At 64.6% G+C, this 57096-nt stretch carries 53 protein-coding genes and 1 pseudogene (1 of these 54 cut by a window edge); 37 read left to right on the plus strand and 17 right to left on the minus strand.

Translation table 11 applies throughout. The features are described from left to right. The first annotated feature begins 509 nt into the window (after window positions 1-509). From ABD53_RS06120 to ABD53_RS06130, 3 genes are all read left to right on the plus strand, one after another. Window positions 510-1688: an acetyl-CoA C-acetyltransferase gene (locus ABD53_RS06120; protein ID WP_047864861.1), complete on the plus strand. Its 1179-nt coding sequence runs from the start codon at window positions 510-512 to the stop codon at window positions 1686-1688. 9 nt (window positions 1689-1697) lie between these two features. After that, the gene (locus ABD53_RS06125; RefSeq protein WP_047864862.1) at window positions 1698-2885 is read left to right on the plus strand and encodes an acyl-CoA dehydrogenase family protein; all 1188 of its coding nucleotides are present in this window, start codon (window positions 1698-1700) and stop codon (window positions 2883-2885) included. A 357-nt stretch (window positions 2886-3242) separates the two neighbouring features. Beyond that, window positions 3243-5075, plus strand: a complete 1833-nt coding sequence (locus ABD53_RS06130) for a vanadium-dependent haloperoxidase (protein WP_047864863.1) — start codon at window positions 3243-3245, stop codon at window positions 5073-5075. Window positions 5076-5078: 3 nt separating this feature from the next. Here the strand turns inward: ABD53_RS06130 and ABD53_RS06135 are convergent, their stop codons facing one another. Together ABD53_RS06135 and ABD53_RS06140 are read right to left on the minus strand one after the other, a co-directional pair. Next, entirely contained in the window at window positions 5079-5342 is a 264-nt protein-coding gene (locus tag ABD53_RS06135) for a DUF4242 domain-containing protein (RefSeq protein WP_047864864.1), read from the minus strand. Then, window positions 5343-8972, minus strand: coding sequence for an ATP-binding protein (locus tag ABD53_RS06140; protein ID WP_047864865.1), 3630 nt, complete (start codon window positions 8970-8972; stop codon window positions 5343-5345). It lies immediately after the preceding gene. Between the two features lie 463 nt (window positions 8973-9435). On the opposite strand from ABD53_RS06140, the gene ABD53_RS06145 reads away from it, so the two are divergent. Together ABD53_RS06145 and ABD53_RS17625 are read left to right on the plus strand one after the other, a co-directional pair. Continuing rightward, window positions 9436-10671, plus strand: a complete 1236-nt coding sequence (locus tag ABD53_RS06145) for a benzoate/H(+) symporter BenE family transporter (protein WP_047864866.1) — start codon at window positions 9436-9438, stop codon at window positions 10669-10671. A 45-nt stretch (window positions 10672-10716) separates the two neighbouring features. Further along, window positions 10717-11004, plus strand: a complete 288-nt coding sequence (locus ABD53_RS17625; RefSeq protein ID WP_235401392.1) for a hypothetical protein — start codon at window positions 10717-10719, stop codon at window positions 11002-11004. A gap of 24 nt (window positions 11005-11028) precedes the next feature. Here the strand turns inward: ABD53_RS17625 and ABD53_RS17930 are convergent. The 3 genes and pseudogenes from ABD53_RS17930 to ABD53_RS06160 form a co-directional block, all read right to left on the minus strand. Further along, window positions 11029-11205 (minus strand): annotated as a pseudogene (locus tag ABD53_RS17930) (hypothetical protein); the annotation flags it as partial. 2 nt (window positions 11206-11207) lie between these two features. Further along, window positions 11208-12533 carry a glycosyltransferase gene (locus tag ABD53_RS06155; protein ID WP_047864868.1) on the minus strand — a complete coding sequence of 442 codons (1326 nt, stop codon included), beginning with the start codon at window positions 12531-12533 and terminating at the stop codon, window positions 11208-11210. Beyond that, entirely contained in the window at window positions 12533-13213 is a 681-nt protein-coding gene (locus ABD53_RS06160; RefSeq protein WP_047864869.1) for a TetR/AcrR family transcriptional regulator, read from the minus strand. Before ABD53_RS06160 ends, ABD53_RS06155 begins: the two co-directional genes overlap by 1 nt. A 319-nt stretch (window positions 13214-13532) precedes the next feature. Between ABD53_RS06160 and ABD53_RS06165 the strand changes: the two genes are divergently transcribed. From ABD53_RS06165 to ABD53_RS06205, 9 genes are all read left to right on the plus strand, one after another. After that, complete coding sequence (locus tag ABD53_RS06165) at window positions 13533-13742, plus strand: hypothetical protein (protein ID WP_047864870.1); 210 nt, start codon at window positions 13533-13535, stop codon at window positions 13740-13742. A gap of 36 nt (window positions 13743-13778) precedes the next feature. Next, on the plus strand, window positions 13779-13967 hold the full coding sequence (locus ABD53_RS06170; RefSeq protein ID WP_152670616.1) for a hypothetical protein: 189 nt from the start codon (window positions 13779-13781) through the stop codon (window positions 13965-13967). Between the two features lie 67 nt (window positions 13968-14034). Beyond that, window positions 14035-15432: an FAD-binding oxidoreductase gene (locus ABD53_RS06175; RefSeq protein ID WP_047864872.1), complete on the plus strand. Its 1398-nt coding sequence runs from the start codon at window positions 14035-14037 to the stop codon at window positions 15430-15432. 131 nt (window positions 15433-15563) lie between these two features. After that, complete coding sequence (locus ABD53_RS06180; RefSeq protein WP_047864873.1) at window positions 15564-16301, plus strand: alpha/beta fold hydrolase; 738 nt, start codon at window positions 15564-15566, stop codon at window positions 16299-16301. A 182-nt stretch (window positions 16302-16483) separates the two neighbouring features. Further along, window positions 16484-16849 (plus strand): cupin domain-containing protein, encoded by a 366-nt coding sequence (locus ABD53_RS06185; RefSeq protein WP_047864874.1) that lies wholly within the window; start codon window positions 16484-16486, stop codon window positions 16847-16849. 167 nt (window positions 16850-17016) lie between these two features. Continuing rightward, window positions 17017-17889: an alpha/beta fold hydrolase gene (locus tag ABD53_RS06190; RefSeq protein WP_047864875.1), complete on the plus strand. Its 873-nt coding sequence runs from the start codon at window positions 17017-17019 to the stop codon at window positions 17887-17889. Between the two features lie 163 nt (window positions 17890-18052). Further along, the gene (locus ABD53_RS06195; RefSeq protein WP_047864876.1) at window positions 18053-19138 is read left to right on the plus strand and encodes an L-dopachrome tautomerase-related protein; all 1086 of its coding nucleotides are present in this window, start codon (window positions 18053-18055) and stop codon (window positions 19136-19138) included. An 85-nt stretch (window positions 19139-19223) separates the two neighbouring features. Beyond that, window positions 19224-20042: a class I SAM-dependent methyltransferase gene (locus tag ABD53_RS06200; RefSeq protein WP_047864877.1), complete on the plus strand. Its 819-nt coding sequence runs from the start codon at window positions 19224-19226 to the stop codon at window positions 20040-20042. A 53-nt stretch (window positions 20043-20095) separates the two neighbouring features. Next, complete coding sequence (locus ABD53_RS06205; RefSeq protein ID WP_047864878.1) at window positions 20096-20329, plus strand: hypothetical protein; 234 nt, start codon at window positions 20096-20098, stop codon at window positions 20327-20329. A 104-nt stretch (window positions 20330-20433) separates the two neighbouring features. On the opposite strand, the gene ABD53_RS06210 is transcribed toward ABD53_RS06205, so the two are convergent. Then, a complete protein-coding gene (locus ABD53_RS06210) occupies window positions 20434-21897 on the minus strand; it encodes a GGDEF domain-containing protein (protein WP_047864879.1) in 1464 nt (487 codons plus the stop codon). 383 nt (window positions 21898-22280) lie between these two features. On the opposite strand from ABD53_RS06210, the gene ABD53_RS06215 reads away from it, so the two are divergent. Together ABD53_RS06215 and ABD53_RS06220 are read left to right on the plus strand one after the other, a co-directional pair. Further along, window positions 22281-23891 (plus strand): MFS transporter, encoded by a 1611-nt coding sequence (locus ABD53_RS06215; protein ID WP_047864880.1) that lies wholly within the window; start codon window positions 22281-22283, stop codon window positions 23889-23891. Between the two features lie 268 nt (window positions 23892-24159). Then, window positions 24160-24984 carry an LLM class F420-dependent oxidoreductase gene (locus ABD53_RS06220; protein WP_047864881.1) on the plus strand — a complete coding sequence of 275 codons (825 nt, stop codon included), beginning with the start codon at window positions 24160-24162 and terminating at the stop codon, window positions 24982-24984. Between the two features lie 151 nt (window positions 24985-25135). On the opposite strand, the gene ABD53_RS06225 is transcribed toward ABD53_RS06220, so the two are convergent. Next, window positions 25136-25996, minus strand: coding sequence for a 3-hydroxyacyl-CoA dehydrogenase family protein (locus ABD53_RS06225; RefSeq protein ID WP_047864882.1), 861 nt, complete (start codon window positions 25994-25996; stop codon window positions 25136-25138). Window positions 25997-26127: 131 nt separating this feature from the next. On the opposite strand from ABD53_RS06225, the gene ABD53_RS06230 reads away from it, so the two are divergent. Then, window positions 26128-26910, plus strand: coding sequence for an enoyl-CoA hydratase/isomerase family protein (locus ABD53_RS06230; RefSeq protein ID WP_047864883.1), 783 nt, complete (start codon window positions 26128-26130; stop codon window positions 26908-26910). Between the two features lie 56 nt (window positions 26911-26966). Beyond that, window positions 26967-27839 (plus strand): 3-hydroxyacyl-CoA dehydrogenase family protein, encoded by an 873-nt coding sequence (locus ABD53_RS06235; RefSeq protein WP_047864884.1) that lies wholly within the window; start codon window positions 26967-26969, stop codon window positions 27837-27839. 87 nt (window positions 27840-27926) lie between these two features. Here the strand turns inward: ABD53_RS06235 and ABD53_RS06240 are convergent, their stop codons facing one another. Beyond that, window positions 27927-30251 carry a hypothetical protein gene (locus ABD53_RS06240; protein WP_053057747.1) on the minus strand — a complete coding sequence of 775 codons (2325 nt, stop codon included), beginning with the start codon at window positions 30249-30251 and terminating at the stop codon, window positions 27927-27929. Window positions 30252-30796: 545 nt separating this feature from the next. On the opposite strand from ABD53_RS06240, the gene ABD53_RS06245 reads away from it, so the two are divergent. Next, a complete protein-coding gene (locus ABD53_RS06245; protein WP_047864885.1) occupies window positions 30797-31093 on the plus strand; it encodes a hypothetical protein in 297 nt (98 codons plus the stop codon). Between the two features lie 26 nt (window positions 31094-31119). Here ABD53_RS06245 and ABD53_RS06250 read toward each other — a convergent pair whose 3' ends face one another. Together ABD53_RS06250 and ABD53_RS06255 are read right to left on the minus strand one after the other, a co-directional pair. Continuing rightward, window positions 31120-31473, minus strand: coding sequence for an HNH endonuclease (locus ABD53_RS06250; RefSeq protein WP_152670617.1), 354 nt, complete (start codon window positions 31471-31473; stop codon window positions 31120-31122). Window positions 31474-31554: 81 nt separating this feature from the next. Beyond that, window positions 31555-33201, minus strand: a complete 1647-nt coding sequence (locus ABD53_RS06255; protein WP_047864886.1) for a long-chain fatty acid--CoA ligase — start codon at window positions 33199-33201, stop codon at window positions 31555-31557. Between the two features lie 248 nt (window positions 33202-33449). Here ABD53_RS06255 and ABD53_RS06260 point away from each other — a divergent pair, with 248 nt between their 5' ends. From ABD53_RS06260 to ABD53_RS06275, 4 genes are all read left to right on the plus strand, one after another. Further along, the gene (locus tag ABD53_RS06260; RefSeq protein WP_047864887.1) at window positions 33450-34169 is read left to right on the plus strand and encodes a FadR/GntR family transcriptional regulator; all 720 of its coding nucleotides are present in this window, start codon (window positions 33450-33452) and stop codon (window positions 34167-34169) included. Between the two features lie 169 nt (window positions 34170-34338). Beyond that, on the plus strand, window positions 34339-35421 hold the full coding sequence (locus ABD53_RS06265) for an ABC transporter ATP-binding protein (RefSeq protein ID WP_200900303.1): 1083 nt from the start codon (window positions 34339-34341) through the stop codon (window positions 35419-35421). Beyond that, the gene (locus ABD53_RS06270) at window positions 35402-36259 is read left to right on the plus strand and encodes an ABC transporter permease (protein WP_047864889.1); all 858 of its coding nucleotides are present in this window, start codon (window positions 35402-35404) and stop codon (window positions 36257-36259) included. Before ABD53_RS06265 ends, ABD53_RS06270 begins: the two co-directional genes overlap by 20 nt. A 402-nt stretch (window positions 36260-36661) precedes the next feature. Further along, on the plus strand, window positions 36662-37573 hold the full coding sequence (locus ABD53_RS06275) for an SDH family Clp fold serine proteinase (protein ID WP_047864890.1): 912 nt from the start codon (window positions 36662-36664) through the stop codon (window positions 37571-37573). Window positions 37574-37622: 49 nt separating this feature from the next. Here the strand turns inward: ABD53_RS06275 and ABD53_RS06280 are convergent, their stop codons facing one another. Continuing rightward, window positions 37623-38600, minus strand: coding sequence for a glutathione S-transferase family protein (locus ABD53_RS06280; RefSeq protein WP_047864891.1), 978 nt, complete (start codon window positions 38598-38600; stop codon window positions 37623-37625). Window positions 38601-38918: 318 nt separating this feature from the next. Between ABD53_RS06280 and ABD53_RS06285 the strand changes: the two genes are divergently transcribed. After that, window positions 38919-40406 carry an MFS transporter gene (locus tag ABD53_RS06285; protein WP_084709363.1) on the plus strand — a complete coding sequence of 496 codons (1488 nt, stop codon included), beginning with the start codon at window positions 38919-38921 and terminating at the stop codon, window positions 40404-40406. Window positions 40407-40523: 117 nt separating this feature from the next. On the opposite strand, the gene ABD53_RS06290 is transcribed toward ABD53_RS06285, so the two are convergent. Together ABD53_RS06290 and aceA are read right to left on the minus strand one after the other, a co-directional pair. Continuing rightward, the gene (locus ABD53_RS06290) at window positions 40524-41030 is read right to left on the minus strand and encodes a GNAT family N-acetyltransferase (RefSeq protein WP_047864892.1); all 507 of its coding nucleotides are present in this window, start codon (window positions 41028-41030) and stop codon (window positions 40524-40526) included. Window positions 41031-41295: 265 nt separating this feature from the next. Continuing rightward, window positions 41296-42594, minus strand: coding sequence for an isocitrate lyase (aceA, locus tag ABD53_RS06295; protein WP_047864893.1), 1299 nt, complete (start codon window positions 42592-42594; stop codon window positions 41296-41298). A gap of 205 nt (window positions 42595-42799) precedes the next feature. Here aceA and ABD53_RS06300 point away from each other — a divergent pair, with 205 nt between their 5' ends. Beyond that, window positions 42800-43468, plus strand: a complete 669-nt coding sequence (locus tag ABD53_RS06300; RefSeq protein WP_235401396.1) for a DUF5612 domain-containing protein — start codon at window positions 42800-42802, stop codon at window positions 43466-43468. Between the two features lie 14 nt (window positions 43469-43482). Here ABD53_RS06300 and ABD53_RS06305 read toward each other — a convergent pair whose 3' ends face one another. Next, window positions 43483-43878, minus strand: coding sequence for a hypothetical protein (locus ABD53_RS06305; RefSeq protein WP_047864894.1), 396 nt, complete (start codon window positions 43876-43878; stop codon window positions 43483-43485). Window positions 43879-44121: 243 nt separating this feature from the next. On the opposite strand from ABD53_RS06305, the gene ABD53_RS06310 reads away from it, so the two are divergent. From ABD53_RS06310 to ABD53_RS06320, 3 genes are all read left to right on the plus strand, one after another. Beyond that, window positions 44122-44565 (plus strand): helix-turn-helix domain-containing protein, encoded by a 444-nt coding sequence (locus ABD53_RS06310; RefSeq protein WP_047864895.1) that lies wholly within the window; start codon window positions 44122-44124, stop codon window positions 44563-44565. Window positions 44566-44571: 6 nt separating this feature from the next. Then, window positions 44572-45138: a PIN domain-containing protein gene (locus tag ABD53_RS06315; protein WP_053057748.1), complete on the plus strand. Its 567-nt coding sequence runs from the start codon at window positions 44572-44574 to the stop codon at window positions 45136-45138. A 92-nt stretch (window positions 45139-45230) separates the two neighbouring features. Next, window positions 45231-45437: a hypothetical protein gene (locus tag ABD53_RS06320; protein WP_047864896.1), complete on the plus strand. Its 207-nt coding sequence runs from the start codon at window positions 45231-45233 to the stop codon at window positions 45435-45437. Here the strand turns inward: ABD53_RS06320 and ABD53_RS06325 are convergent. Together ABD53_RS06325 and ligA are read right to left on the minus strand one after the other, a co-directional pair. Continuing rightward, window positions 45434-46393, minus strand: coding sequence for a nucleoside recognition domain-containing protein (locus tag ABD53_RS06325; protein WP_235401398.1), 960 nt, complete (start codon window positions 46391-46393; stop codon window positions 45434-45436). The two genes, ABD53_RS06320 and ABD53_RS06325, sit on opposite strands and share 4 nt — an antisense overlap. Further along, window positions 46393-48378, minus strand: coding sequence for an NAD-dependent DNA ligase LigA (gene ligA / locus ABD53_RS06330; protein WP_047864968.1), 1986 nt, complete (start codon window positions 48376-48378; stop codon window positions 46393-46395). The genes ABD53_RS06325 and ligA overlap by 1 nt, the downstream gene beginning before the upstream one ends. Window positions 48379-48575: 197 nt before the next feature. Here ligA and ABD53_RS06335 point away from each other — a divergent pair, with 197 nt between their 5' ends. From ABD53_RS06335 to ABD53_RS06365, 7 genes are all read left to right on the plus strand, one after another. Then, on the plus strand, window positions 48576-48929 hold the full coding sequence (locus tag ABD53_RS06335; RefSeq protein ID WP_047864897.1) for a hypothetical protein: 354 nt from the start codon (window positions 48576-48578) through the stop codon (window positions 48927-48929). A 299-nt stretch (window positions 48930-49228) separates the two neighbouring features. Continuing rightward, window positions 49229-49945: a hypothetical protein gene (locus ABD53_RS06340; protein WP_047864898.1), complete on the plus strand. Its 717-nt coding sequence runs from the start codon at window positions 49229-49231 to the stop codon at window positions 49943-49945. Between the two features lie 115 nt (window positions 49946-50060). Continuing rightward, window positions 50061-50855 carry a PspA/IM30 family protein gene (locus ABD53_RS06345; protein WP_047864899.1) on the plus strand — a complete coding sequence of 265 codons (795 nt, stop codon included), beginning with the start codon at window positions 50061-50063 and terminating at the stop codon, window positions 50853-50855. 2 nt (window positions 50856-50857) lie between these two features. Then, window positions 50858-51697, plus strand: coding sequence for a hypothetical protein (locus ABD53_RS06350; RefSeq protein WP_047864900.1), 840 nt, complete (start codon window positions 50858-50860; stop codon window positions 51695-51697). Then, window positions 51694-52542, plus strand: coding sequence for a hypothetical protein (locus ABD53_RS06355; protein WP_047864901.1), 849 nt, complete (start codon window positions 51694-51696; stop codon window positions 52540-52542). Before ABD53_RS06350 ends, ABD53_RS06355 begins: the two co-directional genes overlap by 4 nt. A gap of 9 nt (window positions 52543-52551) precedes the next feature. Beyond that, window positions 52552-53106: a J domain-containing protein gene (locus ABD53_RS15790; RefSeq protein WP_053057749.1), complete on the plus strand. Its 555-nt coding sequence runs from the start codon at window positions 52552-52554 to the stop codon at window positions 53104-53106. 68 nt (window positions 53107-53174) lie between these two features. Continuing rightward, window positions 53175-54011, plus strand: coding sequence for a tyrosine-type recombinase/integrase (locus tag ABD53_RS06365; RefSeq protein ID WP_047864902.1), 837 nt, complete (start codon window positions 53175-53177; stop codon window positions 54009-54011). 53 nt (window positions 54012-54064) lie between these two features. On the opposite strand, the gene ABD53_RS06370 is transcribed toward ABD53_RS06365, so the two are convergent. Continuing rightward, the gene (locus ABD53_RS06370) at window positions 54065-54244 is read right to left on the minus strand and encodes a CsbD family protein (RefSeq protein WP_200900304.1); all 180 of its coding nucleotides are present in this window, start codon (window positions 54242-54244) and stop codon (window positions 54065-54067) included. Window positions 54245-54532: 288 nt separating this feature from the next. On the opposite strand from ABD53_RS06370, the gene ABD53_RS17440 reads away from it, so the two are divergent. After that, complete coding sequence (locus ABD53_RS17440) at window positions 54533-56746, plus strand: hypothetical protein (RefSeq protein ID WP_200900305.1); 2214 nt, start codon at window positions 54533-54535, stop codon at window positions 56744-56746. 45 nt (window positions 56747-56791) lie between these two features. Beyond that, window positions 56792-57096 carry the 5' portion of an E3 binding domain-containing protein gene (locus tag ABD53_RS06390; protein ID WP_047864904.1) on the plus strand. Its footprint extends 463 nt past the window's final position, so only the first 305 of its 768 coding nucleotides appear in the window; the start codon lies at window positions 56792-56794; the stop codon falls past the right edge of the window.

Below are 57096 nucleotides of genomic sequence, written 5' to 3' on the forward strand. Positions count from 1 at the left end.
CTTTCTCTATCTTCTCTGAGAGGTTGCGCGGATACAATGGCACCCTTTCGAACTGGACGACTTTCAAAGCGAGAGCAGACCCTTCATGTCGTTCATCGATACACGAGCCACTAGCTTAGGTGCATCTAAGCTTACCGTAGCGCCGGTACTAGATGGCTTTTGGCAACTCTACATCCGTTTTGGCGAACTCACTACGATACCGTGCCCGTGGAGGCGGTGAATGAGAGCTTGCGTAATCTCCCATCTTCCATGATCAGGGCGGTTACGGTGTCGGCTTTGGCTCCGAGGCCGGTAACGACGGAGAGAGCGCCTTTTGGCAGCTCCGCTTCTCGAAGATTTTGGCGAGCTCCAGCGCCGAGACTCTTCAGATCTTCCTCAAGTAGTGAGTGCGATACCATCATCATGAGGAGCACGATGTCGGGCGGCGGACGCTTGCTTTCAAACGGGGTTTCGGTAGACTCGGAAGCCGAGGGACGGAACTTATTGGAGCCTATCGGAAAGGGGTCGGGATGGCGCAGAGGGTGGTGGTGCTCGGGGCGGCCCGCACGCCGTTCGGGCGGTTCGGCGGGGCGCTGGCCCCGCTCTCCGCGCCGGAGCTAGGCGGGGCCGCTATTAGAGAGGCGGTTGACCGCTCCGGGTTGGAGGACGAGGAGATCGGGCACTCCATATTCGGTGAAGTGGTTCAGGCCGGGGTCGGCCAGATCCCCTCCCGCCAGGCCAATTATCACGCCGGGCTGCCGTTCTCACTTACGACCGAGACGCTGAACCAGGTGTGCGCTTCGGGGCTTCGGAGTGCGTCGCTGGGGGAGACCATGATCCGGGCCGGAGACTATGAGGCCGTGCTGGCCGGGGGCATGGAAAGCATGTCGAACGCACCGTATCTCCTGGAGAAGGCGCGCTGGGGGGCGAAGATGGGCGACGCCGCGATGGTCGATGCCATGATGCACGACGGCCTTCTCGACGCCTTCGAGGAGGTGAACATGATCCGCTTCGGCACCGACGGCGCTAAAAAGTACGGCCTCTCCCGCGAGGAACAGGACGAGTGGGCCTTGCGGAGCCACCAGCGCGCGGCTGCGGCTGCGGACGAGGGGCGGCTGGCAGAGGAGATCGCCGGGGTCAAGGTGCCTGGTAAGAAAGGCCAGACGGGCTACGTCGAGGCCGACGAGCCGATCCGGCGCGACACCACCCTGGAGAAGCTGGCCGCGCTGCCGCCCGTGGACGAGGGCGGGACGGTAACCGCCGGAAACGCGCCCGGGGTCACCGACGGCGCGGGGGCGCTGGTGCTGGCGAGCGATTCGTTCGCCGGGCGGCGTGGGATCGAGCCTCTGTGCAGCCTCGTGGCGCACGCCAAGGTCGCGGAGGGGCCTGCTGACCTGCTGACCGCGCCCGGAAACGCCGCCAAGGCCGCGCTCGCAAAGGCTGGCTGGGAGGCCGGGGAGCTCGATCTCGTGGAGATAAACGAGGCGTTCGCGGGGGTGGCCATACATTCGTCGAGGATGCTCGGCGTGGACCCCGAGATAGTAAACGTGAACGGCGGAGCGCTCGCGCTCGGTCATCCTATCGGTGCCAGCGGGGCGCGGATACTTACGACGCTCATCCACGAGCTACGACGGCGCGGTGGTGGCAGGGGACTGGCCGCGATCTGCTCCGGCGGCGGCCAGGGCGACGCCGTACTCGTAGAGGTTTAGGAGGCACGCATGGACTTCGGGCTTACATCCGGGCAGCGGGAGATCCGGGACCAGGCAGCACGGTTCGCCGACGAGGAGGTCGCGCCGCAGGCCGCGGAGCTGGACCAGGAGGACCGGGTCCCGTTCGAGACGCTCGAGACGCTCTCGGGGATGGGATTCATGGGCCTGTGCGTGCCGGAGGAGTACGGCGGGGCGGGGTCGGACTTCGTCTCGTACGCGCTGATGCTGGAGGAGGTGTCCCGCGCCGACGCCGGGCTCGGGGCGACGCTCGCCGTCCACACGAGCGCGGGCACGCTGCCGATCCTGACCTACGGCACGGAGGATCAAAAGACGCGGTGGGTGCCGCCTCTTGCGCGGGGAGAGAAGATCGGCTGCTTCGCCCTCACCGAGCCGGAGACGGGCTCCGACGCCTCCGCCATACAGACCAGGGCCGAGCGGGTGGACGGCGGCTACCGTCTGAGCGGGCACAAGCAGTGGATCACCAACGGCCGAATCGCCGGAACCATGACCGTCTTCGCCCGTGTGGAGGATAAGGGCGTGGATAAGGGTGTAACGGCGTTCGTGACCAGCATGGACGCGGAAGGCGTCTCGTTCGGCAAGCATGCGAAGAAGCTGGGCGTGATCTCGGCCACCACCGACGACGTGATCCTGGACAATGTATTCGTGCCCGAAGAGGACCGGCTCGGCGAGGAGGGCAAGGGCCTTTCGGTCGCGCTCGGAACGCTCGATCCCGGCAGGATCGGGGTCGCCGCGCAGGCCCTCGGCATCTCCGAAGTCGCGTTCCGCTACGCCACGGACTACTCCACGAGGCGGGAGACCTTCGGTAAGCCGATAGCCGAGCATCAGGCGGTCGCATTCAAGCTCGCCGACATGCAGACACGGACAAGGGCCGCGCGTCTACTCACCTACGAGGCGGCCTGGATGCGGGACCGGGGCGAGCGGGTTACCGAGGCCGGGGCCCGCGCAAAGCTCTATGCCTCGGAGACGGCGAACGAGGTGACACACGAGGCCCTACAGGTGCTCGGTGGCCGGGGCTACATGAAGGACGAGAGCCCCGTCGAGCGCCACTACCGCGACGCGCGGGTGACCGAGATCTACGAGGGCACCTCCGAGATACAGCGCCTCGTGATCTCCCGCGGCATCCTTCGCGAGCACGCAGAGTCTCTACAGCTCCAAGATGGCGCGGTGGTAGGGTAGAGACAAGGCCAAAGCGCCACACCGCTACCCACAAGGTCCGCGAGAAGGCGTCCTGTACCATAAGCTCCGAACAAGACCAAGGCAGGGTTTGATCCACCGCCGCCCCGAGACGTAGATCGAGCAACTCGCTGCTCTCTAGCTCCTTCCGGACCCTCGCTCTCCAGCGCGATGTGTTGGTCGCTTACCCGGAAGGCTTAATGGCATTTGCACCAGACACACTCCAGGATTACAGTGCAACAAAAGAGACATAAACCTCAGGTACGGCCCGTGGCAATCCTGCACGAAAGGAGCACGGAACGGAGTTTCTGGGAGTTGTGCTAAGCACGACGGGGTCAACAGGTAAGGTAGGAGGTTATCGTGGGTTCACGCCGGGACAAGGCTCTGGAGATTCGCCGGGGCGCCGCGGGGATCGCCGCTTCGCGCTCGCACCCCGAGCATCGCGGCAACGGCGACGAGCAGCGTTACCGCCGCGATGTGAACAGGAATGGCACCGAGCGCAACGAGCCAAGCTACATAGGCAACTTCACCAAGTGCCTGCCGCACGACGCCGAAGGGTTCGTGCTCGACCCGCGAGACTACGAGGAGTGGGTGCGGGCCATAGACTCCGGAGACCCCAGGGACTTCCGGGGGCTGCGTATAGGGCCGGGGCCGTTCCAGGCTCACGGGGACTTCGAGTATAAGCCGGATGGCACGCCGCAGCTAAACTGGTCGGCGAGCTATCAGGGGCTACCGGACGGTCCCGGCGTACGAGCCTGGGAGAGCCAGGGAGCGGGGCTGACCTACGACCTCGAAGGCCCGGATGCCCAGGCGGTGACCATGCCGCCCTGCCCCTCGCTTGAGAGCCAGGAGCTAATAGCCGAGATGGGCGAGGTCTACTGGCAGGCCCTGTGCCGGGACGTACCATTCGCCAATTGGGACTCTGACTCCACGATAGATGCGGCGCGTAACTCCCTCAAGCGCCTGTGGTGGTTCCGCCGCGACCAGACGTTGAATTTGGACGGTACGACCGACGTGCTGCCGGAGTCGCTTGCCCGCAGGCGCATCCTGAGCGAGGATGGCAGCGACGCCGTTCCTAAGGAGAAGCTCTTCCGCGGGGTCGCTCCGGGCGAGCAGGAGGGGCCATACCTCTCGCAGTTCCTGCTGATTGGCAATGGCGGGATCAACTCGGGCGACACCGCGCACACCATCTCTGACGGCATGATCTCCTACGGCGCGCTACGCACGGATCAGCGCGTGCGGGTGGCCACCTCGGACGACTACCTGACCGATTGGGGCGAGTGGCTGGACGTCCAAAACGGCGCGGACACCAGGGGGCGCGAGAGCTACGCCTCGGGCTCCTCTGGCTACCGTTTCATCGCCACCCCACGGGATCTCGCAACGTACGTCCACTATGACGCGTTGTACGAAGCCTACCTGAACGCCTGTCTGATCCTGCTCGGCCTGAAAGCTCCGTTCGACCCGGGACTGCCTTTCCGTGGTCCCGACTACATAGACAAGCAGCAGGGCTTCGCCCAGTTTGGCGGCCCGCACATATTGACCCTCTTGACAGAGGTAGCCACCCGGGCTCTAAAAGCGGTCCGGTACCAGAAGTTCAACGTCCACCGGCGTCTGCGGCCAGAGGCTGTGGGCGGCTGGATGTACCAGCGCCAAAACGGTGGCCCGGTGACCCGACAACGGCTCGCCACCCTGGAGAACATGCAGAATGCGTTCGCGGGTTCATCCGGTATAGGCTTGAGGCTCGACACCGCGAACGGGGCGAACGGCAACTGGCTCTTGCCGATGGCCTTCCCCGAGGGCTCTCCGGCGCACCCCTCCTATGGGGCCGGTCATGCAACCGTGGCTGGAGCCTGCGTCACCCTGTTGAAAGCCTGGTTCGACTCCGGCTGGGAGCTCGAGGACGGGTCCGGCAATCCTATTGCGTACGAGCCGCTCTCAGACGGCAGCGCCCTCGCCGACGTAAGCGGCACGCTCACGGCCCCTCTGACCGTCGAGGGCGAGCTGAACAAGGTAGGCGCGAACATCGCCATCGGCCGGGACTGGGCCGGAGTCCACTACTACACGGACTACTACGAGTCCTTCAGGATGGGTGAGCAGGTGGCAGTCGGGCTACTAGAGGAGCAGAGGCTCACCTACCAGGAGAACTTCTCGCTCACCGTACCGCTCTTCGACGGGTCGGCCGTGAGGGTCTGATCCCTACCGGAACATCGAGGGTTCCAGCTCGCGCACCACCGAGCACCGGTCTATGGGGAGATCGGCCAGGCGGGCGTGCTCGTACACCAGCTCCACGCTCGGGGACTCGTACTCGCAGTAGAGCTTGCCTTCCTCGGCGGAGTAGTAGGATCGGATCCAACGCACCCCCGGCAACTGGTCTAGAGCTTCCAGGGACTTGAGCGCGGAGGCTTCTATCTTCTCCTCCGATACCTCTCCGACCGTCCGAACCAGAATGTACTTCGGCATCTAGCCTCTCCTCTCCACGATTGACGGACCTACCGTTGCCTTTTTCAACTCTTCCTCTTTCGACGCGGCTTCTTCGTGAGTGCCCCGAGCGCCTTCCACGTCTCCCAGGGTCTCGTAGGTTCTGGAGATGTCCCGGAGAGCGCCGACTTCGCCTTCCCTGTCTCCGAGCCTCCGGCGCAGGCGCAGCGAGCGTTTCAGACAGGAGAGGGCGCTCGAATGGTGTCCGAGCTCCCCGTGACTCTCCGCCAGGCTGGTGAGAACGTAAGCCTCGGCCTGAGAGTCTCCCAGCTCCCGCATTCGCTCTATCGCCCCCTTGCTACACCGGACGGATTCCCTGAGGCGGCCCAGGCCGCGATAGACGACGCCCAGGCTGGCCAGGGCTGCCGCCGTATGCTCCGGTTCGCCGTGCTCTCCGGCGAGGTCCAGGGCCTCCTCGTAGTAACGGGCGGACTCTTCCGGGGCTCCCATCTTCCAGCGCAGACCGGCCAGGTCCATCAGGACCTTCCGTAGATGCCCGGATTCCTCCAGCCCACGATACGTCTCGGCGGCGGCTTCGTAGGCGTCTAACGCCTCTGCCGGACAATCGAGAGAGAAGTGGAGCACGGTACCGAGCAGGAATAGGGCTTCCGCTTTGCCGGAGAGATCCTCGGCCAGGCCGGAACCCTCACAGGCCCTCTGCAGGAGCCCGGCCGCCTGCCTATAGGTCTCCGCCGCGCCGGAGGCATCCCCTTCTCGTTCCAAGCAGACGCCGACTCCTATGAGCGCGTATCCCTCGTCCCGGGTGTAGCCCGTATCCTGGGAGAGGCGGGCGGCGGCGCGGAAATGCCCGAGCGCCTCTTCCGGGGATTCGAGGCTCAGGTAGATATTGCCGCAGTTAAGATGCCCGGTGAAATGCAGGTTCTTGACCCCGGACTTCTCTAACAGCGCCAGACCTTTGTGGTGGAGCGCGAGCGAGGCCTGGAGGTCTCCTCGCTCGCGGTGGATGTTCGCTACCTGATTTATCTTGAAAGACTCGCCGAGCTTGTCTCCCAGCTCCCTGTCGAGCTGAAGAGCTTCCTCCGCCCAGCGCAGGGCGCTCTCGTAGTCGCCCATCTTGCGATACACCTGGGTTATGTTGTTGGCGTCCCCGGACTCGGCCTGTCTATAGCCGAGGCTGCGGTGTATCCAGAGCGCCTGCAGGTTCGCCTCCAGCGCGCCCGCGTGATCTTGGTTCCTCCAGCGCGCGTAGCCCAGCTCCCGGTGCGCCCGGGCCTCCCCGGCCATGTCGCCCAGCTCCCGGAAGATCTCCACCGCGGCCCGCCCGGACTCCGCGGCGGCTTCCGGGTTCGTGACCATGAGGATACCGATACGCCGGATGTGGGCTTCCGCGATCTTGTCCCGGTCTCCCAGATGGTTCGCAAGCTCGAAAAGCTCCTGCACCGCCGCCGTGCGCTCTTCCCACCGATCCAGGTGCTCGATAAGAACTTCCCGCGCGGCGAGCAGCTCGAACCGCGTCTCCCCGGAGCCTGGCACCTTCTCCGTGATCTCCAGCGCCCGGTCGTAGTCTCTTACGGCGGTCTCCCAGGTGTGGCTCCCCGCCGCCTTCCGCGCCGCCCGCACTAGGCTATCCAGCGCCGGCCGCCACTCTTCCGCCTGCACGTAGTGGTGGGCGAGCTCCGCCGGCTCGCCGTCCTCCTCTTCCAGAGCCCGCGCCACCCGGAGGTGCAGCATCCGGCGCACGGGCTCGTCTGTAGCCCCGTAGAGCGCCTGGCGCAGCTTGTCGTGCGAGAACTGGTAGCTCTGGAAGCTCTCGACGACCATGCCGGAGCCTATAAGCGGTTTTATAGTGTCGAAGATCTCGAACTCCCCGCGCCCCACGACCCGGCACAGGAGCCCGAGGTCGCAGCCGCGCCCGACGACGGCGACGACCTCCAGCAGCTCCCGAGCCTCCTCGTTCAGGCCGCCGAAGCGGGCCTGAATGAGGGAGCGCACCCCCGAGGGCAGCGCGCTCTCCTGTAACACCTCGCCCTTTAGCCCCGAGATGCGCCGCCGGTCGTCTATCTCTACGGCCCCGGACTCTATGAGCCAGCGCAGATACTCCACGGCGTAGAACGGGTTACCCTCCGACTCCCGGTACACGAACTCCGCGAGCGGTTGCAGATCCCCGAACGACTTGCGGGACATGCGGACGAGCATCCGGGTGACGTCTTCTAGCTCGAGACGGTCCAGGCTGATCCTGTCGAGAGCCCGCCTCTCATCCAGCTTCTCCAGCCACTCCGATAACTCCGGCGCTTGTTCGCGGCGGTAGGTCAGGACCAGCATTACCTTCTCGCCGGAGATCCGCTTTGCCAGGTAGGATAGAAAGTCCAGCGTTGCGGGGTCCGCCCACTGGAGGTCGTCTATGAACAGGATCAAGCCTTCGCCCGAGGCCTCGCGCAGAAGTGTCCCCGCCAACTCCTGATACATGCGCGCGGCGCCCTGGGGCCGGTCGGTCCAGGGGTAGTCTGGAGTCGCTTCGTGGCTCTCGGATAGCTCGGGGACCGCCTCCGCCACGCTCTCGGCTTTCCCGAGCGCATCCACTACCGGCTCCAGCGGTGGGCCAAGCTCCCGCTCGTAGCAGCGTCCCCGGAGGACGTGGACGCCCCGGGAACGGGCATAGCCCAGAAACTCTTCCGCAAGCCTCGTCTTCCCGACCCCGGCCTCGCCCTCGACCGCGATGGTACTCCCGCTGCCGAGCAGAGCCTGCCTCAACCGTTCGGCGAGCACCCCGTGCTCCCCGTCGCGGCCCACGAAATGTGTCCGGCTGAGGGAGTAGGGGAGTCTCAGGGGACGGCGTGGTTTGGGGTACCGCCGCAGCTCATCCACGCCCGGCACGTCCCGGGCCTCTATCTGGGATTTGAGACGTTCCAGGTCCGCCGAAGGGATGGCGCCCAGAGCCTGTCTCAGCATCCTGGAGTAGTCGCGAAAGGCTCTGAGAGCCAGGTTCTGCTCTCCGGCGCAGTAGTGATACAACATTAAGCGCCGGTGGATGTCTTCCCCGTACCCGTCCAGGGTCAGCGCCTGCTTGCAGGACTCTACAGCCTCGGAGTAACGGCCTTTTAGCGCCAGGCACTCGGAGAGTTCCGAACACAACGTTAGCTCGCGCTCCTTCAACCGGTCCCTGGCCTCTATCGCCCACTCCTCGTAGGGCTCCTCGGCCAGAAACTCTCCCCGCGCGTAACCGAGTGCCGCCCGGTACTCGCGGATGGCATCATCCACTCTCTCGGCCTGCCGGGCCTCGTCGGCCCGCCGTCCGTGCCGCTCGAACTCCCAGGCGTCGACCTCGCAGTCAGCATCGCTGTTGAACGAGTAACCGGGCCGCTTCTGGTGGATGTAGCTTGAGGCCGAGCCGTGCCCGAGATCCGGCTCCAGCGCCCGTCTGAGCAGGCTTACCGTTACCCGGAGGCTGCGTTCTGCGGCATCCGGGGTCAGGCCGGACCATAGAGCATCAATGATCTCGTCTCTGGAGAACACGTGTCCGGGGCGGGTCAGGAGCAGCTTCAACAACGAGCGAGTCTTCTGCCGCCCCCACTCTTTGCTACCGACGAGTTCTTCTCCACGCCGCACCCGGAACTCGCCGAACAGGTTTATCTGCAGTCCCGCTTCCCTCACCCCTGGGGCCCCAAACACACAGGTATTGAGACATACGTTTCAAAGAGGATCATAGCACGATAGGTAGAGTTGCCGCACCCTATGAGCGGGTGGTTTTTGGCATCCTTTTAATCGGCTACCGGAGGCTCCGGCAGCAAACCTCCCTCTCGTAACAAATGCGTAACTTCAAACGGTTAGCCTCCCGCATGGAGATGTTGGCGAGATCTGAGTAGGTAAGCGTTAGATATGCGCAAGTCCAGCCGACCGGGGCCGGGTCACCGGTGACTACCGTCGCTCCTCTATCCCACGTACGGAGGATTTCAAGACAATGAATGTGTCGTGGGAGCTAACTGACACCTGTTTCATCAGTAACGCAGTCCGTGCTTGTGTGATCGCGTGAGATGCGAAACGTTCCGCTCCTGATCGGGAGTCCCGGTAGACGCAGGCTCAGTGCCGTCACGCTGGCCGGTACGGGACCCTTGTAATGCTACTGCCAGGTACGCTCCGGCGTTGGCTGCCGGCTCTCGGCACCGCGGTCCCCCTCATCATCCTGCCCATCGCCGTGTTGAGCCTTCCATTGGCCGCGGCGAAGGAGATGGGCCTGTCGGAGAGGGAGACGGCGAGCTGGATCCTGGCACTGTACGGCCTTCCGGGCCTTTTGAGCCTGGTGCTTACCATCCGTTATCGTCAACCGCTTCTTTTAACTGGAAACTTTTTCGTGCTCATCTTTATCGTCTCCCTCGGCAGCAGTCTCAGCTACCCGGAGCTTATCGGTGCCTCTGCCTTGGCGGGCGCTTGTGTAGTGCTACTCGGCGCGCTGGGTCTCACGAGGCGTCTTGCGGACTGGATACCGGCTCCGATAGTGTTCGGTCTCCTCGCCGGTGCCGTCATGTCCTTTGTCTCGGACATCTTTGGTTTTCTGGGCGAGGCGCCGGTGCTGATCGGCGGCACCGTCCTGGCCTATTTCTTGAGCCTTCGTATACTTGGATCTCGTTTACCCGCTATCCTGCCGGCGCTCATTGCGGGTCTCGCCATCGCCGCACTAGCCGGACACCTGGGAGGGGCGTCTACACGCCCATCGTCGCCGGTGGCCGTACTCACGGTTCCAGAGTTTTCGGTGCAGGCTATCGCTACCGCCACCCCGGTACTCGTCATCATAATCACGCTCCAGTCGAATCTGCCTTCGATGGTCTTTTTGCAGAACGAGGGTTACCGTCCGCCCGAGCGTGTGGTCAACAACGTGAGTGGGATGGGTACGCTCCTGGGATCGCTACTCGGCCCGGCCGCGGTCTCTCTTTCGCTACCGGTCACGGCACTCGTAGCCGGACCGGACGCCGGCGAGCATCAGTACCGCCAGCGGGCCGTATACCTGGCGAGTGGAGCAGTGGTACTGGTCGCGCTGCTGGCCGGCATCGCCGCGGAGATACCGGAGATCATCCCTCTACCGCTGCTCCTTACGCTCGCAGGGTTGGCGGCGGTGGGCGTGCTGGCAAACGCGCTGCAGGAGATCACCCGCGGACCTTTGCTGCTCGGGCCTCTGTTCGCGTTTGCTATCGCTCTCTCGGATATCTCACTACTCGGCTTCGGGCCCTTTTTCTGGGCGCTCGCCATTGGCACAGGCATCTCGTTTTTGCTCGAACGAGACGAGCTGCAAGAGTTGCGCTCACCCGTGCCCGTGGCAGGGGGACGTTCAAAATCGCAGGGGGGAGCAACAAAGTGAACTGCTGCTGTGTAGAGCAATGGCAATACTCTGATACACGCCCCGGTGGCTTCGTCGAACAACAAGCTGCGGCAATCCTGTGTCCTCACGCGGAGGCTATCTAGCGGCTCTTCTATACGAGGCTTTTCCCGGCAGCGTCGTGGCAAGCCCGAGTTCGTGGGCCAGTCTAGCTCCTGCCTCGCCGCCCAGGGCGAAGGCTATCCACTCAAGAGCGTCCCTCTGGCGATCGGTGCTGCGGGCGCGGACTCGGGCTACATTATCCAGGCGCTCGGCGAAAATCCTGCGCTCGCAGGAAGGCTCGTCGCAGAAGAACTTCCGCACCTGAACCCGTAAACGCATCGAACTCCTGGAGCACGGCAGGTCGGCCAGAGTGCGGGTGTAGAGACCATGAATGCGACGTGAAGAATGCTTGCAAACCGGGCAAATAGCGGCGCTGCTAGTCGTTGAGGCGTGGATAGTAAAGCCTCGATCATCGAGCACGATCTCCTCTACGTGTAAACCCTCCGGCACAGCGAAGGAAGCGAAAGGTCTCATGGCTATCTCCTATGCGTGTGAGCGGCCTGAACGAAGGCATCCACCGCCTCTCTCACCCCGTCTTCTCGCCGCAGGCGCTCTCCGAGTGCCCGGGCTCGCTCCCTCACCTCCGGTTCTTCGGCGGCCTTTATTGCCTCCGCCAGTCGCTCGGCGCAGAGCCTTTTTCGAGGAATCGGCGCGGGACCAGCCCCAAGAGCGTGAACGCGCCTTCCCCACATCGGCTGGTCGCCTATGAAGGGGACGATGGCGGTTGGCACGCCTGCTCGCAGGGATGCCGCGGTGGTTCCCGCCCCGCCGTGATGGACCGCGACGGAGATATGCGGGAAAAGCCAGTCGTGGGGGACCTCTTCTGCCTTGAAGATCCCCTCCGGCAGATCGGGGTTGGAGAGCCCGCCCCAGCCGGTAAGCAATATCCCTCTCCTGCCGGAGAGCCTGAGCGCTTCGAGCACTACCTCGGTGGTCTCCTCGGGATCGCGCTCGTTCATAGAACCAAACCCGATGCTGACCGGTGGAGGACCGGCCGAGAGGAAGTCTTCGAGGGCTTTTGGTGGCTTGAAGTCGTCAGGCCGCTGTAGGGACCAGTAGCCGGTTACGCGCAGGTGTCCGCCCCAGTCGTGGGGCTTGGGAAGGACCTGTGGGCTGAAACCATAGAGGCAAGGGTTCCGATCTCTGACCATGGCCCCGAAGGAGTCCCGCCCACGCATGGGTGGCAGCCCGAGGATTCCTCGCCTGGCCCGGTTGGTAGTGTTCCTCAAGAGTATTAGGCTCTTCTCCGCGAGCCAGTAGGTAGAGAGGTTGTACCCGGCGCGTAAGGGTGAGCCCTCCGGTAACCACCCGGGAGCTTCGGGGAACCCCATGCAGGGTAGCTCGCGCGTGGGATGGACGTGCTGGAGGAAGGCGGGCACGCACGGGATGCCGAGCAGTTCGGCGACGTGGTAGCCGGAGAAGAAGCCAATCGCCGAGCAGAGGATAGCGTCCGCTCCGCGACAGACCTCCAGGGCATCGGCGAAGCTTTTCTTCGCTAAAGGGTTCATGGTCGAGAGGACGTGGCGGGCGAGCAAAAGCGGATTCTGTCCAGCCTCCTCCATCTTCACCCGCCGTTTGCCGGGCTCTTCTTCGGCCAGCTGAACACCGAGTTCGCCACTGACTATCTCGTAGTAGTCGCCGAGGATTGGCTCGTAGTCCAAGCCACGAGCGCATACCTCCTGTTCGAAGTTCGTGTAAGCGGCGAAACGAACCTCGTGCCCGGCCTCCTTGAGGCCGAGGCCCAGCGCAAGGTAAGGCCAGACGTCGCCGCGGCTGCCCATCGCCAGCACCGCAACACGCATTAGACGTTCTCCCCGGCGCTGTCGATTCCTCGCTCCAGGATGCCGTGCATAAGGAGATCTACTACGTGTTCCTTGCGCGCTTCGACGAAACCCGGATGGTCGGGGTCGATCCCGAGCGTGCGGATCAGACCGCCTCCGAGCTGGAAAGGAAAAGCGCACAGCGCAATCATGCTTGCCGCCAACTGGGCTACGTCGACCTCCCGAAACGGTCCCCTCCGTAGATCCTCGTCGAGTACCTCGAGCCCAAAGGCACTCAGCGACTCCGCCATCCGGGCCTCGGGAGAGGAGGCGCCCTCAAGAGCGGCGTCTTCCCCAGAGGCTTCGCGCTCGACAAGGCGAACGTAGTTGGGGTTAGCTGCAAGGAAGTCCACGTAGGATCTGAGAGCGTCGGCTATTGACTCCCCAGGATCTTTCTCTTCAGCCTTAGCCCGATCCAAATCCGCCGACCGAGCCTGCTCGGCAAAGTCTCGTACCCTCTGCGCAAGTCGCTCCTTGACCGCAACGTACACGCCCTCTTTGGAACCGAAGAAGTAAGAGGGCGTGCCGCGCGAGACGGCCGCCTCCCGCCCGATCTGCTGGAGACTCGTCATGGCGTACCCCCTCTGCGCGAACAGACTCTCCGCCGCATCGAGGACAGCAGCTTTTGTCCTGTTCGGGTCACGTACCCACTCTCGCTCCAAGATTGCGCCGCCTTCCTACCAGATGCTTGATAGCAAGCAAGTATAGACGGCCACGCAACACAGGTCGACACGGGCTCTGGGCGACTGATGTGTCCTATGTGCGCGCAGCTCTACTTACGCTTCACCTAGAGTCCGGGAGATCCACGACTTCATGGGTTGGACTGTCCGCACCACCCGGACGGGCTTTTTCGGAGCCCTGCGCCGGTACTCCAACGGGGCGGACGGCAACGGAGCTCACTCCCGTAACAAAAGCGTAACCCCGGCTGGATAGTCTCCCGGCAGACGAGAAACGTCAGCGAAGCAGCGAAGGAGGCGAGCCATGAAAGAGAGCTGCTACTGCGGCCGGACGGGTGAGGTAGAGGACCGGGACCCGATTCTGGACGGCAGAGGGAAGCGGGTGCTCCAGTGTCCCGAGTGTGGTCACGGGGACGATCTGTGCTGGCTATCCGAGGAGGCCGGTCGTCTGCTGTGGGAAGAGGCGATGAGCCGGCGTGGAGTAACGGCCGACGAATCGCTCCCTGCCGCCTAGCGTCCCCGCCTGGGGAGAAAGGTTGGAGAGATGCGCGTGGAATTTCGACGTTGGTACGAGGCCGAGGCTTTGATGAGGGATCTAACGGTACACCGGCACGAGATCCTGGCCGCCTCCGGAGAGGATGTCGAGCGCAGGATGCGGAGCCACTACACGGAGGCGGCGGCGATCCTGGTGCACGAGAAGGCTGAAAAGGCGAGCACAGAGGCCCGGCGTGGGCCTTGACCCACCGGCGGAACCAGAGAGAACGGCCTAGTAGACGAGAACGGCCCAATCACGGAAAGGAGAAGTCATGTCGGACACCGTAACCCCAACCATAGGGGACTCGGCCATCGCGGGGCTACAGAGCGAGCTTAGAGGAGGCCTGATCCGGCGCGGCGGCGAGGGCTACGACGCCTCCCGCACGGTCTACAACGCGATGATCGACCGCCACCCGCACCTGATCGCCACCTGTAGGGATGTCGCCGACGTGATCTCCGCCGTCAACTTCGCCCGCGAACAAGGGCTGCTCCTCGCCATCCGGGGCGGCGGCCACAACGGCGGAGGACTCGGTATCTGTGACGACGGACTGGTCATAGACCTCTCGTCCATGAAGGGCGTAAGCGTAGACCCCGTGGCGCGCACCGTCCGAGCCGAGGGTGGCTGCGTCTGGGGCGACGTGGACCACGCGACCCACGCCTTCGGTCTGGCGACGCCCAGCGGCGTCATCTCCACCACCGGCGTCGGCGGCCTCACCCTGGGCGGCGGCCTCGGACACCTGACGCGCAGGTACGGCCTGACCATAGATAACCTCCTCTCCGCAGACGTGGTGCTCGCGGACGGCAGCTTCGTTACGGCCAGCGAGGAGGAGAACGAGGATCTCTTCTGGGCGCTGCGCGGCGGCGGGGGAAACTTCGGCGTCGTCACCTCGTTCCTGTTCCGGCTGCACCCCGTGAACAACATAATCGGCGGCCCGACGCTGTGGCCGCTGGAGCAGGCCCCCGAGGTCATGTGCTGGTACCGGGACTTTATCGCCGAGGCACCGGAGGATCTCAGTGGCTTCTTCGCCTTCCTGACCGTGCCGCCCGGACCTCCGTTCCCCGAGCACCTGCACCTGAAGAAGATGTGCGGCATCGTCTGGTGCTACACCGGGCCGGAAGAAGATGCCGACGAGGTGTTCGCCCCCGTCCAGGAGGTTGGCACTCCGGCGCTGCACGGCGTACACGAAATGCCCTATCCGGCACTCCAGAGCGCCTTCGACGGGTTGTATCCGCCTGGATTGCAATGGTACTGGAAGGCGGACTTCATCAACGAGCTCTCCGACGCGGCGATCGAGGCGCACCTGGGGTACGCGGAGGTCCCGACGCTGCACTCGACCATGCACCTGTACCCGATCAACGGCGCGGCGCACCGGGTCGGAAAGAACGACACGGCGTGGAGCTACCGGGAAGCAACCTGGGGAATGGTTATCGCCGGCGTGGACCCCGAACCGGCGAACAGGGAGCTCATCATCGACTGGTCGCGGGACTACTGGGAGGCTATACACCCGCACTCCGCAGGCGGCGCCTACGTGAACATGATGATGGACGAAGGCCAGGAACGGGTCCGGGCCAGCTACCGCGACAACTATGACCGGCTGGCGGCCGTCAAGCGCGAGTACGACCCCGGAAACCTCTTCCGCGTCAACCAGAACATAGTGCCGGCGGCGTAAGCGCACAGCCGTGAGAGTCTGGAGGTAGAGGCGATAGCGCGACAGGGCTGGCTCCGGAGTGGGAGAAGGGGAGCGGAGCCAGCTAGGCCGGGATATAGGAGCAAGAAACCGGAGAGCGAAGGAGGCTGGTGATGAGTACGTTCGTTTTGGTGCATGGTGGGTTTGTCGGAGGCTGGCTGTGGGAGAAGGTGGTCCCGCTCCTGGAGGACGCCGGCCATCAGGTCGAGGCCCCGGATCTCCCCAGGCACGGCGACGACCGGACCCCGATCCCGGAGGTCTCGTTACAAGGCTACGCGGACCGGATCTCCCAGGTGTTGGATGCCCAGCCCGAGCCGGTCGTGCTCGTCGGGCAGAGCATGGGCGGTATGGTCATCAGCCAGGCCGCCGAGCAACGTCCCGACAAGATAGCGATGCTCGTCTACGTGGGCGCGCACCTGTTGCGCGACGGCGAGTCGCTGCTTTCGGCCTCCGAGGACGACACGGAGTCGCTGGTCTTGTCGAACCTGGTGATGAACGAGGACGGGTCGTCCGCCATCGTCCGGGAGGACGCCATCAGGGAAGCCATAATGGCCGACTGCTCGGACGAAGACTTGGAGCGGGCTAAGTCCCGGTTCGAGCCTCAAGCCGTAGCCCCACTCGCCACGCCGATTACCCTTACCGAAGACAACTTCGGCCGGATACCGCGGGTGTACATCGAAACCCTCAAGGACCGGTCCATCAGCCCGTCGTTCCAGAAAGAGATGTACGAGCGGTTGCCCTGCGAGAAGGTCGTCTCCATGGACACGGGTCACTGGCCTTTCTACTCGGCTCCCGAAGAGTTGGCGAGCCACCTGAGCTCTCTGCCCGCGCGAGACAGTGTGCCCGGATAAAAGGAATGTGTCCTTATTCTCGACCCCGGAAATCTGTTCTACGTGGATCACAACACCAGACCAGCCGGGTGAGGAGGATTACGGACAAGGAAGAGACCGAATCGCCGGTAACAAAAGTATAAAGCCGGGCGGGTAGCTTCCCGTTGGAGCGTAGATTCCCCCGACACGAGAGAGGAGCGGAGATGCACCAGAGAAAGGAAGAGCTGCCCGTCACGATGGAAGACGGCGGCCTCAGCGTCCGCCTGACCGGCTGGGGCAACACGGCCGTGACCTTCATGCAGATGCCCGCGGGGGTGGACCTGACACCCGCGCTCGCCGGTCTACCAGAAGATCTCTGTCAGTGTCCGCACTGGGGATACGTCCTCGAAGGCGCGGTCCACGTCCGCTACGCGGATGGCGAGGAGGAGACTGTCGAGAGGGGCAACGTCTACTACTGGCCCGCCGGGCACACTGTGTGGTTCGACGAGGACACGAAGTACGTGGAGTTCAGCCCGGAGGCCGGGATGAGAGACGTACTGGAGCACGTCACGCACCAGTCGCACGGGTGATCACTCCCCGCCACCGCACTATTTTCTGGCGCGCGGTCTCGCACGGGGACCTCCTAAATTAGCGAAACGGCAAGAGCGCGGGCCCGGGGATGCTCGACAAAGGTATCTCCGGGCAGCGCGGATCACCCCCGTAGAGATGCACCAGAGAAAGAGAGAGGAGCATAAGGATGGAACGGGCACGGATTGATGGAGCGGAGCTTGAGTACGAGGTCCGGGGCGCTGGAGAGCCGGTCGTGCTGGTTCACGGCAGCATTATCGGGGACGCTTTCGCGCCGCTGTTCGCGGAGCCGGAGCTTGCGGAGCGGTATCAGCTGATCACGTACCACCGGCGCGGTTTCGCCGGGAGCACCCACCCGGATGGTCCGGTCAGTATCGAGCAGCATGCGGCCGACTGCCGTGCCCTCATGCAACACCTCGGGGTGCGGCGGGCGCACTTGGCCGGGTACTCCTACGGCGGACCGATCGTGTTGCAGCTCGCCCTCGACGCTCCGGAGATGGTGCATTCGCTCGCGCTGCTGGAGCCCGCGCTGTTCTTCGTCCCCAGCGCCGAGCAGTTCATGCAAGAGGTGGGGCCGATAGTGCAGATGTACGAGGCGGGCGACAAGAGGGGGGCGATAGACGGGTTCCAGCAGGTCGTGGTGGGTCCAGAGTACCGCAGCATGCTGGATCGCGCGCTGCCGGGAGCCTTCGAGCAGGCCGTTGTCGACGCCGATACGTTCTTCCGGAACGAACTCCCCGCTCTCGGAGAGTGGAAATTTACCCAGGAAGACGCAGCACACATCACGCAGCCGGTTCTCGCCGTGCTCGGGGGAGAAAGCCATACCCTCTCGCCGGTTCCGGTGGAGATATACGAGCTGGTACAGACGTGGTTCCCCCAGACGGAGACCTTTGTGCTGGAGGACGCCACGCACGGGCTGCAGATAATGAACCCGCGGGGAATGGCGGCGGGATTGGCCGGGTTCTTCGCGCGCCACCCGCTGTCAGAGGACACCGAGCGCGCTCTGGGATCTGAGCCGGGCGGCAGGCAGACCGCCAGGTAAGGCCAGGCTTCCACGCTCGGAGATGCCGCGCCGTATCTCCGTGGCGACTCGTGGCAGTCCGACCGGTGGCAGACCCGCCACACCGAAAGACCCCGTCAGTGCCGACGATCCGAAACATCCTTGCTCGGCACTAACCGGAACACCACAGAAAGGAGGAGCGGACATGACGGACACCAGGGGCGTGGCGACGACAGAGCTGGAGGTGATGGTGCGGCTCGACGAGCGTCCCGGCAACCCGGCAATCACGCCGGAGGGCAGGATGATCCTGAGCCTGCACCCGTTTCCCCATGGCGAAGCGTCGCCGTATCGCGTGGTCGAGGTGCTGCACGACGGGAGCACTGTCCCGTTCCCGAACGAGGAGTGGAGCACCGCGCCGGACAGCGAGGGCGTTGGGCTATCCGCGGTGATCGGGGTCCAGTCCGACAGCAAGGGGGTGGTCTGGATCCTGGACATAGGCGGCGGCGAGAACCCATCCCCCAAACTGGTCGCCTGGGACACCAGAAAGGATGAGCTGCACCGCGTCATCCACGTCCCGCCGGATGCCACCCGGTACAACTCCTTCCAGCAGGATCTCGCCATAGATGAGGCTCATGACGCCATCTTCATTGCGGACGTATGCCACGGCGACCTCTTCGGAACCAGCGACCCGGCTATCGTGGCCGTGGACCTGGAGACGGGCAGCGTCCGGCGCGCCCTGCAGGATCACCCCAGCCTCCAGCCCGAGGAAGACGTCTCGCTGGTCATCGGAGGTCACCCGCTGCTTACCTTGAACCCCCAGGGTGAACTGGAGGAGTCCAAGATCGGGCTCGATCCTATAGTCATAGACCACCAAAACGAGTGGGTCTACTACGGTGCTCTCCACGGCAAGAGCATCTTCCGCGTCCGCGCCGCCGATCTCCTCGACGAAAGCCTCTCTGAGGAAGAGCTCGGCAGCCGGGTACAGCGTCACGGCGATAAGCCCATAAGCGACGGCATCAGCATAGACACCGCCGGTAACGTCTACGTCACCGACCTCGCGAGCAACGCGATAGGGATAACGGCCCCCGACGGCTCCTACCACATCCTGACCCGGGACGACGAGCACTGCATCTGGCCCGACGGCATGAGCCACGGCCCGGACGGTTACCTCTACGTGACCGCCAGCCAGCTCCACCGCTCGGCCCCGCTCAATGCCGGAGAGGAGGTCTCCGAGCCACCCTTCGAGGTCCTGCGTTTCCGGCCGCTCGCGCCGGGCGCGGTAGGCCGTTGAGGTGGGTCGTTGAGGTGAACCGGACCGAGCCAAGAGTATTCGGAAGCACTCTAACGATGCACAACCAGATAGATGGGAGAGTGAAATGACCATAGATAGCCCGGCGCCCGACCTGGGCGCCATCAAGGAGCGCCAGCAACAGACCTGGTCCACCGGAGACTACGCGAGGGTCGGCAACCTGCTGGTCATTATGGGCGAGAATCTGTGCGAGGCGGTGGACCTCCGCTCCGGCCAGAGGGTGCTGGACGTGGCGACCGGCAGCGGTAACACTGCGCTCTCCGCCGCCCGCCGCTTCTGCGAGACCACCGGCATAGACTACGTCCCCGAGCTTATAGAGCAGGCAAAGGAACGTGCCTGGGCCGAACGCCTCGACGCCGCCTTCGAGGTCGGCGACGCGGAGAATCTGCCATATCCCGACGCCTCTTTCGACGCTGTGCTCTCCACGGTAGGGGTGATGTTTGTTCCGGATCAGGAGAAGTCCGCGGGCGAGATGCTCCGGGTCTGCAAGCCGGGGGGCAGGATCGGGCTCGCCAACTGGACCCCCGACGGCTTCGTCGGCAACATGTTTCGTACCGTCGGCAAGCACTTTCCGCCGCCCGGCGTCAAGCCTCCCCCGCTGTGGGGCACCGAAGAACGGCTCGGAGAGCTCTTTGGAGACGGCGTCTCGTCGCTCGACACCACCCGGCGCGCGTACGTCTTGCACTACCCGTCGGTGGCTCACTTCATAGAGCACTTCCGCTCCTACTACGGGCCGATCTACAAGGCTTTCGCCTCCCTCGATGTCACCGGGCGCGAGGCTCTTGAAAATGACCTTAAGGAGCTCATAGGTCACTGGAACGTCTCCGGCGACAGTACGGTGGTCCTGCCCTCGGACTACCTGGAGGTGGTCGCCGTAAGGCGCTGAATAAGCTGAATGTCATCGGGTCAGAGTCTGTACGGGAGAGGAGGTGATGGGATATGAAGCGTACTTTCCTGATGTTTACGGTGGCAGCGATCATAATGGCGATGACGGCCTTCTCCGGTTCCGCTCTCGCCCACGACGGGCACGCGGGCTGCAAGGCTTTCGGACAGAACATCGCCGGGCTTGCCACGGGACTCGGTGAAACGTTCGGGCAGACCGCGGCCGCGAACGCGCCCCTGAACGATACGGTGGAAGCCGAGCAGGCGGCCCTCTGCGAGGCGGAGTACTAGAGGCCCTTGCGCCCCGCTGGCCGGCAGTGGTTGGCGGGGCGCAAAATGAGTCGCCGAGTCCGAGGTCCGGGCCGAGTTACCCGGCGGGATCTGGGAAACCGCCTTTAGACGGTCGCACCACGCACTTCGTAACGCGACTTCCCGTTCTTTTTTGCCTCGTACATCGCGGCGTCGCACGCGCTCAACAGGTCGGAAGCCCCCTGTCCGGGCACCCCGAGGGCGATGCCGATGCTGGCCGTGACGAGCATCTCTTGTCCGCCGGCCGCCAGGGGCGGGCGCAGGGCCTCCGTGACCCTCTCGGCCGCCCGGGTCGCGTCGGATACCTGCGTGACGCCTTCCAGGAGCACCGTGAACTCGTCGCCGCCGAGGCGGGCCACCGTGTCCGTGGGACGTGTACAGTCCCGCAAGCGCCGGCCCACACCGACGAGGAGCTCGTCTCCCGCCTCGTGGCCCAGGCTGTCGTTTACGCGCTTGAAGCCGTCGAGGTCGATAAAGAGCACGGCGATGCCCTTCCCCTGCCTCGAAAGGCGTGCGGTGGCATTTTCGAGGCGCTCCGAGAATAGCCTCCTGTTGGGGAGCCCGGTCAAATGATCGTGAGAAGCCTGGAACGCCAGGCGTTCTTCGAGCGTCCTGCGCTCACCGACCATGCCCGCCATGCGAACCGAGACGAGCCCGAACAGGACCACGGAGCCGCCGACCACCAGCGGCACGTCCACCGGCAGGCCGAGCGCCGTCTGGACTACGAGTATCCCGGGCGCTATGAGCATCGCGGCCAGCAAGAAAGAGAGCCGTTGCCAGCTCAACCTGGTGTCCGCGGCGGGCGGCTGCTGAGAGAGGGCGGACATCGAGGGGTGGAGAGCGGCGGCCCCGAAGAGCACCTGGTAGAGCAGCAACCCGGCGTGGGCGGCGGCAGCGATGCCACCGCCCCCGGGGATGGAGGCGCCAAAGCTTATGCTGGAGGCCAGAAAGAGGGCGAGGCTCGCGAAGATCAGATAGTGAACCGCGCGGCGTCTGTCGGGCGCGAGGAGAAAGCGCACCAGGACGGCGATCATGAGCAGGCACGCAAACAGGTAACCGTTGTACGCCAGACCTTCGAGGAGAGAGGGGACGTACGGACCCTGGAAGAAGGCCTCGACCAGGACCCAGGAGAGCATGAAAAGCCCGGTGAGCAGGATGAGCGGGTCCACGAAACGGAAGGAGTTTTTCCCCTGTACGAGCAGCAACCCGGCTATCGTGACGGCGTATGCGGCGAGGTACAACACGTCGGCCGGCGAGGGAAAGGGATCCTTTTGCCCTGCCACGTAGGCGTGGGCGATCCAAACGAGGTCTCCGGCCACGGTCGCCAGCATCCCCAGCGCGAAGAGATGCCAGATAATGCGCCGGCCCGGCCGGTAGGCCTTGACTCCGGCGGCGATGGCCGCCACCGCACCTACACCAAAGGCGGCGCTGAAAACATCCCTGTGGATCTCTAGAGGAAGCAGGAAGTAAACGGCCGTGGCCCCGGCCCCGCACAGCACGTATAGGAGCCATGCGGGTATCCCAAAGACCTGTATAGCTCTGTTCTCCATAGCTTGCGTCTTCCCTAAATTCCCTATCTTCCCCCGGCCAGGAGTATCTCTTTCCACCCGGGATACTGCGGGCGTGTCCCAAGCCTCCCGCAGTATAGACTCGCCCCAGAAGGCCTCGCACGTCCCAGTATGCCTCCCCGACGGCGTAGCCGCGAGCCCAAAGGTGGCCTTTGCCCCGCCCCGGGCAGCGCGGCCCGCATACGGGCTTGTGTCCGCCGGAGGTTGCTGGCGGGTCTCCCGGCACGCCGGCCGGGATGCTCGGGTGCTTGCCTCTGTGGCGAAAATCCGCCCGTTCGGGTGGTTACGGGAGAGCCGGGATCGTCGTAAGATGTGTAGCAGATTTTATTTGCTGGACTGCGGCTGCACCGTTAGAAGGAGGGGACTTGGCGAACATAATCCGCCAGCCGTGTGACGAAGGCGTCCTCCGTTCGGGAAAGGCCGTGGACCCGTGCTCGCCGAGCGTCGGGGTGTGGGTTCTGGTTGCGACCATCCTCGGCTCTTCGATGGGCTTTATAGACGGCTCGGTGGTGAACGTGGCGCTGCCCGCCATCCAGCGACAGCTCGGGGCTACCGCCGTGGATGCGCAGTGGATAGTGGAATCCTACGCTTTGTTTCTGGCGGCGCTCATCCTGGTCGGCGGTTCTCTGGGGGATCATCTTGGGCGGCGCAGGATCTTCTCCGCTGGCGTCGTTCTCTTCGCCCTGGCGTCGGTGTGGTGCGGCTTCGCCCCGAGCCCGGAGCAGCTAATAGTCGCGCGGGCTGTGCAGGGTGTCGGCGGGGCGATGCTGATACCGGGCTCGCTTGCGATTATCAGCGCCTCTTTCAGCGAGGAGCGCCGGGGCAAGGCGATAGGCACCTGGGCCGCGTTCTCGGGGATCACCTCGGTGCTGGGTCCGGTCTTGGGCGGCTATCTGGTCGAGACGCTGTCGTGGCGGTGGGTGTTCTTTATAAACATCCCGCTGGCGGCGGCGGTCCTGGCGATCACGCTAACCCGGGTCCCAGAGAGCCGGGACGAGGAGGCCCGGAAGCTCGACCCGTGGGGAGCGGTCCTGGCGACTGCCGGGCTCGGCGGGCTCGTTTTCGGGCTCATAGAGTCATCCAGCGTCGGGATGGCGGACCCTCTGGTGATCGTCTCGCTGGCCGTCGGTGCGGCGGCGCTCGTGGGGTTCGTCTTCGCGGAGCTGCGGGTCGAGGAGCCGATGATGCCTCTATACCTGTTCCGTTCGCGCAACTTTACCGGGGCCAACACGTTTACCCTGCTCCTGTACTTCGCCCTGGGCGGGGCGCTGTTCTTTCTGCCGTTCAACCTGATCCAGGTCCAGGGCTACACGGCAACGGCAGCGGGCGCGGCGTTCGTGCCCGCCATAGTGCTAATGTTCTTCCTCTCTCGCTACACCGGGGCGCTCACCGACCGCTTCGGTCCCCGGCTGCCGCTGGTGGTCGGCCCCGCGATAGCCGCCGTTGGTTTCGGGCTCTTTACGCTGCCGGGAGCGGACGCGAACTCGGGGTCCGGCTCGTACTGGACAACCTTCTTCCCGGCGGTGGTCGTGCTCGGGCTCGGGCTCTCCATACTGGTCCCGAATCTGACCACCGTGGCGCTGAACTCGGTTACGGGACAGCACTCCGGGCTCGCGAGCGGGGTAAACAACGCCTTCTCCCGCGTCGCGTCGCTGCTCGCCATAGCCGTGCTCGGCGTCCTGATGTTCACCGTGTTCAGCGCAAGTCTCGACTCCAGGGTGGCGGATCTGGACCTATCCGGCCAACAGAGAGCCCAACTAGAGGAACGGAAGGTGGATCTCGGCGCGGCCCGGCCGCCGGAGAGCCTCTCGGCCGGGACGGCGGCCGCCGTGGAACGGGCGATCTCGGAGTCCTATGTGGCCGGGTTCCGGTGGGTGATGCTCGTCTGCGCCGGGCTCGCCCTGGCGAGCTCACTGAGCGCGGCGTTTCTCATACAGGGTAAGAAGGTACCCCTGGAGAGTCCCGGGATAGGCTGACCGGAGTCGAGAGGGTAGGATGCGCCGGGCTGACCGACCCCGGAAACCTCATCCTGAACGAGTCTGACTCTAACGACACTCGCAGCGAGGAGCTTATACAGTAAGCCTTTTCCACACTCTTGAAGAGCCACACCAGAGCCGTGATCGTCCGCCACCTCGACCATCCGAAAGCGCGGTCCAGCTCCGGACGGGGCGGCCGGATAACCGAACGGAAGCCTGGCGGCGGCGGGGGCGTTTGCCGGGCCCGCCGTGTGGTTCAATATCCGGCATGAAATTCGGAATATCTACTTTCGTTACCGATGATGGCATAGCCCCGGCCCCGCTCGCCCGGGCTATAGAGGAGCGGGGCTTCGACTCGCTGTTCGTCGCCGAGCACACCCACATCCCGGCGAGCCGGGAGACACCCTACCCGGGCGGCGGAGACCTGCCGGACAAGTACTACAAAACCCTGGACCCATTCGTCACGCTAACCGCGGCCGCTTGCGCCACCGAGCGCCTGCTGCTCGGTACCGGCGTCGCCCTGATGATCGAGCGCGACACCATCACCACCGCGAAGGAAGTGGCGAGCCTCGACCTCGTCTCCGGCGGGCGCTTCGTGTTCGGTGTGGGCGTCGGCTGGAACCGGGAAGAGATGGCGAACCACGGCACGGATCCCGGTAGCCGGGGCAAGCTCCTGGACGAGCAGCTCCGGGCCCTGCGGGAGATATGGACGAGAGAGGAGGCCGAGTTCCACGGTGAGTACGTGGACTTTGACCCGATCTTCTCTCGACCGAAGCCCGTGCAGCAGCCGCACCCGCCGATCTACGTCGGCGGCGGCGAGGCGGCCTTCGACCGCGTCCGCGAGAACGGCGACGCCTGGCTGGCGAACGGCGTGCCGCCGGACAAGCTGGAGCCGATGCTCGAAACGCTGCGCGAACAGACGGGCCGGGAGGTGCCGGTAACGGTGTTCGGGGCTACTGCCGAGCCGGATGCACTGGAGGGCTACCAGAGGCTAGGTGTGGAGCGCGCGCTGGTGATGCTGCCGACCCTGCCCGAGCGGGAGACCATAGAGCGCCTGGACGAACTGGCCGAGGCTACCGCCGCATTCGTGTAGCTTCTTAGAGCGGATTTAGCCCTCCTCGTCGTACTCGTGGCTTGGCGGGCGATGATGTTCTTCCGGGTCTTACAGATCATCCCGGCGCGTGCCCGAGCCCGCTCGGCCTGTCCGAGAGTGCGACCTTCGCACCTCCCGCAGTCTGCATCTTCTAGCTTCCGTCCCCGTAGTCGTAGAACCCGCGCCCCGTCTTGCGCCCGAGCCTGCCGGCCTTGACGTACTTGACCAGCAACGGGCTCGGCCTGAACCTCTCGCCGAGTGCGGCGTGCAGGTACTCCGTGTTCCTCAGCCGGGCGTCCAGGCCGACGAGGTCCGCCAGCTCCAGCGGCCCCATCGGGTGGTTCAGACCGAGCTTTATCGCCCGGTCTATATCCCCCGCGCTCGCTACGCCCTCCTGGAGCATGTTCATTGCCTCGTTGCCGATGAGGCAGCTCATGCGGCTGGTGACGAAGCCGGGAAACTCCTCTACCTCGACCGTTTCCTTGCCCATTCGTTCGGCAACCAGCCGCGCCGTCTCGTAGGTGTCGTCCGAGGTGTCGAGGCCGCGGACTATCTCCACCAGCTTCATCCTCGGTACCGGGTTGAAGAAGTGCATGGCGATGCAGCGGTCCGCCCGGCCCGTGGAGGCCCCGATCTCGGTCGGGCTCATGGTCGAGGTGTTGGTGGCGAGCACCGTCTCTGGTGCGCACAGCCGGTCCAGATCGCCGAAGACCTCCAGCTTTAGCTCCATCACCTCGGGCACCGCCTCCACCACCAGGCCCGCGCCCTCCACGCACCCCGAGAGCCCGGCATGGTAGCTGAGGCGTCCGAGAGCGGCCTCCGCCTCCTCCCGCGAGAGCCGACCCTTTTCCACCTCCCGATCCAGCCTGCTACCGATGGACTCCTCCGCGGCCCGCAGCCGCTCCTCGTCCACCTCCCGCAGACCCACGGAGAACCCCCCGACGGCGGCGGACTGCGCTATGCCTTCCCCCATCGTGCCCGCCCCGACGACGGCTATCTTCTCTACCTCCACGCTCTCTCCACGCTCCTCCTTCCGCCCTGCCATGCGGGGTCAAGTATAGGTAGCCTGGAGCTGTACGGTCAATGACAAGCCAGTAATTGTTATACAATTAGATCCAGCCGTGGGAGAGTAAGGGAGGGCTGATGGCCGGGGGCTACGAGACCATTTCGACCGCCGTGGACGGCGGTGTCGCCACGATCACCATAGACCGCCAAGAGGTGCGCAACGCGCTGAACGGCGGGGTCATGCGGGAGTTGCGGGCCGCGCTCGACGAGTTCCGGGACGACGAGAGCGTAGGGCTGGTGGTGTTTACCGGGGCGGGGGAGAAGGCGTTTGTGGCCGGGGCGGACATCTCGGAGCTGCGCGAAAGGACGCCTCTCGACGCGCTGTCCTCGGGGTTGCAGAGGCTGTTCGACGAGATCGAGGGCTACGAGAAGCCGACCATCGCGGCGGTAAACGGCTACGCTCTGGGCGGTGGCTGCGAGCTCGCGATGGCCTGCGACATCCGCATCGCCGCCGAGAGCGCGAAGTTCGGCCAGCCCGAGGTAAACCTGTCTATCATCCCCGGTGCGGGCGGGACGCAGCGTCTTAGCCGGCTCGTCGGCAAGGGCAAGGCGACCGAGCTGATCCTGACCGGCGAGGCGATAGACGCGGAGGAGGCGCACAGGATCGGGCTGGTCTCGAAAGTTGTGCCGCAGGAGGAGCTTACGAGCGCGGTGGGAGAGATGGCCTCGTCCATCCTGAAGAAAGGCCCGCTCGCCATCCGGCTGGCGAAGATAGCCGTCTCCCGGGGCGCGGAGACCGACCAGGACACGGGGATGCTCATAGAGCGGCTCGCACAGGCGGTGCTCCTCGACAGCGAAGATAAGCGGGAAGGCACGAGCGCGTTCCTCGAAAAGCGTGAGCCGGATTTCCGCGGCAGATAAGCGGAGCAGGTAGCCACGACCGGGCATGACCAAGCACGACCCAGGGGAGGAGGACAATGCAGCCTAACGCCGACGGCGTGAGCCGGGTGCTGGTGTGTGGCGCGGGGGCGATGGGGTCCGGGATCGGGGCCGTCTTCGCCCTGGCCGGCTACGAGACCACCGTGCAGGATATAGACGAGGGCATGCTCGGCAAGGCCCACGAGGAGCTGCGCTCCCGCCTGGACCGCAACGTCGAGAAGGGCCGCATGAGCCCGCAACAGGTAGAAGACGCCTTCTCGAAGCTATCTTTCACCACGGAGATAGAGGAGCCTGCGCGCAGCGCCGACCTGGTCGTGGAGGCGATAGTCGAAAAGCTCGCCGTGAAGCGCGAGCTTTTCTCGCGGCTGGACGGGGCCGCGCCGGAGCACGCGATCCTCGCCACCAACTCCTCGACCATCGTCTCCTCGCGAGTCGCCGACGTCACGAGCCGCCCCGACCGGGTCTGTAACCTGCACTTCTTCAACCCCGCGCTCGTAATGGAGTGCGTCGAGGTGGTCCGCAACCCCGAGACCTCCGATGCCACGGTGGATACGGTCGTAGAAGTTTCGAGGCGCATTGGCAAGGAGCCGGTGATCCTTGAGCGGGAGATTTCGGGCTTCGTCGCAAACCGGATCCTGGGCGCTCTGACCGACGAGGCCGTGAGCCTGTACGAGAGCGGCGTCGCTTCCTTCGAGGATATAGACACCGCCTGCAAGAAGGCCCTCGGACATCCCATCGGCCCGTTCGCCCTGATGGACCTCACCGGCATAGATGTGAACTACTATGTCCGCACGGCCCGCTACGAGGAGACCGGCGACGAGTCCCAGAAGCCGAAGGAGAGCATCGTGGAACGCTTCGAGCGCGGCGAGTATGGCCGCAAGTCCGGTAAGGGCTGGTACGAGTACCGCTAGCCGGCAAGCTCCGGTACTGAAGGCGGCGTTTGGCCGGCGCGCCCGGCATGGCCGCGGGCGGCGCGGGCTCCTAATCAGCGCGGGCTCCTAATCACCCCCTGCCAGACGGTCGCTGGAGAAGGCGGCCTTGACCATCGGGTAGCTCTTCTTCTTTCTTTCGTGGTAGGCGGGCTCGTCCCAGCTCCTCCAGTCGTACTCCGCCGGTATTACCTCCGAGCCCGTTTGTCCGCCGCCGGAGCCGGCATTTAGAGCAGGATAGATCCTGAGCCCCTGGGCTGTGGTAGGCGAGATCTCTCCCTCCCGGTAGAGGTTGTCCCAGACCTCTAGCTGGCTCGGGTCGGTGAAGCCCAGCATGGTCCACGGGATGCGGATCTCCAGCACGTCGCCCCGGGCCTCGTAGTCCGAGAGGCTGTCGTACGCCGGGCTATCGGGGTCGGTTACGCCGCGGGTCATCTTCCCGACCTCGAACTCCTCGAAGGGTATGGTCTCCCCGGTGTCCGGCAGGAAGATGCCCCGGCTGAGGGCCAGCCTCCAGGGGAGGAAGGTGCCCGTGCCGGGGTCGGCGGCGTCCGGCGGCGGCTCGGGGGCTCCGGGGGTGTTTTCTAGCTGGTTACCGTAGTACCAGGTGTGGTAGTCGAAGGCGCTGTTTACGTACATCTGATCCCCGCCCGCCCCTAGCTCAAGTAGGGTCTGTGCTCCGCCGAGCGGGAAGGTGAGCCCCGGGGCCTTGTCCGCGTGCCGGGCTCCGTTCTCCAGTGTGCCGAAGCCCAGGTCCAGGGTGTCTTCTTCGAGGTCCCAGTCTCCGGTGCGCTTCTCTGCCATCAGGTACAGGTACGCCTCGTCGTGGGTGACGGAGAGGTCGAAGCCCGGGTAGGTGCTCGTGGAGACTCCTGGGGCGTCCGAGAGGCGGCCCCGGAGCCCGGAGCGCCGGTTCCAGTCCTCCGGGTCGCCGTCCAGGAAGATGCCCTCTCCCTCCTCGCCGGGGTCGTGGGAGATAATGCCGAAGTTCTGCTCGTTGGTGAGACGGTTGAGCCACATCTTGCGCCGCTCGTCGGGGATGTCGAAGTCCAGGGTGTTCCAGGTGAACTTGAACCACTCGTCGTGGAAGGCGAAGAGGAAAGCCCCGTCGTAGCCTTCCTCGCGGATGCGCCCGTGCATCCCGGAGACCAGCTCTCCTTGCTCTTCCTCCGTGTGATGACCCTGGTTCCTCCCCAGAGGCCCCCGGTGGGCCATACCCCGGGAGCTCGGCATGCCGTACTCCCCGACGACGAGCGGCATCCCCTCGTGGTACTCGCGCAGGTCGTTCAGGTATCCGGCGTAGGGGTCTATCTCGCCGTCCTCGGCCCGGTAGCTCTGGTACTCGTCCTCGTAGCGTAGGAAGTCCGGGTAGTACGGGTAGACGTGGTAGCTCGCGAAGTAGCCCGCGTCCCACTCGCCGGTCGCGCCGAGGTGGGTCGGATCCACGCTTACGAGGTCCTCCTGCTCCAGCGGCTCGCTCGGGTGCTCCAGTGGGTCTGTCGTGAGCCAGTTGGTGAAAGATACCGGGCGTTGCCAGCCGTACTCCATCTCCGCCCGGGCGAGCGTCTCCAGCCTGCGGGTGAGCCAGCTCTCGAAGGGGGAGGCGTTCTCTCCGGCGGCGAAGTATTTGCCCTCGAAAGGCTCCATGCCGCCGTTGTGGTCGTTGGTCTTCTCTACCGCGTAGGGGAACCACTCCGTGCCGACCATCCAGCCCATCACGTAGGAGGAGACGTCGGTACGGTACGCGCCGCTGGCGTGGCCAGGGCGGGCGGGTATGCGGGCGTCGCCGTGGATCACCTTTACGGTGTCCCGGATCTCGGCGTCGAACGTCTCGGGGATGCCGTGTGAGAAGGCGTCTCTACCAGTCTCGTCCTCCCCGATTAGCTCCTCCTCTGGGGACCAGATGCCCTGGATTATCCGTATCGGCTCTTCTCCGGCCCGCTGACGCTCGGCGTTGAACTTCGAGAGCGCCGTGTAGAACTCCGGGTTCAGGATGGTGTAGATCCGCACGGCGTCCACGTTCATGTCGGCCATCTCGCCGAGCCATCGCAAATAGTCCGCTTCGGTTGGGGCGAGCTCTCCGGGGTCGTGGCCGGGTAGGGTGGCGCCGAGGTTCGCCCCGTTCCAGAAGCGGGCCTCGAAGCCCTCGCCGGTGTAGGCGGAGATGTGATCCCCCTCAACCCTCGCGGGCATGCTCACCCCGCCGTTCTCGGCGACGGGGGCTGCTGAAGAGGGGGAGAGGCCGACGAACAGCGCGTAACCGAGCCCGGCCAGACCCCCCACCAGAAAGAGGGTGACCGCGAGAAACGGGAAAATGCGGCTCAGGTTCCGGGGTCTGAGGCCGTTGCGCAGCCTGCGCCCGAGGGGATCTCTCTGTTGATAGTTCTCGAACAAGGGCTCTTCTCTCCCGTCTACACCAGAAGTGGATCCGGCCCGGGCGCCGCCCGGCCCACGAGACTTATCGTCCCAGTCTCCAGAAAACTCTAGCGGTGAGCCTTCTTACGCCCGCCCCGACCCCGATCTTCGCCCTCCGCCGCCGGCGTGGAATGGCTCCAACCGCAGATTCGGAAGATGGTCGGGTACGGAAGACCGGCCCGGCGGCCTCCTGCGCTATACTCGGGGCCACGGAGTTCGAGCAGCAGCAAGCACGGGATGCTCAGTGCAGTGGGATTCGCCGGATACCCGGAAAGGAGTTTCCGATGGGTGACGATCAGTCGCTGGACAGGATAGAGCTCTGGTTCATGCGCGTTGGCGCGGCAGCTATCGTGTCGGGGATAGTGCTCGGCGCGTTGCAGCATTTCAGGAATCGTTAAGAGGGCATCGGGAGGGCAACCAGGCGGGCTCATCTAGTCGCCTATCGCCGGGGTACCGGGGCCGCCCCGGGTCTCACGCCGGATTTCGGGGGTGTCTAAAACCGGGTCCCGCATTATGCTCGTGGTGTGATGGATCTGATCAACACGCGGGTAAAGACACGGATCAGGGTGATTCGCGGCGGGCTGGCCGGCACCCCGGCGGGAGACCAGAAAATAGCCCGGCGTCTGAAGCTACCTCATCCGGGGCTATGGCGGGGCCCGAGCGGACGTAACGCTCTGCGGGGCTCCAGGGTGCTGGCTGGCACCCTCTGCGGGCTCGGGGTGGCGTTGTTTCCGGGTCTCGCGGTTCTCGCCCTCCAGGCCTGTCTGGTGCTCGTCTGGATCTACGTGATGGTCTCTCTAGTGGTTAGCGGCCTGCGGTAGCCCCGAGCCGGCCCGGGGGGTGCGAGCTACGAGCCCCTGGTCCCCTGGCGCTTGGCGGAGATCCAATCCACGAAACGCCGTATCTCCGGGTGCGTATGGAGAGCCTGGACCGTCGGGTACTCACGCTCTAGCTCGGCCTCGGTAAAGGTCTGGTGGACCTTGCGGTGACACGGGCCGCAGAGGAGAACCGTGCGGTTGAGGTCCTCGCGGTCGAACTTCTGGCGGCGCTTCTTGCTCCCGAGGATCTTGCGGTGCCGGGAGCGGGGGATGAGGTGGTGCCGGGTTAGCCTCTCGACCTCTCTGCCACACAGCTCGCAGACCTCATGGCTCTCGCGCCCTTCGTATGTACCGGATGTACCATCGCCGTTAGGTGAGCCCACCGGAAGATTGTATCCGCCTCCCGCGCCGGGTCATTGTGAGCGCTATCTCCCGGGGCGTTCGTGCGGGGCGCTGTATTGAGTCTACTTTTGCGGCGCGTATTGTTCCTGTAGCTGGCGCCACAGGATCTTGCCGGAGGCGCTCTTCGGGAGGCTGTCGGCTATCTCGACCTCTCTGGGGTACTTGTAGGCGGCCATCCGCTCCCTGGCCCACCCGGTTATATCCTCGCCGGAGATCTCTTCGTGGCCCTCGTCCAGCACGACCACGGCCCGGACCGTCTCGCCCGCGCGCTCGTCTGGCACCCCGATAACGCAGGCTTCCTGGATGGCCGGGTGCTCGTACAGCGCGGACTCGACCTCCGAGGGCCAGACCTTGTAGCCGCTGGCGTTGATCATGCGCTTGAGCCGGTCCACCAGGAAGAAGTAGCCTTCCTCGTCGCGGGTGCCGAGGTCGCCGGTGCGCAGAAAACGCTTCCCGTCGCGCTCGAAGAAGCTCTCCTCGTCGGCCTCGGGCCGGTTCCAGTAGCCCTGCATCACCTGCGGGCCGCTGGAGACGATCTCACCCTGCTCGCCCGGCCCCAGCTCCTCCAGCGTCTCCGGGTCCACGATGCGGGAGTCCACGTCGAAGGCCGGAAGGCCAAGACACTGCAGCTTCGGCCTGTGGGGCGGGTTCATGTGAGTCTGGCTTATCGTCTCGGATAGCCCGTAGCCCTCGGCGTAACGGACGCCGGTGAGCCTCTCCAGCTTCTCCCCGACGGCGGCCGGGAGCGCGGCCCCGCCGCCCCCGACGAGCGCCAGGCTCGAAAGATCGCGGCTCTCTATCCGTGGGTCCGCGAGAAAGTCCACGACCATCGTGGAGATGTTGGTCCAGTGGGTGACGCGGTAACGCTGTATAAGCTCGGCGGCGGTCTCGCGGTCCCAGCGGGTCATCAGGACCATCGCGCCGCCGTTGTAGACGGGGGCGTTCATGCTGTGCTGCATCCCGGTGACGTGGAAGAAGGGCAGCGTGGCGAGCGAGACGCTGCCCAGCGTAACCCCGTTGAACACCGCCGCGCCGACGACGTTCGCCTGAACCGTGCGGTGGGTGTGACGGCAGCCCTTCGGTCTGCCGGTGGTCCCGGAGGTGTACGGCAGGCAGGCCAGGTCGTCCGGCCCGACCTCCGGCGGGTCCAGTGTATCCCCGGAGTCGAGCGCCTCGTGCCACGGGACGCCCACGCCCTCCGGCATCGCGGCGTAGGCGGAATCCGGGACGGCGAGGTCTGTGTCTTTCTCGATGTAGTCGCCGTAGCGGGCGACCACGAGATGGTCGAGGTGTCCGTCGTCCATTAACGGGGAGATGCGCTCCGCGAGCTCCGCGCCGGCGAGCGCGACCCGGCCCCCGGAGTCCTCGGCGTAGTGCGTGATCTCCTCCGCGACCAGCATCGGGTTCACCGGGACCACGACCGCTCCGGCCCGCAGCGCCGCGTAGTAGCCGATGACGAACTGCGGGCTGTTCTGGAGGTACAGCATTACCCGCTCGCCCTTCTCGACGCCGAGGCTCTTCTGCAAGAACCCCGCGAGCCGCTCGACCTCGTCGTAGAGCCGCGAGAAGGAGATCTCCGCCCCGTAGTAGATAATGGCGGCCCGGCCCGGATAGCGGCCCGCCGAGACCTCCAGGTTGTAGTGGAGGCTGGTCTCAGGCAGCGGCAGCGAGCGCGGAACCCTCTCGGGCCAGATGCTCTCCCATGTCATTATGGTTACTCCTTTTCCCCTTGCTTCCCCGTGTTTCCCTATACCTTCCCCATACCGGAGGCGGACCCCGGAGGGTGGCGCCCCGTTACACGCTTCAATATACTTAATGGTCGGACAATTTCGCAACTGAACGCGACTGAAGAGCGAACTTGGCAACTGAACCGCAACCGGACCGAAGCGGGTAACGAGAGCCGGACGCACCAGACGCACCAGAACCACCAGAGGAATGAGATGAACCGGGGGAGACGATGACGTTCGAGCCGACGCCCGTAAGCCGGGCCCGGGAGCAGGTCGAGAGGCAGCTCCGGGAGGCCATACTCTCGGGCACGTTCAAGACCGGGGACAAGCTGCCAAGCGAGGTCGAGTTGGCGCAGAGCTTCTCGGTAAGCCGCACGACGGTGCGCGAGGCCCTCAGAACGCTGGACTCGTCTGGTTTGATCAGCAAGACGCCGGGCGTGGCCGGGGGGAGCTTCGTGCGGGTGGTGGATCACCAGGCTCTCGGGGTGACGCTCGGGGACTCCATAGAGAATACGCTGCGTTTTGGCAACATCGGCTTTGACGAGGTGATTCGGGTCCGCAGGATGCTGGAGGTACCCGCCGTCCGGCTCGCCGCCGAGAACCGGGACGAGGAGGATCTCGACCGGATGCGCGGCTTCGCCGAGCGGCAGAAAAAGACCACGGTGGATGACCCCGAGGTCCCCGACCTGGACACGAACCTGCACGTATCCATCGCCGAGGCCTCGGGCAACCGCGTGCTGGCCTCGTTCGTCGGGGCGCTGCACCGCGTGATCCGGCCCGCCCTGTACGTGGACATCTCGCCGCCGGTCGGCAAGAAAACCGTGAGTCAGCACCTCGCCATAGTACGCGCCGTCGAGCAGGGCGACCCGCAGGCCGCCGCATCGGCGATGGAGGCCCACCTCGACTACCTAGACCGGCTACCCGCCGCCAGGGAGGCGAACGGCTACTAGATACCCCCCCAGACGCCTACCAAACGATTGACTATATTTACCCCGCGCGGAATTACTCACAGCGGCGGCTTTCGCGAGGTGGTGTACTCTTCTGGAGCCAGGATACAGTCAGGCTGCCAGCGGCAACCGGCGGCGTAAGTGCCGCCCGGGCGAGAGAAGGTCTTCCGGTATGTCCGAGCCCGAGAATAGAGCGATTAGCACAGAGAACCCCGCCGCCCCGGAGCGAGAGCCCCGAATGGTGCCCGGAGACGGCTCCGGGGCCATCATAGAGACTCGCGGGCTGGCGAGGACCTACGGGCGGGTGCAAGCGTTGCGGCCGCTGGATCTCGCGGTGCCCGAGGGGTCTATATTCGGCTTTCTGGGGCCGAACGGCGCGGGCAAGACGACGACCATAAAGCTTTTGCTCGGGCTGACGCAGCCCACCGCAGGCACCGGCTACGTGTTCGGCCGGGACGTGGTCGAGGAGAGCCTCGCCGTCCGGCGCCGGGTCGGATATCTCGCCCAGGAGCCCCACTACTACGGGCACATGACGGCGCGCCAGATCCTGCGCTTCACGGCCCGTTTTTTCTACTCCGGCCCGGAGAAGGCTATAGAGGAGCGCATAGCCGAGGCGCTGGAGCTCGTTGGCCTGGAGGATAGGGCCGACCGCAAGACCAGAGGGTTCTCCGGCGGCGAGCGCCAGAGGCTCGGGCTCGCCCAGGCCCAGGTCAACAACCCGGATCTCCTGATCCTGGACGAGCCGGCCGCCTCGCTCGACCCGATGGGCCGCCGCGACGTGCTGGAGATCATGCAGCGCCTGCGTGACGAGCGCGGCGCGACGATCTTCTACTCCACCCACATACTGGAGGACGTGCAGAGGATCTCCGACGCCGCCGCGATCCTCAAGAACGGCGAGCTGGTCGCCCAGGCCCCGATACAGGAGCTGCTCGCCTCGGGCACCACGGGCGTCGGGGACTCGGCGGTGTACGAGCTGCTGCTCCGGGGCCCGGCCGACGAGCTGCGGGAGGCCCGCGACAGGATACAGGCCCGTCCCTGGGTGACTTCTGTAGAAGAATCTCCGGCCCCGGCGGGCGGCGCGGCCATCAGGTGGATGGTCCACACGACCGACGAGGCCGCCGCAGAGAGCGGGCTACTCAGGGAGATTCTCGCCCTGGGAGGGATAAAGGTCGAGAGCTTTGGCCGCAAGCGCCAGAGCCTCGAAGAGACGTTCCTGGATCTCGTAGAGGAGGACCGTGAGCGCGGGAGAAACTAGAAGCGCCAAGAGAAGTACGGAGAGAAGCGCGGAGAAGATACCGTCCGGCGTCAAGAACGAGGGTGATCTGCAGCCCGCGGGCCCGGCTCTGGACGGCTTCAGGAACCTCGTACACAAGGAGAACCGGGAGTGGCTGGCCGGCTGGTCCTGGCTGGTACACGGCGTGGCGTGGCTCCTGCTCGTCACCGGGGTGCCGCTGGTGGTCGGCTTTATCCGGGCCCAGGGAGACAACTCCCCACAGAACGTGAACGAGATCAGCGCCCTCCTGTACTTCGTCATGGGCTCGGTGGCGACCGTCATAGCCGTGGTCGCAAAGACCCAGAGCGCCATAATCGGGGAGAAGCAGATGGGCACCGCCGCCTGGGTGCTCTCCAAGCCGACCTCGCGCAAGGCGTTCGTGCTGGCAAAGCTCGTGGTCCACTTCCGGTGGCTGCTCGTGCTCACCCTCGGGGTGCCGGGCGTCGTGTTCTACGCCGTCATACCCGCGTTTTCGGGCCTCCCTATACCGATACTGCCGTTTCTGGGGGGCTTCGGCGTGCTGGCGCTCGGGATGCTCTTCTATCTCGCGCTCTCGCTGCTGCTCGGGGCCGTCTTCGGCAGTCGGGGCGCCGTCGCGGCCATCGTGTTCGGCTTCTTCGTCGGCGGGGTCATGCTCTCCCAGTACGCGGAGTGGATGACCGCGGCGTTCCCGTGGCTGTTCTGGGAGTCGGCCTACTACCTGGTCGCCACGAGCAACGAGGTCCCGGCCATCGGCGTCTCCGCGATCATCCTAACCGCCGTGTGGTGCGTGGTCCTGGTGGCTGGAGCGCTCTGGAGCTTCCAGCGTGCCGAGGTGTAGTGTATTTTGGTCTTGCGAAAGTGGCAATTTGCACTGATATGCTCGACAGTTAGTAATACGGTCTAGAGAAAACATAAAGGATATGACCCTATAAACTTTGTCTAAAAAGGAACAATGCAATCTAGCTCAAGCTAGTTTACAATAGGGTCGCGTAAAAGCTACTTGCGTATCAAAAGTAAGTAAGCTAGGGGAAAGGAGTTTCAGAGTGGAGCAAACACAAACGAGGAATTCCGAAGTGTCGGAAGCTGAAGCAGTCGAGGTATTTGAAAAGCTAGAGCTTGAAACTGAAGAGCAAAGGCGTGAGATGTTATCACAAGGTATAGTAAAGAAAGCTGGTGATACTAATAAAGTACGCTACGTAACTCGGCTATCAAACAGTACCAAGGCCGCACCTAGCGCTTAATGCCTGACTGGAACCAGCTCCTAAACGAGGTCAGAGCTGCCGGAGGAATTTACGATTTAACTAGGCGGAAATATCTCCGACAGCTCTCTGACATTACAGGGCGCAATGTGATCACCTACTATTCTGCTTGGCTTCAGAAAGCGGATTTGCAGAACCAAGGTGTCACAGGTTTTGAATTAAACGACAGCGATAAAAACGGTTTTATGACCGCGATCCATGAGCTTGATCGATCCAAAGGTTTGGATCTAATATTACACACTCCGGGGGGCGGCATAGCGGCTACAGAGTCGTTAGTAGACTATCTGCGCAAGATGTTCGGTACTGACATTCGGGCTATCGTGCCGCAACTTGCTATGTCTGCTGGAACCATGGTTGCGTTATCGTGCAAAGAAGTCATTATGGGAGCTCAATCCAGTTTAGGACCCATTGATCCGCAAATCTATGGATTGCCTGCCCATGGTGTCATAGAGGAATTCGATAAAGCAAGAGAGGAAGTTCGAGAAGATCAGACACAAATTCCTGTATGGCAGCCAATAATCGCTAAGTACAACCCAACGTTGGTTGGAGAGTGCCAAAAAGCAATTGATTGGTCTAATCAGTTGGTGGCGGAAAATTTGAGGTCAGGCATGTTTGAGCAGGATGACGTTGCCGAAGATAAGGCGCGGCAAGTAGTAGAAAAGCTCGGCAACCACGCGCTGACCTTGAGCCACGACAGGCATATCTCGATGGAAAACGCGAGAGGTATGGGTGTTAAAGTTAAGGCCCTGGAAGACGATAACGACTTCCAAGATGCCGTACTTACCATTCATCATGCCTGCATACAAACCTTCGCTGCTACGCCTGCGATCAAAATTATTGAGAATCACAAAGGAGAAGCCTTCATTCAAAGCGTTGAAGCGGTGATGCAATAAGCTAGGAATGAGAGGTCTCCCTAGTAAGCTAGCCACTTTTCATAATTATCTACCTCCGCTCGCCTATCCGCTCGCGGCCGTGGGGGGCGTCGAGGTTCAGGATCGGGCCTTTCGGGACTATCCTTGTGGGGTTCACGCTCTCGTGGCTGGTGTAGTAGTGACGCTTTATGTGCGGGATGTCCACCGTCTCTGCTACTCCGGGTACCTGGTATAGCTCGCGCAGGTAGCCGGAGAGACTCTCGTAGTCCTCGATGCGCCGGAGGTTGCACTTGAAGTGGCCGTGATACACGGCGTCGAAGCGCACGAGCGTGGTGAACATGAACCAGTCGGCCTCGGTCATGTGGTCGCCGCAGAGGTAACGGTTTTCGGCGAGCACGCCGTCCCAGTGGTCCAGGGCCTCGAACAGCTCGGTGACGGCCTCTTCGTAGGCCCCCTGGGTGGTGGCAAAGCCCGAGCGGTACACGCCGTTGTTCACCGGCTCGTAGATCGCGTCTATGGCGGCGTCTATCTTCTCCCGCAGATCGGCGGGGCAGAGGTTGGCGTCGTTCTCCGCCAGGGGAGCGAACTCGGTGTCGAGCATGCGGGCGATGTCGCGGGACTCGTTGTTTACTATGGTCTCGCTCTTTTTGTCCCACAGCACGGGCGTGGTGACGCGGCCCGTGTAGCCCGGGTCGGCTTTCGCGTAGATCTCCCGCAGATACTCCGAGCCGTACAGCGGATCGTCGAAGTCACCCTCTTCACCACCGAACTGCCAGCCGCCAGCCCCCATGAACGGGGCCACGCTCGACAGGGATATGGCCTCTTCGAGACCTTTTAGCCCGCGCAGTATCGTGGCGCGGTGCGCCCACGGACACGCCCGCGAGACGTACAGGTGGTAGCGCCCGGCCTCCACCGGGAAGCCGCTGGATCCGTCGGCCTTGACCCACTCTCGAAAAGAGGTCGGCGTGCGCCTGAAGCTCCCGTCAGAGCCCCTCGTCTCCTTGAGCTCCGGGTCGCTTACCCACGCGCCTTCTACCATCATGCCCATGTGGGGCCTCCTCTGATCCGCCTGGAAATCCTGGCTCCAGATAATATCGCGTGAATGGTATGGGAGAGTGTGAGTGGTCGGTGTGAGAGAATTGGATCCGGCCGCCGCGGGCCCTTTGCGCTTGGATTAGTCTCCCGGATGGCTTATAACCTCTGCGGTGCGGCGTTTGCCCGCCCTCAAGGATGGAAGTCACGGACAGACGGCGGGGAAGACGGCCGCCCTCGTCCTCCAGAACCCGCGATACGAGGAGCCTCGGGCGTCGTGTCGTTCTGGAGCGTCCCGGAGTTCTATAGAAGATCAACGTCGGGAAGGATCGGGATGTCAGATACGGCGGAGGGGCCTCGGCGGGGGGCCGGGAAACCCGCGAAAGGTTCGAAAGGTCCGGTCTCGACCCGGCTACTGCTGGCGGTGATGGCCGCGGCGACCTTCGTCTCGGTGTTCAACCAGTCCATGGTCAACGTGGCGGTGCCCCTGATCCAGCAGACCTACAGCGTCTCCGAGAGCCAGGTCGGCTGGGTGGCGACGGGGTATCTCCTGGTCTTCGCGGTGGGGGTACCGCTGTACGGGCGTATCTCGGACCTGTACAGCCCGAAGCTGACCTTCTGCGTCGGGCTGGTGCTCTTCGCGGCCGGCTCCCTGGCCTGCGCGCTGGCGCCGAGCCTCGGGACGCTGGTCGCCGGGCGGGTGGTACAGGCAGCCGGTGGCGCGGCGATACCGGCGCTCTCGTTCGGGCTGGTGGCGAAGCTGTTGCCCCCGGGACGGCGGGGCTTCGGTCTCGGCCTCATCTCGTCCAGCATCGGGGCGGGGGCCGCGTTCGGGCCGGTGCTCGGCGGGCTGCTCATACAATCCTATAGCTGGCACTCGCTTTTCTACAGCACGCTGGCGCTGACGGTGATCCTGATCTTCGGCGCGCTGTACGTCGTCCCCAACGTGGTCGGAGAGTCCGACGGCGGCGGCCGCTCGCTCTCCCGGCTCGACCTGCCGAGCGGGATACTGCTCGCCCTGGCGGCGGGGCTTTTATTGTTCGGGGTGACGCAGGGGCAGACCTCGGGACTCCTTTCTCCTGTCGCGCTCGGGAGCTTCGTCGTGGCCGGGGTGAGCGGCGCGCTCTTCGCCCGGCGCATCACGCGCGTGCCGGAGCCGTTCGTCGCCCCCGGCCTGCTCGGTAACCGGAGCTTTCTGGCCGCGGCGTCCGTGGGGTTTCTGGCCCAGTTCGCAAACCTGTGCGCGCTGTTTCTCGCGCCCATACTCCTCTCCCAGGTGGGCGGGGCCTCGTCGCTTACGATAGGGCTCGTGTTCCTGCCGGGCGCGGCCCTGGTGGCGCTCCTGTCGCCGGTGGCGGGCAGGCTCTCGGATCGCCTGGGCTTCCGGGTTATGATCGTCGCGGGCCTTTGCATAATGCTGTTCTCGCACCTTTTCATCTCCTCTTTCGGCGCGGGAGGCAGCGTGCCGCTGGTGACCGTCGGAATGACCACGCTCGGGCTCGGCTTCGCCGCGCTCAACTCGCCGGCGGCGAACGCGGCCTCGGCCACGCTCTCCTCCAAGGAGGCCGGGGTGGGCCTCGGCATCTACCAGCTTTGTTTCTTTCTCGGGGCCGGTTTCGCGCCCGCCGTCTCTGGCGCTTTCCTGGCCTTCCGCACGAGTCCGGGCAGCGGCGCGATCAACCCGCTCTACGCCCTGCAGTCTGCCACCGCCTACTCGGACGCCTTCCTTGTCGGGGTGGCCGCGCTTTTGTGCGCCTTTCTCGCCCTGCTCGGCGTCAGGGAGGTCGGGGGCCGGACCGTGGCGGAGGGGGCCTCCGGTTAGAGTCGTTTAGGATGTCTTGCAGGGTTGTGGAGAAAGAAGATTCTCGCTGGCCGGGTCCGCGGCCTTCCGAGTAGACGCTTATTCAGCCGCTTCAGCCGCGTACGTTGCAGCTTCCGCTCAGGGACGTAACTCATCCCGGAGCATGTCCATGAGGAGTCCGTCGTGCCAGGAGCCGTCAGGACCACGCTCGTAGCTCCGCATAACCCCGACTCGTCGGAAGCCTACCTTCTCGTAAGCCCGGATCGCGGGAACGTTATCCGCCGCCGGGTCTATCGTCAAGCGGTGGTGGTTACGTTCCCCAAAGAGGTGTCGAGCCAGGATCCGGATCGCTTCTGCGCCCAGGCCCTGACCGTGATGCGAGGTGGTGAGGAAGATGTCCACGGTCGCGTGGCGGTACGTCGGATCTTCTTCCTCTCCGTACTGGATCCCGCCAACGACCTCTCCGTTTACCTCGATGACGAAGCCGCATTCAGAGTCTATGAACGCCGCGCGGATCTCTTCTTCGATGTCGGTATCACCCCACCTCCAGGCGACTTCGGGCTCTCTGCGAATCTGGGCTAGTACGTCAGCGTCTCCGGTATAGCTTGTACGCAGCAGCGCACGCTCTCCTCTTAGAAAAGCCATGCGGACCGGACCCTCCTTTCTAACGAAGTTCTGGCGAAGTTCTGGCGAAGTTCTGGCGAAGTTCTGGCGAAGTTCTGGCGAAGTTCTGGCGAAGATTTGATTCTCAAACTTCTACGAATAGTGCCGTTTCTCGACGCGTGTTTCTTGGAGGATGCTCCTCCGTATCCTGGCTGGCGCTTCTACAAACGGTGCGCGAAGGGGGAGCGCGCCACCACTCCCCCTTCATCGTGCCCAATAACGCTATGCAATTTATGTAACTCGACCGCTAGCCCTTGAACTGGGCCTCTTCCGTGGAGCCGGTGAGCGCGGTGGTCGAGGCCATGCCGCCGGCGACGATCTGGGCGACCTCGTCGAAGTAGCCCGCGCCGACCTCGCGCTGGTGCTTGGTGGCGGTGTAGCCCCGGCTCTCGGCGTCGAACTCCTTCTGCTGAAGCTCGGAGTAGGCCTCCATGCCGCGGTCGCGGTAGCCGTCTGCGAGGTCGAACATACCGTAGTTGAGGCTGTGGAAGCCGGCGAGGGTGATGAACTGGAACTTGTAGCCCATCTCGCCGAGCTGCTCCTGGAAGGTGCGGATGTCTTCCTCTGAAAGGTTGGCCTTCCAGTTGAACGACGGCGAGCAGTTGTAGGCGAGCGGCTTGCCGGGGAACTTCTCGTGCATGGCCTCGGCGAACTCCCGGGCCTGCCCGATGTCCGGCTTGGAGGTCTCGCACCACACGAGGTCGGCGTAGGGCGCGTAGGAGAGGCCGCGGGCTATCGCCTGCTCTATACCGGGCTTGGTGCGGTAGAAGCCCTCGAAGGTGCGCTCGCCGGTCAGGAACTCGGCGTCGTCGGGGTCTATGTCGGAGGTGATGAGGTTGGCGGCGTCGGCGTCGGTGCGGGCCACGATGACCGTCGGGGTGCCCATCACGTCGGCGGCGAGGCGGGCCGAGATCAGGTTCCTGACGGCCTGCGCCGTCGGCAGGAGCACCTTGCCGCCCATGTGGCCGCACTTCTTCTCACTAGCGAGCTGGTCCTCGAAGTGGACTCCCGCCGCGCCGGCCTCGATCATGGCCTTCGTGAGCTCGAAGCAGTTCAGCGCGCCGCCGAACCCGGCCTCGGCGTCGGCGACTATCGGGGCGAACCACTCGGTCTCCTCGTCGCCCTCGGCGTGGCTTATCTGGTCCGCCCGCGTGAGGGCCTGGTTGATCCTCTCGACCACGTTGGGCACGGAGTTCGCGGGATACAGGCTCTGATCGGGGTACATCTGACCGGCGAGGTTCGCGTCGGCGGCGACCTGCCAGCCGGAGAGATATATGGCCCTCAGCCCGGCCTTGACCTGCTGCACGGCCTGGTTGCCGCTCATCGCCCCGAGCGCCCGGATAAAGCCCGGCTCCTCCAGCATGCCCCGCAGTCTCTCCGCGCCCCGGCTGGCCAGGGTGTGCTGTATCTGCACCGAGCCCCGCAGCCGCGCCACGTCCTCGGCGCTGTAGGGCCGCGTGATGCCGTCCCACCTCCCGGAGGCCCACTCCTGCTCTATGCTCTCTGTCTGGTCCCGCCGGCTCCTCTTGCTATACCCGTTTAACATCCCTACGCTCCTCTCTAATCCCCGAAAGTAAGGGATGATCGCTATGTGCCCCCGTACTTTATGTGCCCGGCGGCTATCAATCCAATTGTTAGTTCGTATTGCGGGTATAGGGTTTGTTAATATCAAGTTGTGCGGACGCTTGCCGGGGGCTCGTCTGTTCTATGCTGTGATCCGCTAACAGGACGGAGTCGAGAGGGTTTGCGGGTTGAGGAGCGGTGAGCACGGCGCGTTGGCGATCATGGTTCGCACCACGGACAGCCCCGGTTCGTTGAACACGTTGACGCGGGTGATGGGCGGGCACGGGGCGAACATTACCTACGTGGACATCGCGGAGCGGTTGGAGGAGAGCTCGACGGTGTACTTCGAGCTGGAGGACGTGACGGACGCCGGGGCTCTGATGGGCGACCTCGGGGCGCTGGAGATCGTGGGCTCGGTGGATGAGGCCCCGTCGCTGGCGAAGGTGTACGGGCAGAGGATCATCGTGCTCGGTGGCGGGGCGCAGGTGGGACAGGTGGCCGTGGGCGCGGTCGGCGAGGCCGACCGGCACAATATCCGGGGCGAGAGGATCTCGGTGGATACCATCCCGCTCGTCGGCGAGGATAACCTGGCCGATGCCGTGCGCGCCGTGGCGCGGCTGCCGCGGGTATCGGCGGTGGTGCTCGCCGGAGCCTTGATGGGCGGCGAGGTCGCGCGGGCGGTCGAGGAGGTGCGAGAGAAGGGGATCATCTCCGTCTCGCTAAACATGGCCGGTAGCGTCCCGGACGCCGCCGATCTGGTCGTGTCCGACCCCGTGCAGGCCGGGGTAATGACCGTGATGGCGATATCTTCCTCGGCCCGCTTCGACGTGCGGCGTCAGAAGGGGAAGAGATACTAGGAGCGTAGGGGCGATTAACCGCCGAATAGACGCCTGAACAGGCTTTTCTTCGGTTTGGGCTCCGGTTCTCCGGGAGCCGTCTGGCGCTTGAGGAGATCTATGAGGATCTCGCGGTACAGTACCTGCATCTCCATGCCGCCTTCTAGGCGCTCGGGCGGCGGGGAGATCGCGACGTACTCGACCTCCTCGCCCTGGTACTCCAGAAGCTCCACGAGAAGCTCCGCCGAGACCTCCACGGGACGCCAGTCCCCGCCGAAGTCTCCGGTGGAGTCGAGGAAGTGTTGCGCCTCCTCGGTGGAGTCGAAGACGGGCACGGCGTCGCCCTCGTCCGTTACGATTGCGAGCAGCTCGTCCTCCTTCTCGGGACCGCCCACGATCACGACCTGGCCGGCGAGCGGCGGGCCGGTCAAACCCGGCTCCGGGTGGCGGACTTTCGCACTATACGCAACATGAAATTCAGTCTACTAGACGCTCAACGAAGTTCAGGAGAAAGAGGTCCCGGGTGACTTGCATGAAGCGAGGCTATACCTCAACAAACAGCCGAGACAAAACTCAAGCTCGATAGAGCTTCCATTTCGTTTATTTCGTTTGTATAATCTCGACATAAGTACGATTGTGTGGATATCACGCACTAGAAAAGGGGTTGTTGCACGATGAGTGAGAAGGAGCCGCTGTATACCCCAGACCGGAACTCCCAGAATGTAAAGGAGATCGACAACTTACGGGCTGAACAGGAGGGCGTCGCCAAGTTGGTTTCGGCCTCTGGCGAAGTACGCGAACTGCCGCACTCTGAGTACAAAGTCGTTGAAGACCTGCTGGGCTTCATGGATCAGGGCGTCCGTGTTGAGTTGCTGCCTGTGCACACTCAACTGACTACGCAGGAAGCGGCAAGCGTGCTCGGCGTTTCCAGACCTCATCTAGTAAAGCTGCTCGAAGATGGAAATATCTCATACTACAAGGTAGGAAAGCACCGGCGCATCCGCTTGGACGAGTTGCTGGTCTACAAAGAGCGTCGTGACTCCGGGCGCAGAGAGGCCCTTGATCTCATAAAGGAAGAGTCTGAGGAGCTAGGTCTCTACGATATGGAGGATAAGTGAGAACTAGTGACAGGCTTTAAGGTGGTATTGGACGCAAACGTCCTGTACCCTGTGTATCTGCGGGACCTACTACTGCACTTCGCTGAAAGAGGATTTTACGAAGTTCGTTGGACCGATCAGATACTCCAAGAAGTAGCACGGAGTATCAAAAGAAAGCGGCCCGAGGCCGTACATCATAAAGTGGACCGAATGGTGGCTCGGCTGAATGTGGCCTTTGAGGAAGCTCGCATTACAGGCCACGAAGATTTGATAGAGGTGATGCAAAATCACCCAAAAGACCGCCACGTTCTTGCGGCTGCAGTGAAAGACAATGCAGATATGATAGTCACTAACAACGTGATCGACTTCCCTCGGGGAGCATGCGATAAATATGATGTCGAGATTGTCACACCCGACGAGTTTCTACTGTGCCAATGGGCGCTCTGCAACAACGATACGTTCTGTACGCTGCTTCAGGAGCTAGTGGATTCGTATTCTAAGCCTTCCTTTACGCTACCGGGCGTGGCTGCCGAGGCGTGGGCCAAGACAGTCCCGAACTTTAGCGAGGCTGTCTTGACCTACGTGTTGCGGTAACTCATTTAGAGTTAAGCTGAAGCTCTTCGGTCATTGGTGTGTAGTCAAAGGGGCGATGGATTGCTTGTAATTGCCTATAAAACGGAGATTCCATGGAAAGCAACAACCAAGAATACGCCATAAAGCAAGTCGGAGAGCGGTACTATCCTGTGATCGTGGACCACGACGCGGGCGGGCACTACGAGATCAACAACCCGCTAACGGGCGGCGTGCTCTCCTACAAGGACCCGGAGGCCGCCGAGACCTACATCCAGCGCGCCCGGGAACAGGGCGACCCGGAAGGGAACGAAGAGGGCTAGTCGGGCACCGTGACGGGCCTGCGCCAGACGGTCGCTATGACGGCCGTTAGCGCGACCGCGACGGTGAGGCGTATCAGGAGCAGCGGCAAGACGGGTATCCCGAGGGGAATGAAGATCAGGGTATCCTCCACCACCGCGTGACAGGCGCACAGAAACAGCAAGACGAGCGTGATCTCCCGCCGCGTGAACCCCTGTTCGCGGGCTTGCTCCAGGATCACGCCCGCCCCGAAGGCGAGGCCGAAGAGCAGCCCGCCGGCCATTGTTATCGAGCCGTGGGCCGGGATGCCCAAGGGTGTCACCAGTGGCCGCGTCCTCGCCGCGAACCGCTCCAGGGCCCCGAGGTCCTTGAGCACCTGGATAAACACCATCAGTGGGATGACGATGGCGGAGATCTGGATCACCCCGACCGCCGCCGACTGCAGCGCCCCGGTGGTGATCTCCAGAGGGCCGGAGGGCTCCGGCCCTCCCCCGGAGGCCAGCCCGTAGCCCGCCTGCGCCCCGCCGCCGGACCACACGAGGTTTATCGTGATGCCCGAGACCACGGCCAGGCCGATTCTGAAAGAGAGCACCGCCGCCAGACTCGCCCCGACCTGCCGGCACACCGCGGACTCCACCGGGAGTCCGTGCGAGAAGCTGAGCATCACCGCGAGGATAAAGACCTGCTTCACCGTCAGCCCCATCGTGAGGATCGCGCCGATGGCGGCGTACAGGTTCAAGAGGTTGCCGAGCAGGAGCGCGACCGCGGCCTCCTGCGGCAGGCCGAAAACACCCATGACCGGCGAGAGACCCGACAGCAGAAACTCGTACACCGGCGTGTAGCGTAGCAGGCTCACCGCGAGCGTGACGGGGAAGATGATCCTGCCGAGCTTCCACGCCGTCCGCAGCCCGGAGAGGAGCCCCTCCAGCCACCGCACCCTCGCCAGAGTCTTCGCTAGCCGGGCTGCCGCGCGGTTCACTAGCCGGGGAACAGCTCGGCGAAGCCCGCCTCGTCCAGCACCGTAACGCCGAGCTCCTCGGCCTTCGCGAGCTTCGAGCCCGCGTCCTCCCCGGCCAGCACGTAGTCCGTATTCTTGCTGACCGACGAGGTGAACGTCCCGCCCGCGCTCTCTATCCGCTCGACGAAGTGGCTCCGGGGCCGGCTGAGTGAGCCGGTCACCACCACCCGCTTTCCGACCAGCGGGCCCTCCGCCGCCTCCGGCTCCTCGCGCCCGAAGTCGAGGCCGCGCTCCATTAGACGCCGCACGAGCCGCCGGTTCTCCTCCAGTTCGAAGTACCCGACCACCGAGCCCGCCAGCACCCCGCCGACGCCGTCTATCTCGGCCAGGGACTCGGCGGATACGCCTTCCAGGAGGTCTTGGCCGCTGAAACGGGCCGAGATCAGCCCGGCGGTAACCAGGCCGACGTGCTGGATGCCGAGGGCGTACAGCACCCGCGAGAACGGCTGCTCTTTGCTGGCCGCGATGGCGTTTACGAGGTTCTCCGCGCTCTTCTCCGCGAAGCCCTCCAGCGGGGTTAGCTGATCCGGACGCAGCTCGTACAGGTCGGCCACGTCGTCCACGAGGCCGAGGTCGAAGAGCCGGGTGGCGAGCTTCTCCCCCAGGCCCTCGACGTCCATCGCGGACTTCGTAGAGAAGTGGATTATGCGCTCCACCGCCTGCGCCGGGCAGCGGGCGTTGACGCAGCGGGTGATCGCCTCACCCTCTGGACGGGAGACCTCCACGCCGCACACGGGACAGTGGGTGGGCATCTCGAAGGCGTACTCGGAGCCGTCGCGCGCCTCGGGGATGGGCCGCACTACCTGCGGGATCACGTCCCCCGCCCGCTCTACGACGACCTCGTCGCCGACGAGGATGCCCTTGTCTTTCACGTAGTCCTCGTTGTGCAGCGTGGCCTTTGAGATGGTCACGCCGCCGACGTTCACCGGGGAGAGGACGGCCTGCGGCGTGATGGCCCCCGTGCGGCCGACGTTCACGATGACGTCTTCGAGCCTGGTCCGCCCGGCCAGCGGCTCGAACTTGTAGGCTATGGCCCAGCGCGGCGACTTCTGCACGCTCCCCAGGGTTCGTTGTTGCTCTCTGGAGTCCACCTTCACCACCACGCCGTCCACCTGGTAGTCGAGAGACTCCCTCTCGGCGGCCCACCGCTCGCACTCCTGGATTACGGACTCTATGTCGTCGTGCAGCCGGTGGGGGTTCGCGCGCAGGCCGTACTCCTTTAGCCCGGCCAGCGCCGCCGAGTGGCTCTCGTACGCCTCTCCGCCCTCGCCGACGCCGTACAGAAAGACCGTGAGCGGCCGCCCGGCGGTGATGTGCGGGTCGAGCTGGCGGATGGACCCGGCGGCCAGGTTTCGCGGGTTCGCGAAGGGCTTCTTGCCCTCACTCTCCACCCGCCGGTTGAACTCCTCGAAGCCCCCGAGCGGGATGTACACCTCGCCCCGGGCCTCCAGGACCTCCGGTGGTCCATCATCCAGCCTCTCCGGGATGGAGCGTACCGTGCGGAGGTTCTGGGTAACGTCCTCGCCGACGGTGCCGTTGCCGCGCGTCGCGCCCTGCACGAGCCTCCCGGCCTCGTAGCGCAGGGATACGGCCAGGCCGTCTATCTTGAGCTCGGTAACGTATCTGACGTAGCCCGGCTCCTCGTCCTCTCCCAGCAGCCGCCTGACCCGGGCATCCCACTCCCGGAGCTCCTCTACCTTGCGGGCGTTCGCCAGCGAGAGCATCGGGATGGCGTGGCGCACCTGCTCGAACTCCTCGAGCGGCTCGGCCCCCACCCTCTGGGTCGGGGAGTCCTCGGTCGCGAGATCCGGGTGCTCCCTTTCGAGGTCTTCCAGCTCCCGGTACAGGGCGTCGTACTCGGCGTCGGAGACCTCCGGCGAGTCCTCCACGTGGTACAGGCGGTTGTGGCGCCGGATCTCGGCCCGCAGCCACTCCACCCGCTCCATCCGCTCGGGGGCGGGCTTCTGCGGGCTCTGTCCGTTACGCTCGCTTTGTTCGTTTTGCTCGGTTCGGGTGTTTGCCTTCTCGTCCACGGCGCGATTATACGCAGTGCCGCCCTCCTGCCCAAGACCTCCGGTCTGCGGCGTTGGAGGTAGCGTATACTCGGGCACGCGCCGGTGGATAGGAGAGTTGGCGGGTCAGGGTGCGCAAGGAGCTACAGAGCCCAGAAGAGTTCGACGAGGAGGTGCGGGAGGAGATCCGGCTATCTTCCGAGATGGATCTCCCGCTTCACGCGCTCTCGGTGTTGCTGCCCGGCGGCCCGGATGCCGACCCCGCCCGGCTGCTGGAGGAGATTCGCCGGGCGGATCTCGTGACCACCGGCTCATCGGGGGAGGTATCGCTCGTGCTCCCCAATACCTCGCCGAATAACGCCTGGCTTGTCGCCAGACGCCTGCTCGCGGCGGTGCCCGGCGCGGAGATAGGAGAGGCCGTCTACTCGCCCGACGATACCCCGCAGACCTTCCTCGACCGGGCCCGCCAGAACCGGGCCGGATAACGGTGGTTCAGGCGGCGGGATAAGGAGTGTCCGGAAGCGGCGCGCTACCGCTCGGACCTCGTGTTCGCCCTGCCCCGCCAACCCCGACGTACTCTCGATCCCGTCCCGCTACTATTACTGTCCGGGCTCTGCAGAGCGACCAGAAAACGACGTAATGATGCCTCTCTCGCCCGGGTCGTGTAGCTTCGTCCGGCCCTCGCGCCTCCTGTTTTCACGTAACGGGGCCCGTGGAGCGGGATTACAAATCATCGAGGCTACGCTACACTGCCCGGGTTATGGATACATCTCATACTGCATCCGTGCGCTCCAGGCTTCTCCCCAGGGTCGCCATCGCTTCCGTGCTAGCCCTCTCGCTCGCGCTCTCCGGCTGTTCGGGCGGTGGAGATCAGGGCTCCGGAAGCTCTGGCGGCTCTACCCAGAAGAACCAGGACGCCGGCCAGACCTCGGCCGCGCCACGAGAGACGACAGAGACCACGGCGGCCCCCGAGGCCGCGTCCACCGTCCCGGCCGGGGAGACCATACCGCAAACCACCGACCGGGGCGGCTCCACGAACGCGGAGGGCCAGGGTCCTTCCACCGCTCTCTCGGGCGGGCTGGAGGAGGCTCGGGAGAGAGCAAAGAGCTGGAACGAGGACGCCGAGCTCTACGCGATAGCCAGCGTACCGGCCACCGTGAACGCCGCAGGCGAGAACGGCGGGTGGCTATACTCCTTCGTCTCGGAGTCCGCCGGGGCGGTTATCAGCGTCCCGTACACGGGCGGCCGGCTGCGGCAGGCCCAGGGCCAGCAGTTGCCGGAGGGCCAGATCCGGCGTATATCGGGCGACACGCTCTCCACCGGAGATCTCGTGGATAGCTCCGAGGCCATCCAGAGGTCAGACGACGTGAAGAGTTACCTGGAGAACAACCCGCAGGCCGGGGCCTCGGCGGGCCTGGACTCGGGCTCGGGCGACGAGCCGGAGTGGATACTGAGCATCCCCTCCGAGGCTCTGCAGGACCGGGTCTCCGCCACCGAATAGGCCCGGCGTAGGCCAGACACCAGAGGGTTAGGGCCCGGAGCCTGGTTGGTATATAATCCGGGTGGCACCCGCAGGGTGCAAAAGGCCACGCGATGCCTGGAGGTAGCGGCGCGAGATGGGTAGGCTGACGAGGATGATCCGGGGCTTTTTCGGTAAGTTCACCTCCGGCGTGGAGCAACGCAACCCCGAGCTGCTGCTCGAAAACGCCGTGCAGGACGAGCTGGACAACCTCAAGAAGCTCCAGGTCGCTGCGGCCCGCACGATGGCCTACGAGAAGATGCTGGCCGACGACCTCTCCGAGAAGCGGAAGGTCGCCGAGGCCAAGGGCCGCCAGGCCCGCGAGCTCGCTTCCCGGGGCCAGCGCGAGGCCGCCGTCGAGGTGGTGCAGCAAAAGCGCGAGGCCGAAGAAGGCATAGAGGGGATCGAGAGCAGCCTCGAGGAGGCCCGCCAGAACTCTGAGGAGATGGAGCGCGCCTTCCGGGATCAGGAACGCCGCTACCAGGAGACCGTGCGCGAGCGCTCCGCGTTGGTGGAGGAGAACCAGCGCTCGAAGGCCATGCGCACCGCCAACGAGGCACGCTCCAATATCTCGCTCTCGGACTCCTCCCGGGATCTTGAGAAGGCCCGGCAGACGATCCGGCAGTCCTCCTACGAGGCCGGGGCCGTCGGCGAGCTGGGCGGGCCGAGCGAGGTGGAGCGCCAGATCGCCGACACCGAGCTGGACGTAAAACGCCTCGACGCCGAGAAGGAGCTTGAGATGATGGAGGCCGACATGGGCCTGCGTAGCTCCGATTCCCAGCAGCGCCTGGGATCCGGTGGGGATGAGCAGGCAGACGAGGTGGACGAGTCGGAGCTCGACGAGGCGCTCGGGGAGACCGATCAGGGCCCCGAGCGCCGGAGAGAAGGCTAGCCATGTCCGTCGTAAAAGCTGAAAAACGCCGCACGAACCTGTACAGGTTCGCCCCGCTCGGCGCGCTGGGCGGTTTTGGAGCGTTCGCAGTGGCCTCCGACGCCTCGCTTCTCGCGCTGGCGTGCGGTGCCGGGGCCGTGGCCGCCGGGAACCGGCTGTGGCGCGGGCGGCAGGAGGCTCCTTACAAGGAGCTGCGGCGTCGGATCCAGGACAACCTCTCGGAGCTTGGCAAGGTGGCGCGCGAGGATCGCATCGCCGCGCCGCAGATGAAACGGCTGGCCGGGCTGCAGGAGGGCCTCGTGGAGAGCTGGAAGCTCTTGCCCGAGGACTACGCCCCGATACTCTTCGAGGACCTCTCGGCCATCGTGACCGAGATCGAGGGCACCGTCCTCCTCGCCCGCCGGCGCTCGGCGCTGCGGCGTCACCTCGACGGCCTGGATCGGCGCGCCGTGGCTCGCCGCATAAAGGGCCTCGAAAAAGAGCTCGCCGCTCTGGAGCCGGATTCCGAGCTCCGCAAGCCCTTCGAGAACGCCCTCGCCAGCCGCTGCCGGGAGCTTGAGAGCCACGATGGTATTCTGGACGGCATCGGCGCCATAAACGCCCAGCTGGAGAACGCCGAGAGCCTGCTGTCCAGCCTCCGGGGAGAGATGCTCTCGGTTGATGCCGGGCTATCCGCCGGCTCGTCCGGCGGGCTCCGGGAGGATCGCCTGGAACACCTGCGGCAGCAGGTATCGCGTTTCCGGCGTAGCCTGGGCGAGGTAAGCCGGAGCGTAGAGGAGCCACCGGCGGGGGATGCTTCCGCCACGACACGCAAGCTGACGGAGCAGGTGACTGTTAGATGACAGAGTATGGAGATAGCCACCGGGACGAACGCTACCGGGATAACAGAGAGCGTGCCCAGGAGGCCGGGGATTCCGCAGAGTACGAGGGTGCGGAGCGTCGCAGCTTCTTCCAGAGGCTGCTCTTCGGCGACGGAGAGGAAGACGTCCAGCAGCCCGCCGGGATCTCCTCCGGATCGCGCGAGCTAGAGGAGTCCGAGGAGCCCCGGGAACTCCACGGCTTCACGGTCGAGCGCGCCGCGAGCGTCATAAAGGACATGCCCGAGGACGTGCCCCAGAAGAGCGCCGTCAGGATCGTGCGCCAGACACTGGCCGCCGCCAGCATAGAGGTCGGCGAGCTAGACCGCGCCACCCGCATGCGCGAGGCCAAGCTGGAGTCCCGCATAGAGCTCAGCCGGGGCCGGGTGGACGAGCTGAACGAGAAGACCGACGAGGTCATAACCTCCTTGCAGGACCAGATCGAGAAGGCCCGCGAGGCCCGGGACTACGGCGTCTCCGAGGAGGAACGCAAGATAAACGAGGCCCGTGACGGGCTGTCGGACGTGGACCTGGTAAGAAGCTTCTTCGACATCCGGGCGGACGAGCGCCGCTCCGAAGCCTCCAGCGACCAGCTCGCCGGAGAGGCGGAGACTCAAGGCGAGGAGTTCTGGAGCGAGCGTTACCAGGAGGGGCACGAGCCCCGCGGGGATGAGACCGAGATCATGGACCCCCTGGAGGACGACACCCAGGTGTTTGGTGACCCCGCGCCGGAGTACCCCCGGTACGGCGAGGAGAGGGGCGAGGATAGTCCCCATGGCCCTCACGATCCTCCTCAAGACCCCCAAGAGCCCTACGAACCCCGGAGGTAGACGGGCCAGTTGGGCATACCTAGACGTCTGGGACGCCTGGCCCGGGGCTTCGTCTCCACCCTGCAAGAAGACGAGCATCTCAACGAGCGCGTCCGGGAGACCCTCCGCAACGGCCGGGAGAGCGGCGAGAGCTTGAAGAGCGCCGTCGGCGCCGCCTGGCGCGGGGCCGCCGAGGAGTGGCGCTCCGCCGAGGAAGAAGAGCAATCAACCTCGGAGCAGGAAAAACGAGAAAAGCGGGAGAAGCGAGAGGACCGCGCAGGTGTGGGCGGCGAGGGTGGGCGGACCGGCTCCGGCGCGAAAGCCGGGCCGAGGACCGGATCCCGCCCGGGGGCCGGATGGCTGCCGCGCAAGTATCCGCCAAACGTGCTCGCCGCTTACCGGCGGCTCGGGCTCGAAACCGGGGCCGACATGGACGAGGTTCGCCGCAAGCGCCGCGAGCTCGTAAAACGCTACCACCCCGACCGCTTCTCCGACCCCGAGAAGCGTGTAAAGGCCGAGAGGCTTACGGCCCAGATCAACGCGGCCCACGATACCGTCCGCCGTCACAAGGCCCGCATCCTGTAAGGATGGTGCAGGGTCCGGCCGGCACTCTTCGTGTAAAATGCGAACATGACGTGGGATGAGGCTCGGATATGAGGGTTGCGGTGCTGCTCGAGGAGTTCAACGAGCACCTCGCCGACGACCTGGATACCAGCCCCCGCACCGCAGAGTTTTACGAGTCCGACCTGCGCGAGTTCTCCCGGTTTCTCGAAGGCCGGGGCGTCGAGGCGATAGAGGATCTCACGGTCGGCGAGGTGATGGAGTTCCGCAACCACCTGCTGGACTCCAAGCGCAAGAGCTTTACCGTTTACCGCAAGGACGCGGCGGTACGCCGCTTTCTAAACTGGGTCAGAACGGCGACCGACGCCGGCTTCGACCTCGACCCCATAGAGCCGGTCCACCAGCCGCTGGATCAGAAGATAGCCATCCTGGAGAACGAGGAGACCGAGAGGCTCCTGTCCTTCCCGGTAAACAGGCTCGACGACGCCCGCGACGCGGCGATGATGAGCCTGATGCTCGACACCGGGGTGACGGTAAGCGAGATCCGGGGTGTCCTGCGGGAGGACGTGGACCTCGAAGCGGCCCAGATACACCTCGGCCGTCCCGAGTCCTCACACCTCGCGCCCCGCACGCTAGCCCTGTCCGACGAGACGGTGGACGAGTTGCGAGGTTACCTCTCCCGGCGCGAAGACGAGACCCCGGAGCTCGTGATCGGACGCGCAGCCCGCCCGGTTACCACCTCCAAGTCGCTCCAGAACGCCATCTACAAGCGTTGCGACCAGGTCGGCCTGTGGCGAATCTCCCCGATGGTCCTGCGTCATACCTTCGCCGTGCGGCTCCTGCGCCGCGGCTACTCCCTGGGGGGGCTAAGAGACGCCCTCGGCGTGCGTGACACCACCAACATCGGGGTCTACAAGAAGTTCCTGTAGCTGGTGTAGTCGCTCCCGTCCGCGGGACCTGGCACGACCCGGCGTGACCCGGCCTAGCTGGTCAGATCCTTGAGGTCGCCCTTCTTCTCCTTGGCCGTGCCCTTGTTCTGGTCCTTGCGCCCCTCGGACTTCTTGGACTTGTCGCCGCTCGCCGCCCCGGCCGCCTCTTTCGCCCGGCCCTTGGCCTTGTCCTTGGCCGCCTCCGCCTTGTCCTGCGCGCTGTCCTTGCTCACGAGTGACCTCTTTCCTCTCCTCTGTTGCATTTCCCCCGTGCGCCGCCTCCGGGCGGGCACTATCGAGATAATTACCCCTCCCTGGCGGATAAAGAAACCTCTTCTACGCTCCTCTACTATATAAATAGTCAAAAAGATGCCGAGAAATCTTCTCTTCGGGATCAAAAGAGGATTAAATGACCCGGAGCCAGGGAAAAAGGGGTAATACACAGGAAAATCTGTATCTGGAGAATCTGTTGCGGCCTGCGGGCCGGTCAGCATATAAGAGCCAGCGGTAAAGGGGTAGAGGTGACGGACACGCAGACCAGAGGCGGTCAGCAACAAGAGCAGCAAGGGCAACAAGGGCAGCAAGCTCAACAGAACCAGCAGAACCAGCAGGAGCAGCAAGAGCAACAGAACCGGCAGAGCCAGCAATCCCGGGGGCAGAACGGTGGGGAGAGCTCCGGTCAGGGCGGGCAGTCCGACGGGAACAACACGCCTGCCCGTCAGGGCTCTCAGGAGGATGACCGCACCTCGGCCCAGAAGCCCGAGGAGTACAGGTTCGCGAACAACATCCCCACGGACGAGACGGTACCCGAGCGGGCGTACCAGAACTACGTGTTGGAGTACGACGAGAACGACGCCGCCTTCTCGGGCAAGATCCCGGACGTTCTGCTAGACGTGCCCGTGGTCAAGGTCGACGAGATCAACTTCGAGCTCAACGATCTGAGGGCCAAGGTCGACCTGTACGCGGAGGTCCTGGACCTCGTCAAGCTCCAGGTCGGGGTGGACGCGTACCTGGGCAGGGTCAAGCTGGTGATCCGGGGCGTCGAGGCGCAGGCGCTCTTGAAGGTCAGGCTAGACAACGTCACCGCGATCATAGACCGGGTGCTCACGACCATAGACCGCAACCCCCAGATTATCGAGAAGCTGGTCGAGAGCGTGGGCTCGGCGGTCGAGGACGTGGGCTCCGGTGCGGGCTCCGCGCTCGAGGACGTCGGCCGGGGCGCCGGCTCGGCGGTCGAGGACGTGGGCGCGGGGGCCGGCCAGCTCGTCGGCGACGGCCTGAACTCCGCGGTCGAGGACATCGGTGAGGGTGCCGGTTCAGCGGTAGAGGATGTCGGTGAAGGAGCCGGCCAGCTCGTCGGTGAGGGCGTCAACTCGGCCGTACAGGACATCGGAGAGGGCGCGGGCTCCGCCGTCGAGGATGTCGGAGAAGGTGCTGGCTCCGCCGTGCAGGATCTCGGGGAGGGCGCAAGCTCCGCCGTGGAGAGCGTTGGCGAAGGCGCCGGCTCGGCCGTGCAGGATATAGGAGAAGGCGCTGGTTCTGCGGTCGAGGACGTCGGAGAAGGTGCGGGCACGGCCGTACAAGAGGTCGGCGAAGGAGCCGGCTCCGCCGTGGAAGACGTGGGCTCTGGAGCGGGCTCCGCGGTCCAGGAAGTCGGAGAAGGTGCGGGCTCGGCGGTCGAGGACGTAGGCTCCGGGGCGGGATCGGCCGTCGAGAGCACCGGTGAGGCCGTGGAGCAGGTCGGTGAAGGAGCCGGTTCCGCGGTAGAGAGCACTGGCGAGGCCGTAGAGCAGGTCGGAGAAGGCGCAGGTTCCGCCGTCGAGAGTACGGGCGAAGCGGTAGAGCAGGTCGGAGAAGGCGCTGGCTCGGCGGTCGAGGACGTCGGTTCCGGCGCCGGAGAGGCCGCCAGCGAGGTTGGCCAGGGCGCGGGCCAGGCCGTGGGTGAGGTCGGAGAAGGGGCCGGACAGGCCGCACAGCAGGCCGGAGAGGCGGCAAATCAGGCCGTCGAGGGCGTGAGCGAGACCGCCCAGCAGGCCACCCAGGAGCTAGGAGAAACCGCCCAGCAGGCCACGGATCAGGTCACCGATACCGCCCAGCAAGCGACGGAGCAAGTGGCAGACACGGCGCAACAGGCTACCGAACAGGCCGCCGACACCGCTCAACAAGCAACGGAGCAGGCTACCGATACCGCCCAACAGGCCACCGAGCAGGCCACGGATACGGCGCAGCAGGCTACGGGCGAGGTAGCGGATACGGCTCAACAAGCCGCCGGAGAAGCCACCAGTACCGTTGAGCAAACTACCCAGCAGGCAACCGACACTGCACAGCAGGTGACGGATCAGGCCACGGATACGGCGCAACAGGCCACTGAGCAGGCCACGGACACCGCCCAGCAGGCGACTGAACAAGCGGCGGATACTGCTCAGCAGGCTGCCGGCGAGGCGACCGAGACTGCCCAGGAGGCTACGGATACCGCCCAGCAAGCCGCAGGAGAGGCGGCCCAGACCGTGCAGCGTTCGGTGGACGAGTTCGGGAACATCCTGGAAACCACCTTGAACGAGAACGGCGAGGTGACGAGTGAGGATCTCGCCGGCAGCGTCTCCGAGTTGCCTATAGAAGAGGAGTACATAGACGATCAGGGGCGGACCGTGAGCCGCGCGAAGGACGAGTCGGGTAACGTCTTCGAACAGGTGACCGATGACGACGGGAACTTTATAGAAGCGCGCCAGCTCTAAACGTGTGGCGAGCATCGAAACGGAGAGAAGCCGAGAGGAGAAGGGGTGACCGAGAGACAGCCTGACGAGGCGCTGGAGAAGCTGAACCAGGGCATACGGGAGTCGCGGCAGTCCATGCAGCGCCAGACGATGGAGCTCGCCCAGGAGTACTTCGGTGATTCCGTGGAGGGGCTCAAGAAGCAGATAAAGGAGAGCCGCGCCACGGTGGAGGGCTTGCCGGAGCAGCTACCCGGCGGCCAGGAAGAGTCGTTCCAGATGCTCTTCCAGGAGCTGATGAACAGCTACTCCAAGATCGAGAACTGCCTGCAGGAGGCGGAGAACGAGGTCGCCTCTCTCGATACCGAGAGCCT

It is taken from the genome of Rubrobacter aplysinae (genome assembly GCF_001029505.1).
GTDB lineage: Bacteria > Actinomycetota > Rubrobacteria > Rubrobacterales > Rubrobacteraceae > Rubrobacter_A > Rubrobacter_A aplysinae.

Bases quoted from the DNA above. Each gene is read 5' to 3' on its own strand.
- ABD53_RS06120 (WP_047864861.1), top strand. From the start codon at position 510: ATGGCGCAGAGGGTGGTGGTGCTCGGGGCGGCCCGCACGCCGTTCGGG.
- ABD53_RS06125 (WP_047864862.1), top strand. From the start codon at position 1,698: ATGGACTTCGGGCTTACATCCGGGCAGCGGGAGATCCGGGACCAGGCA.
- ABD53_RS06135 (WP_047864864.1), bottom strand. From the start codon at position 5,342: ATGCCGAAGTACATTCTGGTTCGGACGGTCGGAGAGGTATCGGAGGAG.
- ABD53_RS06145 (WP_047864866.1), top strand. From the start codon at position 9,436: ATGCTACTGCCAGGTACGCTCCGGCGTTGGCTGCCGGCTCTCGGCACC.
- ABD53_RS06155 (WP_047864868.1), bottom strand. From the start codon at position 12,533: ATGCGTGTTGCGGTGCTGGCGATGGGCAGCCGCGGCGACGTCTGGCCT.
- ABD53_RS06165 (WP_047864870.1), top strand. From the start codon at position 13,533: ATGAAAGAGAGCTGCTACTGCGGCCGGACGGGTGAGGTAGAGGACCGG.
- ABD53_RS06175 (WP_047864872.1), top strand. From the start codon at position 14,035: ATGTCGGACACCGTAACCCCAACCATAGGGGACTCGGCCATCGCGGGG.
- ABD53_RS06180 (WP_047864873.1), top strand. From the start codon at position 15,564: ATGAGTACGTTCGTTTTGGTGCATGGTGGGTTTGTCGGAGGCTGGCTG.
- ABD53_RS06185 (WP_047864874.1), top strand. From the start codon at position 16,484: ATGCACCAGAGAAAGGAAGAGCTGCCCGTCACGATGGAAGACGGCGGC.
- ABD53_RS06190 (WP_047864875.1), top strand. From the start codon at position 17,017: ATGGAACGGGCACGGATTGATGGAGCGGAGCTTGAGTACGAGGTCCGG.
- ABD53_RS06195 (WP_047864876.1), top strand. From the start codon at position 18,053: ATGACGGACACCAGGGGCGTGGCGACGACAGAGCTGGAGGTGATGGTG.
- ABD53_RS06200 (WP_047864877.1), top strand. From the start codon at position 19,224: ATGACCATAGATAGCCCGGCGCCCGACCTGGGCGCCATCAAGGAGCGC.
- ABD53_RS06205 (WP_047864878.1), top strand. From the start codon at position 20,096: ATGAAGCGTACTTTCCTGATGTTTACGGTGGCAGCGATCATAATGGCG.
- ABD53_RS06210 (WP_047864879.1), bottom strand. From the start codon at position 21,897: ATGGAGAACAGAGCTATACAGGTCTTTGGGATACCCGCATGGCTCCTA.
- ABD53_RS06220 (WP_047864881.1), top strand. From the start codon at position 24,160: ATGAAATTCGGAATATCTACTTTCGTTACCGATGATGGCATAGCCCCG.
- ABD53_RS06230 (WP_047864883.1), top strand. From the start codon at position 26,128: ATGGCCGGGGGCTACGAGACCATTTCGACCGCCGTGGACGGCGGTGTC.
- ABD53_RS06235 (WP_047864884.1), top strand. From the start codon at position 26,967: ATGCAGCCTAACGCCGACGGCGTGAGCCGGGTGCTGGTGTGTGGCGCG.
- ABD53_RS06255 (WP_047864886.1), bottom strand. From the start codon at position 33,201: ATGACATGGGAGAGCATCTGGCCCGAGAGGGTTCCGCGCTCGCTGCCG.
- ABD53_RS06260 (WP_047864887.1), top strand. From the start codon at position 33,450: ATGACGTTCGAGCCGACGCCCGTAAGCCGGGCCCGGGAGCAGGTCGAG.
- ABD53_RS06265 (WP_200900303.1), top strand. From the start codon at position 34,339: ATGTCCGAGCCCGAGAATAGAGCGATTAGCACAGAGAACCCCGCCGCC.
- ABD53_RS06275 (WP_047864890.1), top strand. From the start codon at position 36,662: ATGCCTGACTGGAACCAGCTCCTAAACGAGGTCAGAGCTGCCGGAGGA.
- ABD53_RS06280 (WP_047864891.1), bottom strand. From the start codon at position 38,600: ATGGGCATGATGGTAGAAGGCGCGTGGGTAAGCGACCCGGAGCTCAAG.
- ABD53_RS06285 (WP_084709363.1), top strand. From the start codon at position 38,919: ATGTCAGATACGGCGGAGGGGCCTCGGCGGGGGGCCGGGAAACCCGCG.
- ABD53_RS06290 (WP_047864892.1), bottom strand. From the start codon at position 41,030: ATGGCTTTTCTAAGAGGAGAGCGTGCGCTGCTGCGTACAAGCTATACC.
- aceA (WP_047864893.1), bottom strand. From the start codon at position 42,594: ATGTTAAACGGGTATAGCAAGAGGAGCCGGCGGGACCAGACAGAGAGC.
- ABD53_RS06310 (WP_047864895.1), top strand. From the start codon at position 44,122: ATGAGTGAGAAGGAGCCGCTGTATACCCCAGACCGGAACTCCCAGAAT.
- ABD53_RS06320 (WP_047864896.1), top strand. From the start codon at position 45,231: ATGGAAAGCAACAACCAAGAATACGCCATAAAGCAAGTCGGAGAGCGG.
- ligA (WP_047864968.1), bottom strand. From the start codon at position 48,378: ATGGAGCGGGTGGAGTGGCTGCGGGCCGAGATCCGGCGCCACAACCGC.
- ABD53_RS06345 (WP_047864899.1), top strand. From the start codon at position 50,061: ATGGGTAGGCTGACGAGGATGATCCGGGGCTTTTTCGGTAAGTTCACC.
- ABD53_RS06350 (WP_047864900.1), top strand. From the start codon at position 50,858: ATGTCCGTCGTAAAAGCTGAAAAACGCCGCACGAACCTGTACAGGTTC.
- ABD53_RS06355 (WP_047864901.1), top strand. From the start codon at position 51,694: ATGACAGAGTATGGAGATAGCCACCGGGACGAACGCTACCGGGATAAC.
- ABD53_RS06365 (WP_047864902.1), top strand. From the start codon at position 53,175: ATGAGGGTTGCGGTGCTGCTCGAGGAGTTCAACGAGCACCTCGCCGAC.